Consider the following 44,209-nt stretch of genomic DNA (forward strand, 5'->3'; position numbering starts at 1 on the left):
CAGGGCAGCTTGCTCAGCATCATCCAACATGACAGCAACCGCACGACCCTTCGACATCCTAGCCTCCCCAAGTTTAAGGTTTAGCCAGAATGTAGACTACTTTCCGATCAGAACACTAGCACGGCCTTGTCCTCGAACTCCATAGGGCTGACATAACCGAGTTTCGAATGCCTGCGCCGCGGGTTATAGAAACGCTCGATATAATCGAATACATCCGCCCTGGCTTGGTCACGGGTGCGGTAGGTTTTGGCAGCCGTGCGCTCGGTTTTGAGTGAAGAGAAGAAGCTCTCCATTGCCGAGTTGTCCCAGACATTGCCGGCCCGGCTCATTGAGCAGGTAATGCCATTATCAGCCAGCAAACGTTGGAATTGCTCGCTGGTGTATTGGGCGGATTCAACCGGTCCTCGCAACATCGTCATCATAGTATCTAGCAAGGAACTGGTCGAGGACTTCGGCCGGCGTTTTCCAACTGAGCGTTTTGCGTGGCCTGGTATTTATTGCATGCGCAACGGCATCCAACTCCTCGCCTGTATGACGACTGAGATCTGTGCCTTTTGGAAAATACTGGCGTAGCAAACCGTTGGTATTTTCATTTGAACCCCGCTGCCATGGGCTTTGCGGATCGCAAAAATAAATGCTGAGTCCTGTGCTGATACGCAGGTCGGCATGCTTCGCCATTTCTGTTCCTTGGTCCCAGGTCAGCGATTGGCGCAGACGCTCGGGAAGCTTGCTCATGGAGTGCGCGATAGCTTTACAGACCGCTTCAGCTCCATGCCCCGCCAGGGCCGGTCCGTTCTTTATACGTAGACCGTGTTGATGGCCTTCCATCCGCGGTAGATGGAGCAACATAGTGAAGCGTGAGCTGCGCTCTACGAGCGTGCCAATCGCGGAGCTCTCAAGGCCAAGGATGAGGTCGCCTTCCCAATGACCGGGAACCGCCGGGTCGGCAATTTCGGCCGGGCGCTCGCTTATCATAACGGCGTCTCCAATGAAGGACTTATTGCGACAACGCGAGCGTTCACGCGGCACACGCAACGCTCTGCCCGAGCGCAAGCATGCGGTCAGTTCACGGCCCAATGCACCACGTCCTTGAATATAAAGGGACTGATAGATCGCTTCGTGGCTGATCCGCATCGTTTGGTCCTCTGGGCAATCAACCTCAAGCCGGCGGGCGATCTGCTCGGGGCTCCAGGCTGTCGCCCAACGTCGGCTCTGCCGGTGAACAGCCCTTCGTTTCTTCCATAACACCGTTGGATCTTCAAATACGACGCCATGCGTGTCGGTGACCCGACCGGCTAACCTTTCCTCCACGTACTCACGTAGAGCCAGATTGACCGCTAGCTTGCCAAGCCGCGGTCGACGCGCTGCCCTATCGGCATGCCATTGAGCGGCACTGGCTCGGTAATCCAGACTACCGCTGCGCGTCGCGGCGTTGCGACGCACTTCCCGGGAGATCGTGCTCGGCGAGCGGCCCAGCTTATAAGCGATCGCCCGAATGCCACTGCCCTTGGCCAGTTCGAGCGCAATGTCCTCGCGCTCCTGAAAGGAAAGATAACGCCCTGTAGGCGGTTTCGCCCCGGGCGCCAGATGGGTAGGCGGCATTCCTCCTGCACTCCGAAACCAGCGTGGGCCAAGTGGTGCCGATATTCCGGCATCCACTGCAGCCTCTTCGCTCGAACGCCCCACGGCAATAGCTCGCCAAAACAGAACGCGCTCCTCACGCTGCCATGCAGGCGGACATCCCGGTGAGCGCAGTTTCCCTCGTGTGCATCGATCCGACGCACGTTTGTGAGCCGTCATCGCAACCACCAAGTAGTTGATGTTGCGAGGACCGGTTGAATCCGCCTTGCGAGCCCTGATCTGAATGATGAAGTAGCGCGTCGGCCTTGCCGCGGCACCAGACGGCCATCATCAACGCATCCATGACCAGCGCCGCATCGCGTTCCGCCTTCATCGACCAGCCGACGATGCGCCGGGAGAAGAGGTCAAGAACCACGGCCACATACAGCCAGCCTTCGGCGGTCCAGATATAGGTGAAGTCAGCCAGCCATTTCTGGTTTGGCCGGGTGGCGGCGAACTTCCGATCAAGGATATTATCGGCGATCACCGCACGCTCGCCCTCGTCCTTCGGCTTGGCCCGGCGCTTCGGGCGCGCCCGGAAGCCGTTCTCGCGCATCAGCCGCTCAACCCGATGCAGGCCGCGGGCCAGGCCCGCCTCGAGTACATCACGCCACACGCAGCGCGCGCCATAGGTCCGGTCACTGGCCTTGAAGCTCGTGCCAATTGCCGACGCCAGTTTCTCATCGTGCACAGCCCGTTCACAGGCTGGTCGGTTGAGCCAAGCATGGAAGCCAGAACGCGATACCTCAAGAGCCGCGCACAGCCAACTCACCGGCCAGATATGCCGGTGCTTCGCGATGAAAGCGAACTTCAAGTCGACTCTCTCGCGAAGAATGCCGCGGCCTTTTTTAGGATGTCACGCTCCGCCTTGAGCTTGGCGACCTCCTTCTTGAGGGCTGCAATTTCAGCCAGATCGGCCCGTTGCTGGCCATGGCCAGGGAACGCCGTCGCAAGCGCCGCCGCCAGTTCACGCATCCAGCGCCGCAACACGCTCTCCGCCAGATCCAGGTCACGCCCTGGGCTGCGGAGCACGATCGGACATGCACCCACCTGAAGGAGAATCGCGGGATCGATTCTTGCTAGACGGCCTTCTTCGTCCTCCGGTTCATGGGACACGATCTTATCCTCGTGTCCACCAAACCGGCAGCAGCCCACGTTATAGTCCGCGCAGCAAGTGTATACCTCGGGGTATGCCAAGTAAATCGAAACGATTATTTGCAGAGCTAAATCAACGAGTTAATCGTAGAAAATGGCGGGCCGCGACCGATAGTGATGATCACTACGTTTACGCTATAGCCCTACCATAGATAACGATATTGCCGCATCAGCCTGCCGGAAGGAGCAAGGCCGCTTCGGCGTCATCTTCGATTGTTTCGGTGTCCTCGCCTTCTTCCGGGACGTTGCCGCTATAGGCAGCCTTGCCCATCGCCTGTTCGATCAGGCCAAGCAGGCGCTTTTGCCGATCTTCCATGAACGCCTCGAACTTGTCGGCACGGAGAAGGGCGGGGTCGATCAGGTGCGATTGCAGATAGCTGTCCAGCTTTTCGCTGGCGATGGGCGGCGTGGAGCTGTTTCCGCTTTCCAGCTTCGCCAGATACTCGCTTGGCGCAACGCCGCCGATGATCCTGTTCGTGCGATACGACAGCGGCGTCTTGTTTATGATGGAATCGAACACCGCAGGCTTGATACCCTGCGTCCGGCACCAGTCCTGTGGGAAGATGTGGTGAATATCCACGTTCTCCCCGAAAAACACCGTATGGTCGAACTTCTGGCCCGATCGGAAATCCTGCGCGCCTTCCTTCATCAACAGGGCGTTCATGCCCTTATAGGCCGCTGAAAGCCGCATCCGCATGGTTTTCAGGCGGTCGGAGCGGAAGATGGTTTCGCTGACCGTCGAAGGCTCCGGCCCGCCGCTCAGCCAGCGCGTGACCTCCATGAAATCCTTGGCGATGCGCGTTTCGACAGCGGAGCCGTAAAGCTCGCCGAATACGCCGTTCCAATACCACTGGACCAGCTTCGCCCGGTTGGCTTCATGCTCCCACGCATCGCCAATGTCGGCGAGGATCGCCGCCAGCGGCACAATCTGCGACTGATAGGGCAGATCGAAAATGCGATAGATATGGAGCATGTGCAGGAACTTGGCGGCTTGAATGAAGCCGCGTTCCACCTGCGCCTCATATTTCTTGTAGGCTTCCAGCGGCAGGTCGAGCAGGGCTTGCCGATTGCCAGACACGGCAGGCAATTCCTTGCCTTCCTTGCCCGCCTGTTCGGCGGCACGCCGCCGGTCGCGGGTGAAAAAGAGCGAAATGGCCTGCAAGAAATCGGTATTGCCGACACCGGCTAGAATACCGGCATCGGAATCCGCAGGGCGCAGGGTATCGGCAAGTCGCTGGTGGCGGCCCTTGACGCCTTCATCGCCATACCAGTCCTTGCGCAACTCGTGGCCCGAGGCCGCATACATCGCAGTGACCAGCTCGAAGGCATCGAGCGGCTTGCCGCCCGTATTCACCTTCTCGAACACCACGCAGACGGCTTCCTTGGAGGTCGAGCGGTCGAGCGCGATCACCGGCACGCGATACATCTTAAAGTTTTCCAGCACCTCTTTCTTGAAGGTGCGGAACTGCTCGCGCACCGCCTTGTGCTCGTCACCCGACCAGTGGTCGTTGAATCCGTCCTGCCATGCGTCCCAGTCGAATACCTGGCTGACGGGGAACATCAGCGCCGCATATTCTTTTTCCGGCGTGGAGAGGTCGAGAGCGATTTCGCGTCCGAAATCCGTGCGCTCCACGCGATCTTCCGGCACGCCTATCACAGCTTCCTCGCGGTCCACCGTCTCATCAATCGCCTTGGCAATGTCGAGATAGAACCAGCGTTTCACGCGCTTCTTCTTTGGTGTGACGGTTTCCACGACCTTGGCGCGCAACGTGACCTGATAGAGCGAAGTCATGCGCTGCTGACCATCAAGCAACAGGGATTGCGGTGCCGTTTGGCGGACATCCGCAGGAGCGCCCTCGACGGGGCGGGGCTTGAAATTGACCGGCCCGCCGGTGTCCAGCGACATGAGCGCGCCCACGGGGAATGCACGCGAAATCGAGGCGATCAGGCTCTTGATCCGATCTTCGTCCCAAACCCAACTCCGCTGAAAATCCGGCAACTGGATGATGCCCCGATGGCACTCATCAAGCAGCCGGTGAAGGTCGATAGGATTGGTTTGAAAGGACGCCCCCGCCATGCTCTATACTTCCCTGCTTACTCTATCGTTCTACGAATTTGTACTGCGTTCGATAGCAGTCATCCTAGGATTATTAAGCTTCCGTCCCTTCTTGCTCCTTCGCCACGACCGTATCATAGAGGCCGTAGTGGGTTAGCCCCTTATGGCTTTCGATGCCTGTATAGCGGAGTGAGGCATCCTCATAGCGACGGAACGCAAAGACGGCTTCGTTCATGCGCTCGGTGTTGAACACCTTGAGCCGAACAAGCAGGTGGAAATCCGCGACGGTCAGGCCGGTGACGGCATGGAACAGATCCGGTTCCAGCTTGGTGATAACGTCCTGTAGCGTGTTTTCGCGGAAGTCCGTCAGATACATGAAGGCGGGAATCCGAGTGGCGAACTTTATCAGCTTCTCCTGAACGAGCTTGCGCTTGGATTTGTATTCCTTTTCCTCCTCCGTCAGTTCCTTCTTGTCCTTCGCGGACAATTCGCCGCCTTGCTCCTTGGCCTTCTCTTTGAGGTCTTTGACGGCCTCGCTCTTGTTGATGATGGTTTCGATCACGTTGTCGCCAAGGGAGCGCCAGCCCTCGATGCGCTCCACCGCCGCCATCGCCTCGGCGTTATCAAGGATGCGGCGCAAGGTGTCGTTATCGACATTGACCAGCAGGGCGGATTCCCACTTGCGGGCCAGCAGCGTGGCCGACGTTCCGGCCATCGCAATATCGAGGATGCCGCCCGCGTCGATCTGCGTCATGTTCGCGCCGTCGTAGGCGAGGACCGGCAGGAACGAGACAAGCTCGCGCACGGCGTTTTCGGGGTTCGCCTCGCCCGGCGACAAGCCGATGCCGTATTCGGACAACTGCCGCAACGCGCGCGTGGGCGCGAAGTCGAACACGAAACAAACGGGTTTGAGGATTTCTTCCTCGTTCGGATTGTCGCCATTAGGGTTCTTGATCGACCACGGAGACTGCACCCGGAACGCTGCTTGAAAATAGGTTTCAGGGGATTTCAGGTTGCGCAGCATCAGGATGGACGACCATTGCACCACGGTAACGCCGGTGGTCAGCTTGCCGCATGACAGGGTGATGGTCTTGGTGTCAAAGCCGCTGCCCACCGCCTGCCGGACGGGCGGCAAGGCGTCCAAGCCGATGCCCGCCGTGGCACCTGCCGACACGATCACGGTGTAGTCGCGCCAGAATACATTGTGCTTTTCCGCCAGCAAATTCGCCATAGCGTGACAGGCGGAGACGTTGGGCAGGAACCAGAACGAGTGTTGCAGATAAGGCAACAGCCGAATATCGGAATAGGGGAAAGGCGGGCGGGTGCCGGTTTTCAGGCTTTCGACCGTCTGCGGCGCATAACCGCCCCGGATGATGTCCAGCCATTTCTGAACATCGGTCTTGTGTTTGAACGTGGCCGCGTCTCCGGTCCCGGTCGCGGCGAAAAAGGCGTTTAGGTCGAACTCATCAAACTCCCCGGCGCTGGCGATGGCTAGCAGCTCGTCGGGCATCTGGTAGGTCAGCAGACGCATTTGCGGCAACGCGCCGTAGGGATTGCGTTTGCCCGGATTCTTTGCGGCGAACTCGGCCTTGGCCCGCTGTTCGTCGGTATAGGTCCAGTTGAAAATCTGCTCCTCAATGAACTCGCCGGTGGCAAGCGCCTTGAACGGGGTGCCGGACAGATAGAGGTAGGCCCGCGTGGTGATCGGCAGGAACTCGGTCTCGCTTTCCGACAGGACGCCCAAATCCTCGTTCACGTCCTCAAGGTCGGAGGCGTATTCGAGACTGGCTTCCTTCTTGGCGACGGCGGCATCCTCGCCCTCGAACAACTCCTTGGCCGTCTCGCGCCAAGCGCCGAAATGGTATTCGTCGAACACGACCAAATCCCAATTTGTCGTGTGGACCCATTCGTGGCGGGCTTTGATATTCCCCGCTTTGTCGCGGCCTAGCAGGTCTTGGAACGACCCGAAAAACACCACGGGCTTGTCACGGTCGATCTGACTGGGATCGCGCCCGGACTTGCGCGACAGATATTGCCAGCCGTCAAAATCGACGTGGGATTCAAGGTCGGTCTGCCAAGCGTCCTCGACGGCGGGCTTGAACGTCAGGACCAGCACACGCTTGGCGTCGAGCTTCTTGGCAAGCTGGTAGCTGGTGAAGGTCTTGCCGAAGCGCATTTTCGCGTTCCAAAGGAAACGCGGAACGGCGGTGGCATCCTCCCGCCAACGGGATTGGTAGTAGGCATAGGTCTGTTCGACTGCTCGCGCCTGTTCGTCGCGCGGCGGAAAATCCTCGTGATGGGTGCCGGTGAACTGCTGGCCGGTGCGCAGTTCAGCCAGGACGGTTTTTACATCGGCAACGGTGCATTGCATCCATTCGAGCCGCGGGTTGGCGAAGCCTTTGCGCCTCAACGCTTCGCGCACGGCATGATCGCTGATGATGCCGCCATCATCCCGTTCGGCCCACTCGTCCAGCTCGATGGTGTAGTTTGTGATCGCGGCGGTCTTGAGCTGTTCGGCCACCCGCTGCTTCACGTCGCGGGTTGTCTGCCCAATTTTGAGAAGGCCGTCATGCGTATCGGCGGCAATGGCATAGGCATAGATGCGCGGGCGTACATCCGGTTTGGGAGCGAGGATTTCCTCAATGGTGGGCCTACTCACCATTGGCCTCCATCGGGCGGATCATGCTCTCGATGTAGGCAGCTTCATCCGGGTCGATGCCGTATTTTTGATAAAGAATCTCGTCGGTCCACGTTTGGCTCCATGACTGCTGCGGCACCCATGAGTATGTTGAACGCAATGCGTGCTGGGTGATTTTTCGTAGAGAAACGAGGAAACGGAATAGGCGCGTCCGATAGTAACTATCAAAGCTGCGCGCTGCCAATTCAGATGCAAACGGGCCAGCCACAAGGTAAGTCTGCGTGCAAACGGAATCTGGCACGGCTACGATAGGTGGGCCAAGCACCATCGCGGGGATTGCCCCGCGTTCACCATACGCTTCGGGCAGCAGCACTTTCCATCCGGGTATCAGTTGACGATTTTTCTTTATGTCCTTTTCGTTCACCCAAGCTGTTGTGCGGCGACCTTTGACAGTAAGATAGATTGCCAAAGAACCGTCGGTTTCGGATGTTGAATAGTCAGAAAAATTTGTTGCAAGTCCGAATGGCGTATCGCCACTAACAATCGTTTCCAGAGTCGGCTCGCCCTTGGAAAGAACTTTGTCAAGGATTGCTAGCGCCCGTGTGTCACGAACAAAAATATCGTGATCGTCAAGCTTTCGATTTACTGTAGCAAGTTGTTCATCACCCTGAAAAAGCGTGTATCGACACGGCCCAGACGTTTCTCTATCCCATAGAAAATAGCCTACACCACCCTCGAAATCGACTCCGGGAAATGCGGTGCTCATTTTCGTATAGTCAACTAACTCTCGAACATGGCCATCGGTAAACATTCGCTGCCGAAACGCGCCCATATCTCTACCGCCCGCCAGCCAGCGAGAAGGAATCACCATCACGAGAAAACGAGGCTCAAGGTCCATCGCTTGCTCTACAAAGAGTTGATAAATCGACGAGTCATTCGTTCCACCGCCTCCGCCTTTGAGTTGATACGGCGGGTTTCCAATGATGACGTCGAACTGCATTTCGGCTCCGAACAGCTCACCAATGCGAGCCTTAATGTTGTCGGTGTGGATGAACGCGTAGGCGTGGTTTTCTAACTCTGGCCCACGATCAAACAGCGTGCGCGGCGCGCCGCAGAATTCGCATTTGCCATTTTGCCACGAGTGTTCCGTGCGCTCGAACCAGACATTACCGCCATCGTTTGCAAAGCCCTTCGACACGGAGTGTTCGCCGTTGGCGTGCTTGGAGCAATAGAGGCTGCGCCGCGCCAACAGGCTGGTCAGCGTCGTGATGGCGATGCCGAACACCTGCCGGGTGAGGATATGATCGACCCGCGTTTGCAGGTCGGGGATTTCCTCCGCCAGCCCAGCAACCAACCGTGTCGTGATCTCACGTAGAAACACGCCGGACTTGGTGAACGGATCAAGGAAGCGGACGGAGCTATCGGCCCAGATGTTCGCACCGCCGTTGCTTGCCGCCCAAGCATCGGCCAGCGTATCGAGCATCCGGTTGGCGAACTCCGGCGGCGTGAACACCTCGTCGTTGGACAGGTTGGCGATGCAGGTCAATACATCGGGGTTTCGTCCCCGCAGTGTAAATCCCGCCTGTCCGTTCATGCCGCGTCCCCCTGCTCACCGCTGGCCAATCTTGCCAGATCACGCGGCGTCATCGGCGGATATACTTTGGTGGGCGTAAAAATCTCGTGTCTGCCGAGTTGGGAGAACAACGAGTCTTCCGCGCTGAAACTCGCCGCGCCGGTCAGCACGTCGAGCCGGAAGTCCCGTCGCTGGAACTTGCCTTTGCCGAGGTATCCCCACTCCACCACGCTGATCGGCGCGCCGTTCATGTCGCGCATGGTCATAGCGTCGCCGTGAACGAGATTGAGGGACAGCACAAAGAATGCGGCGCGATACGCCTCATCCGCATCGTCCGTCAGATTGAGATATTCAGCGAACACTTCCAGCATGTTCGCACGGCACTCGGTGATATTGTCCGGCAGCAATTCGATGCCGTAGCAGCACATCAGCGCCAGCAGCGCGTAGTGCCGTTTCTCGAAGGCGGATTTGCCGAATTTCGTCTCAACGGCCGCCAGCTTGCGTTGCAGGACCGGGACCAGAAAATTTCCGCTGCCGCAGGCAGGTTCCAGAAAGCGCGCGTCGATCCGCTCGGTCTCACCCTTGACGAGATCGAGCATCTTCTCGACCAACCAAGGCGGTGTGAACACCTCCCCGTGGTCAGCAACGCGCTTCTTTGACTTGATCAGATTCATGAACGGCGACCTGTCATCTTAGGCCAGCAGCTTGTGGCGTCGCAGCGGTCACGCGGCACAGTCCCCGTGCGTTCTTCGCAGGCCGATCAACGTTGCCCTGTGTGAGCGACTCTCTAGGCACGTTTTGATACCTCAACGATCTTCCCTTTGGTGTTTGCCGCACCATCCGCCAGCAGGGACAGCCGCTCATATTCTTCCACCGACATGACGATGACGACGCCACGTCCATGCTTTTCGATCAGCACAGGCGCTGCGCGTGCGGTGTCGATCATCAGGCCGAAACCGTTTTTGGCCTCGCGTGCAGACATGGTTTTCATGGTCGAATCCCGTGACATACAATTGCGCCATTTAGGGCGAAATAGCTCTTTTTGCCAAGGGTAACTTAGGCAGGAGAAGTCGTATTTGCGCGGCGTTGCCGCGCGATGGCGGGCGGCGCTGCGATATATGAGGTCTCCGCGCCGCCCGCCATCGGTCACGCCCGACCCTGCTGCGGTTGAGTTCTGTCATGCGGGCCTGCTGGACGTTCCGCCTCAAACGCCGCTTTCCCCTTTTCGGCCCACAGTTCCCGCGCCCGTTCACCGTCCTCGCTATTGAGCTTGTCGGCGATCCAGATCATCGCCCCGTAGATCATGGCGCGGTCATCGCCGGTCAGGTCCATGATACCCGCCTTGACGACGAGCCCGCCGAGTTCGATCAGATGCCGGGTGCGCTTGCGGCGTTCGACCTGCCAGCTTCGCATATCATGCCGCGCCCGTTGAGCTTGATGGCGGTTGCGCGCCGCCCGGTTGCGTTTGAGCGCCGCCGTTGCCGCGCTCAGTCGTTGATGCAGGTCGCCGCGACCTGCCTTGAAAGAACGCGGCCCCGCGTTTCGCCCATGCCTCCCTCTTTCCGGCGTCCTTGGTTTCGGCCAGCGCGACGAGCGCACCGGCCAGTTCGTCGGCGGTGAGTGCATCCGCCCCGGTCGCGATGACCAGTTCGCCGAGTTGCTGCACCTTGCGAGTTTTCAGTTCCCGCGCCTTGTTCTCAAGCGTCTTCAGTTCTGCGTCGTAGTCTCTCGGTTTCCGCATCGTCGTGTCCTTTCCCGGTTGCAAGTCATTGATGCGGTAAGGATAGTTGCGCAGGCTACGGAACGCAGTATTGTTGTCGGGACGGTGTGGCACGGCCCGGTCCATCCCGAGATTTTTTCGAGGGAGGGCGCGCTTATACGTCGTTCCGACGTGCGCTTTGCCGTGGCAATGCTTGATCGCGATGGCGATCTATCATCTTCACGTCAAGGTCATCGGTCGCAAGGCCGGGTCGAGTGCGGTGGCGTCCGCTGCCTACCGCTCGGCCTCGCGGCTGCGCGATGAGCGCATCGACCGTGTGCAGGACTTTTCCAATAAGCGCGGCGTCGTCCATTCCGAGGTGCTGTTGTCCGAGAACGCACCGGAGGCATGGAGCGACCGCGAACGGCTCTGGAACGATGTCGAAGCCTTCGAGGTTCGCAAGGACGCGCAGCTTGCCCGCGAGGTGGAGTTCGCCATTCCGCGCGAGATGACGGAGGCACAGGGCATCGAGCTTGCCCGCGACTTCGTGCAGTCGGAGTTTGTGGATCAGGGCATGATCGCCGACCTCAATGTGCATTGGGACATCGGCGAGGACGGGATGCCCAAACCCCATGCCCATGTCATGCTGACCATGCGCGAGGTGGATGAGGACGGTTTCGGCCAGAAGGTGCGGGACTGGAACCGCACGGAGATGGTGGAGCGCTGGCGCGAACGCTGGGCTGAGCATGTGAACGAACGGCTGGCCGAACTCGACATCGACGCACGCATCGACCATCGCAGCCTTGAGGCGCAGGGCATCGACTTGGAACCGCAAACGCAGACCGGCGCACCGGCGCAGCGGATCGAGGGCGAAGGGATCGAGGCCGCCGACCGTGCCGACATGCACCGCGAGATCGCGCGCAACAACGGCGCGCGGGTCATCGCCGATCCCTCAATCGCACTTGACGCGATCACGCACCAGCAATCGACCTTCACGCGCCGCGACATGGCGAAGTTCGCACATAGGCACAGCGACGGCATCGACCAGTTCAACGAAGTGATCGGAGCGATGCGCGGTGCGCCCGATCTGGTCGAGCTTGGGCAGGACGCACGCGGCGAGGATCGGTTCACCACCCGCGAGATGATCGAAGCCGAACAGCGGTTGCACCGCGCTGCCGAACTGATGGCCGAGAAGGAGTTGCACGAGGTCAGCGACAGAGACCGCGAGGCCGCTTTGGCGCGCGCGGAAGAACGCGGCCTTGTCTTATCCAACGAGCAGGCTGATGCGCTGGCGCATGTCACGGACGGGCGCGGCTTGGGCGTCGTCGTCGGCTATGCCGGGACGGGAAAGAGCGCCATGCTTGGGGTGGCGCGCGAGGCTTGGGAGTCTGCCGGTTACGAGGTGCGCGGTGTGGCGCTCTCCGGCATCGCGGCGGAGAATCTGGAGAGCGGATCGGGCATATCTTCACGCACCATCGCCAGCATGGAGCACGGTTGGCACCAGGGCCGCGACATGCTCACCAGCCGTGATGTGCTGGTCATCGACGAGGCGGGCATGGTCGGCACGCGGCAGATGGAGCGCGTGCTCTCCCATGCCGCAGAGGTTGGCGCAAAGGTGGTGCTGGTCGGCGATCCGCAACAGTTGCAATCCATCGAGGCGGGCGCGGCTTTCCGCTCGATCCATGAGCGCCACGGCGGCGTCGAGATCGAGACCGTGCGTCGCCAGCGCGAAGATTGGCAGAGGGAAGCCACGCGCGATCTGGCGACCGGCAGAATCGGCGCGGCGATTCATGCCTATGACGCTCATGACATGGTGCATGAGGCGCAAAGCCGGGAACAGGCCCGCGATGATCTGATCGAGCGCTGGGATCGCGACCGGCAATCCTCACCGGATAGCAGCCGCATCATTCTCACCCATACCAATGCCGAGGTGCGGGAACTCAACGAGGCAGCGCGCGGTAAAATGCGGGAGGCTGGCAATCTGGGCGAGGACGTGCGCGTTACGGTCGAGCGTGGCGAGCGCCATTTCGCCGCCGGAGATCGCGTTATGTTCCTGCAAAACGAACGCGGCCTTGGTGTGAAGAACGGCACGTTGGGGACCATCGAGCAGGTCAGCACGCCGAGTATGACCGTGCGCACCGATGACGGGCGCGGCATCTCGTTTGACCTGAAAGACTATGACCGCATTGACCATGGCTATGCCGCGACCATCCACAAGGCGCAGGGCATGACGGTGGACCGGACGCATGTGCTGGCGACGCCGGGCCTTGACGCCCATGGAGGCTATGTCGCCCTGTCGCGGCACCGTGACGGCATGGATATGCATTATGGCCGCGACGACTTCACCAGCCGGGAAAGGCTCATCACCAGCCTGTCGCGCGACCGGTCCAAGGACATGGCGACCGACTATGACCAGCAGCAGGTCGATGCGACGCAGGACTATGCCGAGCGGCGCGGCATCACCTTCCGCGCCCGCGTCGTCCAGATCATGCGCAAGCTTGTGCCGGAGAATGTCCGCGACATCATCGACGGTCTGCGCTCCCCCGGCGACGGCGCGCCGAACTCCAGGACCGGAGCCGGGCCGGAAAGAGAGGCTGCCGGGAAGGAAGCGGATCGCAATGCCGACACAGCGGAGCGGGACGCGGAGAAGGCGTTGCGCCGTGCCCGTGGGCGGGCCTTTGTCCGCCATGCCCGTGCCGTGGATGCGATCTTCAAGGCGCAGGCGCGAGATATCGCCGCAACACCCGAGCAGGTGCAGGAGCTGCACGACGCCCGCGCCGGGTTCGATGACCTTCGCCCGCATGGCTCTCACGATGCCGAAGCGGTCTACAAGAGAAACCCCGGTTTTGCCGCCGATGTCGCCTCGGGCAATGCCGAGCGCGCGCTACCGGCAAGGTATGCCCTGCAACGGGAAACCGAGATGCGCCTGAACCCCGAGCTGCGCGCCGACCGTTTCGTGGAGCGGTTCCGGGAACTCAAGCAGGCCAGCGAGCGCCAGTATGCGGCGGGGAACTATTCCGGCCACAGGGCGGCACGGGCCGAACTGGGCAACATGGTCGATGGGCTGCAACGCGATCCGCAGCTCGAATCCCTGCTAGCCACCCGCAAGAAGCAGCTCGGCATCGGCATGGACTTCGACTCAGGAATGAGCCTTGGTCGGCAACTTGCCCTCAGTCACGGCCTTGGCAGAGGCCGGGGCATCGGACTGTAGCTCGTAGACCCATCCTATTTGCCGCCGTTTCCACGCTATAGCCCTACGATGGCTAAATATCTGTTGCGAAACACAAACTCCTTCTCCTGTCTGGTCTCTGCAATCGTCAGAAACAGCCAGAAGGAGGCTATGCAGCCATGCGCCAGCCAGACCGTATCATCCGCTTTGACACCGTTCGTGCCCGCACCGGCCTGTCGCGGTCCACCATCTATCGCAAGATCGCCGAGGGGACCTTTCCAGCCCAGCTCAAGATCAGCACCAACGGCGCGGGATGGCGGGAATCCGACATCAACCGCTGGATTGCCGATCCAGCCGGATGGCGGCCAGAAAGCAATACCGATGAAGCCCGCTAAGGGCGGCGGGCCTGCCGATCCGGCGCGCGACCGCGCCGATGATGACACCCCGGACGGCGCATCCCGCCCCCAACGCTCCAAGCGACCACCCACGGCGTCGGAACAGCTTGAAGATCTGTTGGGCTATCCATGGCCCTTCCCCGGCAGACCACCCAGGCACGACCTCAGCACCTGGACCGTGACCGACGACTGGCCCGATCCCGTTCCGGTGACGGAGGCCGAGATCGAGGTCTTCGAACGATGGTTCGGCGACCTGTTTGATGAAATGTTCGGCCCCGGCGGCTGATGCCCTTGACGTCGAAATCGGCATTGAAATCCGCCCTTCAATGAATTACATGTAGTCACATATGGCTACATATGGAGGCGCGACATGCTGACCATCAACCTCAGAGATGCCAAGGCCGGATTTTCCAGCCTCGTTGATGAAGCCGTCAAAGGAGAGATCGTGATCATCACCCGTCATGGCAAGCCCGTCGCCGCCCTGGTTTCGGTTGAGGCGGCGGAGGTCGCCCGCAAGGCACTCGAACGCAAACGGGCGGGCCTTGTCAGCTATCTCAGGACGTTCCCGGGAGGGGAGTTCCCGCGTAACCGCAAACCATCGCGGGATGTCGAGCTTTGAGCGGCTTCCTTCTCGACACCAACGTCGTCTCCATGCTGGCGCCGTCGAAGTCGGAAGCATCCGCTGACTTCCTCGCCTGGCTGGACCGCATGGACGGCGACGGCAGCTTGTTCCTGTCGGTCGTCTCCGTTCATGAAATAGAGAAGGGGATTGCGCTTCTCGATCACAAGGGGGCAACGGCAAAGGCCGCGAGCCTGAAAGCATGGCTCAGTGGCCTTGTCTCCACATATGATGACAAGATCATCGGTTTCGACGCTGAGGCTGCCGCAATCGGCGGGAGGCTGGAAGCGAAGGCGCTTGCCGCCGGTCACGACCCCGGCATGGCCGATGCTGTGATCGCCGGGACCGCCGCAGCGCATGAACTCAGCATCGTCACCCGCAACACGAAGCATTTCCTGCCATTCGGTGTCGCCGTGTTGTCGCCTGATGAGGCTGCCGCACAAGGAGACCGGGCATGACCGCTCCCGCTTCCACCGTGCCCCTGCGCGCCGCCCTTTACCTGCGCGTTTCGACGGCGCGGCAGGCGGAGCATGATGTCTCCATTCCCGACCAGAAGCGCCAGGGCGAAGCCTATTGCGAGGCGCGCGGCCTGCAACTGGTCGAAACATTCATCGAACCCGGCGCGACCGCCACCAATGACCGTCGCCCCGAGTTCCAGCGCATGATCGAGGCGGGAACCAGCAAACCGGCGCCCTTCGATGTCGTCGTGGTCCATTCCTTCAGTCGCTTTTTCCGCGACGCCTTCGATATGGAGTTTTACGTCCGCAAGCTGGCGAAGAACGGCGTCAGGCTCGTTTCCGTGACGCAGGACCTGGGCGACGATCCCATGCACGTCATGATGCGGCAGATCATGGCGCTGTTCGACGAATACCAGTCCAAGGAGAACGCCAAGCACGTCATGCGGGCGTTGAAGGAGAACGCGCGTCAAGGCTTCTGGAACGGCTCGCTTCCTCCTATCGGCTATCGCACCGTGGCCGCCGAGCAGCGCGGCGCAAAGACCAAGAAGAAGCTGGAGATCGACCCGCTGCACGCCGACACGGTACGGCTGATCTATCGGCTCGCCCTGGAAGGCGACGGAACCACCGGCCAGATGGGTGTCAAGAACATCGTCAGCTACTTGAACCGCAACCGCATCTTCACCCGCGACGGCGGACGCTGGGGCATCGGGCAGGTTCACCGCATCCTGACCCGCCGCACCTATATGGGCGAGCATGAGTGGGGAAAGAAGGCCAAGCACAAGACAGGCAAGGCGGAGGACGACATCGTGATCGTCCCCGTGTCGCCGATCATCGACAAGGAGACGTTCGAGGCGGTTCAGAAACTGCTCAAGGCCCGCAATCCCAAGGTCACGCCCGCCCGCGTCATCAGCGGCCCAACCATGCTGACCGGGTTGATCCATTGCGCCAAGTGCGGCGGGGCCATGACCATCCGCACCGGCAAGGGCGGCCGCTATCGCTACTACACCTGCTCGATCAAGGCGCGGCAGGGACCGACCGCCTGCATCGGCATGACCGTGCCGATGGCGAAGCTGGACGATCTGGTCGCCAGCCATCTCGAAGACCGGCTGCTCCAGCCCGAGCGGCTGGAAACCATCCTCGCCAGCGTTCTCGACCGGAGGCAGGAGCGATCCGAACGCCGCCGCGAGCATATCGCCGAGTTGAACAAGCGCACGACGGAATCGGAACTGCGCCTCAAGCGGCTCTATGACGCCATCGAGGCGGGCATCGCCGATCTGGACGATCCGGCGCTGAAAGACCGCATCGACGGTCTCAAGGCGGTCCGCGATCAGGCCAGGGCCGATGCCGAGCGGGCGCAGGCCATGCTCCGGCATTCGGGCCAGCAGGCTCTCACGCCGCAGATGCTCAAGAAGTTCGCCGCGACCGCGCGCAAACGCATCCGGCTCGAAAGCGGTGGCTACCGCCGTGACCACCTGCGCGCGCTCGCCCAGCGCGTCGAGGTCGATACCGGCGAGGTTCGGATCATGGGATCGAAGTCCCGGCTGCTTCAGACGCTTGTGGCGAATAATGGCGTAAACTCAGTGCCCACTCAGGGACTGAAGTGGCGGAGAGACAGGGATTCGAACCCTGGGTACGCTATTAACGTACACACGCTTTCCAAGCGTGCGCCTTAAGCCGCTCGGCCATCTCTCCATCCGGCGTAGGGCCACTCTCTAGCGAAAGAGTCTGGGCCTGCCAAGAGCACGGGGTGAAAATCACGCATCCATCTTCAAGGCCGCCAGGAAGGCGCTTTGCGGAATTTCCACCTTACCGAACTGGCGCATGCGCTTTTTGCCTTCCTTCTGTTTTTCCAGCAACTTACGCTTGCGGCTGATGTCACCGCCATAGCATTTCGCGGTCACGTCCTTCGACAGGGCAGAGATCGTCTCGCGCGCGATGATCCGGCTGCCGATCGCCGCTTGGATGGCGATCTTGAAGAGCTGTTTGGGGATCAGATCCTTCAGCTTGGCGCAGATTGAGCGCCCGCGCGATTCCGCCTGGGACCGGTGCGCGATGAAGGAGAGCGCATCCACGGGCTCCGCATTCACCAGGATGGAGATTTTCACCAGGTCCGATTCCGAATAGCTGTCCATCTGATAATCGAAGCTGGCATAGCCCCGGCTTACCGATTTCAGCCGGTCGTAGAAATCGAACACCACTTCGTTCAGCGGCAGTTTGTAGACCGCCATGGCCCGGTTGCCGACATAGGTGAGGTCGAGCTGCTGTCCGCGCCGTTCGGAACATAATGTGAGAATAGCGCCCAGATAATCGTCCGGCACCATGATGGTGGCCTTGATCCAGGGCTCCTCGATGCGGTCGATGACGGAGCCGTCCGGCATATCCGCCGGGTTGTGCAATTCCTCCATCTCCCCGTTCGTTTTGTATACATGGTAAACCACGGAAGGTGCCGTGGCGATCAGGTCCAGGTCGAACTCGCGGGAGAGCCGCTCCTGGATGATTTCCAGATGCAGCAGCCCGAGAAAACCGCAGCGGAATCCAAAGCCCAGGGCCGCCGATGTCTCAGCTTCGTAATGGAAGCTGGCATCGTTGAGACGTAGCTTGGCGAGGCTGTCGCGCAGTTTCTCGAAATCGTCCGCCACGACCGGGTAAAGCCCGCACCACACCACCGGTACGGAGGGTTTGAAGCCCGGCAGGGGTTCGGGGGCGGGGCGGCGGTCGTCGGTGATGGTGTCGCCCACATTGCAATCCGCCACGGTCTTGATCGCGGCGGTGATATAGCCCATTTCGCCAGGCCCCAGCTCTTCCACCGGGCGCATCTTGGGGGTGAACACGCCGATCTGCTCCACGGGGTGCACGGCTCCCGTGGACATCATGCGGATTTTCTGGCCCTTTTTCAGCACGCCGTTCTTCACGCGCACCAGGATCACCACGCCGAGATACTGGTCGTACCAGCTATCCACCAGCAGCGCCTGCAATTCGGCGGCCGCATTGCCTTTCGGTGGCGGCAGCTTGGTGACCAGGGCCTCCAGCACACCCTCGATATTCAATCCGGTCTTGGCGGAAATCTCCACCGCGTCCGAGGCGTCGATGCCGATCACATCCTCGATCTGCTGCTTCACCTTGGGCACGTCCGCCGCTGGCAGGTCGATCTTGTTCAGCACCGGCACGATCTCATGATTGGCGTCGATTGCCTGATACACATTGGCCAGGGTTTGGGCTTCCACGCCTTGCGAGGCATCCACCACCAAGAGCGAGCCCTCGCAGGCGGCGAGCGAGCGGCTCACCTCATAGGCGAAATCCACATGGCCGGGTGTATCCATCAGGTTCAGCACATAACGTTTACCATCCTTGGCTGGATATTCGAGCCGCACGGTCTGTGCCTTGATGGTGATGCCGCGTTCCTTCTCGATCTCCATATTGTCGAGCACCTGTTCGGTCATCTCGCGCGCGGTCAGCCCCCCGCAATGCTGGATCAGCCGGTCGGCCAGGGTGGATTTGCCATGGTCGATATGGGCGATGATGGAGAAGTTGCGGATCAGTTCGAGAGGTGTGCCGGTCATGGCGGGTCTTTACGGCAATTCGGGGGGGCGCGTCGATAAGGGGTTTTGCGCATGCCGCAACATCTTGCATGGAAAGAGTTTTTGGTCGAACATTTTCCGGATTTGCAATGAAGGGGGCGTGGATGAGGTTCAGCGCGGCGGTGGAGGCCGGATACCGAAATTATCTCAATTTCTCCGGTCGGGCGGGCCGGGCGGAATATTGGTGGTTTTCCTTTGGTATATTCTGATTTGGTTTGTCGCGGGGCTGTTTCTGGTAGCCGCCATGGTCATGAAAGCGGGCCATTCCGGGGTGCTGCCGCTGACCGTTCTGGCCGGCTTGTTCGGGTTGGCGGGGCTGGGCACGATTTTACCCGCCTTGGCCGTGCAGGTGAGGCGCCTGCACGATGTCGGCCATTCCGGTTGGTGGGTCGGTGTTGAGCTGCTCCTGTCCTTAGGGCGTGGTGTGCTGTATGGGCTGGCGCATCATTTTCCGGCATTGGGGGTGGAATTGGCTTTTCTGGCGCTGGGGGTGATGTGGTTTGGCGTCAGCATCACCATTTTTGTGTTTCTGGTGCAGCCCAGCCGGCATGAAGGCCGCTTCCAGGCACGCGATTAACCCGTTGCCACCCGGATCGCGCTGAGCCCCGCCGCCAGAGCGGTTCGCATATCCGGCGGGGCCAAGGCCACGCAACCTTCGGTAGGGCCGTAGTCCGGCGTGGCGATGTGAAAGAAGATCGCCGAGCCGCGCCCGGGCACGACCGGGTCCAGATTCCAGCCCAGCACGCCGATGATGTCGTAGACGCGATCCTCGCGCCACAGGGCTTCATGGCGGGCCGGGCAGGGCAGGCGCACGGGTTTGTTATAGGCGGCATCCGCCGGGTCGTCGCACCAGCCATCCTGGGGAGAGAGCGGCTCCACCGGCACCGCGCAGCGCGGCGGAGCCAGCCTGTCGGCGCGGTAGAGCACGCGCACCAGCGGCAACAGCCCCGCCGGCGTGCCGCCGTCTCCTTCGCGTTTTTGCAGGGTGATGCCGCCACGCCCATGGGCGGCGCGCAGGGTCAGCCCCGCGCCGCGTAACGTGCCGCCATGCAGCAGGAACTCAACCAAGCAGATGGCCGAAGCGCCTGGCCTTCGTCTCCAGATAGGAATTATTCACCCCGTTCGGTTCGAACTTGTGGGGCACGCGCTCCACGATGTCGATGCCGCAGGCGGCCAGGCTCTCCACTTTTCCAGGATTGTTGGTCAGCAGCCGGATTTTGCCGATGCCCAGTGCCTCCAGCATCGCCGCGGCGATGTGGAAGTTACGCTCGTCCGCCTGCCAGCCCAGTGCCTTGTTGGCATCGACCGTATCCAGCCCTTCATCCTGCAAGGTATAGGCGCGCAGCTTGTTGATCAGCCCGATTCCGCGTCCTTCCTGTGCCAGATACAGCACCGCGCCATGGCCCTCCCGCCCCATGCGGGCGATGGCCCCCTGCAATTGCGGCCCGCAATCGCAGCGCAAGCTGCCCAGCAGGTCGCCGGTAAAACATTCCGAATGCAGTCGCACCAGCGGGGTTTCCTGCTTTTCCGGTTCCCCCACCAGAATCGCCATATGTTCAATGCCCTGGTCCAGCGCCCGGAAGGCCACCAGCCTGGCGTCCCGCGCGGCATCCAGCGGCACGGAGACCTCCGCCACCTTCATCAATGTTGAGGCCAGTTCCAGCGGATAGGCCAGCAGGTCGGCGGCAGGCACGGTGAGCAGATCTGCCCCCTCCCGTCGTGTCGCCCAGCCGGGGCGCACCGGGGCGGCCACCATGGCGGGCAGCAGCCGGGCCAGCTTGCCCAGGGCCAGGGCGGCTTGCGCTTCTTCCGGCGCCTCGGTCATTTCAAAATGCGGCAGGATCTGTTCCATGGTCGGGTCGGCGGCGCGTTTGAGCGTTGCCGTGTCGATCAGGGGCCTGGCCAGCTTCAGGGCGATGGCGGGGGCATGGTCGGGCATTTCGCGCTTCAGCACGGCCGCGGCCCGGGAAGGGGCCAGCAGCAAGGAGGCCTCGCCGGTGGACAGCACATCGAGCAGCCGCAGCCCTTCCGCGCCCACGGTTTCGGCCGGCGCCAGAATCAGTGGTTTACGCGCGGCCAGCACGACGGGCACGCCGCGCCGCGCATCCGCGATGGCGCGGTGTACCGCCCTGGTGCGGGGCGTGCTGAGCGGATTCTGAAAAGGGGGCCTGGAGGAGATCATCCCGCTAAAATAGTGCCGGAGGTGACATCTGGCCAGAGAGGCTGACAGGATCATGAAAGCGCGATAAAGTTTAAGTGATCGGTAAGGAGTTTGTGATGCCGGGTGCACGCCCCATTCTCGTTGTGGATGATGACGACGCGCTGCGCGGCGCGCTGGTGGAGCAATTGGGCGTGAACGGGGAGTTTGCCCCGGCAGAGGCGTCCTCCCTGGCGGAAGCCGAGATCCGGTTGAAGGGCGGGGTCCGTTACGAGGCGATGTTGCTCGATGTCGGCCTGCCGGACGGCGACGGGCGGGATTTCTGCCGCGCCTTGCGTGAGCGCGGCCTTAAGGCGCCGGTTATCATGCTGACCGCCTCCAACGAGGAGGAGGATGTGGTGCGCGGCCTTGAGGCCGGGGCGAATGATTATCTCGCCAAGCCGTTCCGCCTGAATGAGCTTCTGGCCCGCCTGCGCGCCCAGTTGCGCAGCTTTGAGAGTTCAGTGGATGCCGAGATGAAGATCGGCCCCTATCAGTTCCGTCCCTCGGCGCGCCAGTTGCTCGACGAGAAGGGAAGCAAGATCCGGCTGACCGACAAGGAAGCGGCGATCCTCAAATATCTGTACCGGGAAGGCAAGGCGGTGCCGCGTCAGACATTGCTGGAAGTCGTATGGGGGTATAATCAGGCCGTTTCCACCCATACGCTGGAAACCCATGTCTACCGGCTGCGCCAGAAGATCGAGGCGGATCCGCAAAATGCCCGCATTCTCTTGACGGATGGCGGAGGCTACCGGCTGGCCCCTTGAAACCATCCGGCCACCGCCACCAGACAGAGCCGGAAAATTTCCAGCGAATCAAAGGCGTGGCAGCGTCCGTCCGGTGGCAGGACCAGGGGCAGGGTCAGGCTGCCTTCGATCATCAGGTTGTCCGCCAGCCCGAAATCTTCGATGGCGAGTCCCGCCATGGGCTCGCCCCGTTGGGCCTGCCTTCGGGAGCGCTCGGCGAAGGGCAGGGCGCTGTTGGAATAGCCAAAGACGGGTTTGCCTTGACCCAGGAACCAGCCCAACTCCACCAGCGTCCCCGCATCCGCCGAGGCGCCGCGAAAAGGTGTCAGATTGGCGAGGATGGCGTCGCTGGCGCGCATCATCGCCAGATCGTCCTCGTAAATCGCCCGCCAGAGCTGATCCGCCGGGCGGTTCATGTCGAAATCCGGGTTGAACGGCGCGATGCCGCGCAGACCATGCTCGGCGCAGAGCGCCTGTTTGTCCCGCGCCATCGCGGCGGCTTCGGGCAGGAACACGTCGGGGCCGGCGAGATAGAGTTTGGGGCGGGCGGGCATTCCCGTCAGGATCGGCTGGATCGGGTGTGCCGGTCAATATGCCGGGCACGTACTCAAGGGGCGGGAAAGAGCGGAAGGGAGCGACCTTCCGCCAAGCTGACCGTGGCCGCGCGCAGCGCCAGGGGCAGGGTGCCGTAAATCTCCGCTTCCCAATCCGGCTCGATGAAGCGCGCGCCATTCCACACCAGGCTCACCCGGGCGAATTCCTCGCGCTGTCCGGCGCCGGGCAGCAAATGCCGGTACAGCACCAGCCGCGCGGCGATCTTGTTGGCGCCGCGCAGAATGTCCCGGTTCGCCGCCATGCGGAACCCGTCCTCCCTGAACAGCGCTTGCGCGTCCGGCAGCCGTAATGTGATCGTTTCCTGGGCCAGCAGGCTGGCGACATGCAGATAGCGCAAGTTCGATTCCGGCCCGATTCCGCCCCAGCGATGGGCGATGCAGATATGGATGTTTCCATCGGTTTCGCAGGCGGAAATCAGCGCCTCCGGCCCGCCAGAGCCAAAACGCCGCCAGCTCGTCACCGCTTTGGCGGTATCGGCGAAGGCCTCCAGCCCAGGTGGTTGGGCATCGCGCAGCAGCACGGGGTCCGCGCTGGCGTCCTGGCGCTGGCGGCGCAGCCGTTCGAAGGCTTCATCCACCGCCGCCAGACTGGAAAATTCATGCGGGTCCGCCAGCACGGCGAAGCCATCCCTGGCGGGCGGCAGGGCGGCGAAGCGCCAGGCGGCATAATCGGCGATGGTGGAAAAGCGCGTGCGTTCGGCCCGGTGCAGATGCTGGCGCGTCGCTTCCAGGTCCGCCAGAGCCGCACGGTGGGCAAGGCCGCCAAGCTCGGTCCGTGCCGCATCCTCCGCCGCGTGCCGGGCTGCCTCATGGCGTGCCCGGGCTTGTTTCAATATGTCCCGCCAGCCCGGGTCGAAAAACGGGTTGGCTTGGTCATGCATCGGGGAAAACGCCTGTTTTAGACCGTTTCGACCATGGGAACCCGCTCATGCAGCACCCCCATCAGCCCCGTGAAGGCCTCATCCAGGGTCTTGCCGCTGGTGTTGAAGGTCAGATCCGCCTTGGCGTAAAAGCCCGCCCGACTTTCCAGCGTCAGGCGGATATCGTCCACCCCGTTGCGGTTGCCGGGAAGCTGGCGCATGTCGCCTTGCGCCAGCACACGGGTGAAATGATCCTCAGGTGTTGCTTGCAGCCATATGGTCAGGCAGTTGGCCAGCAGCAGGTCGAAGGTCGAAGTGTCCCCCACCAGCCCACCCGCCGTGGCGATCACGCAGCTCTGATGGCTTTGTAACGTGTCCTCCAGCGCCTGCCGCTCATAACGGCGATAGGCGTTGGAACCGTAGAGCGCCTGGATCTCCACCGGCGCGCACCCCGCCAGCCGGGTGATCTCGGCGCGCAATTCCACGAACGGGGCGCTGAGTTTCGCCGCCACCATCTGCCCAAGCGTGGATTTGCCCGCGCCGCGCAGCCCGATGAAGGCGATACGGCGGTTGCGAAACCCCGGCGCCTGCCCGTGCGCGCCACCGAATAATTCCCCCACGGCCCGCAGCGCGCGTTCGATCTCGGTCGGCTCGCGCCCGTGCAACAGGCGGCGGATGGAAAGCCATTCGGGGGTGGAGGTCGTCTCGTCGCCCAACAGCTCGGCCAGTGGGCAATCCAGCGCCTGCGCCACTTGCGCCAGCACCAGGATGGACACATTGCCGGTGCCTGATTCGAGATTGGCCAGATGCCGCTCGGACACCCCCGCCTCACCCGCCAGCACACGGCGCGTCATGCCTCGGCGCGCGCGCAGCAATTTCACGCGTTTGCCAAGGCCGGATAGAATTTCGGACTCGTCGATGGGATTCATGAAGTCTGGTTCAATTCGGAAGCCATCCCCGTTAATTAGCACTTTTTTGCCGGATGACAAAGGGGGGACATCGCATAAATTGTAATATATTGCATAAATGCAAGTGGTAAATGCAGTCATGGCTGGGCTCATCATGCGGCATGAGCCGTGGCGTGGCCTCTTGCCGGGGACGGGGGGCAATGCCATGTCTGGCGGCATGACAGAGCATTACGACCCGGTGGGCTGGCATGGCACCACCATTTTGTCCGTTCGCCGCAATGGCCAGGTTGTCGTGGCCGGGGACGGGCAGGTATCGCTCGGCAACACCGTTGTAAAGGGAAACGCGCGCAAGGTGCGGCGTATCGGCAATGGCAGCGTGATCACCGGTTTCGCCGGGGCCACGGCTGATGCCTTCACCCTTTTGGAGCGGCTCGAAGCGAAGCTGGAGCGTTTTCCCAACCAGTTGGAGCGCGCCTGCGTGGAACTGGCGAAGGATTGGCGGACAGACCGCTATCTGCGCCGGCTGGAGGCGATGCTGATCGTCGCGGACAAGGAGCACGGCTATACGCTCACCGGCAATGGCGATGTGCTGGAGCCCACCGATGGCATCATCGCCATCGGCTCCGGCGGCAATTACGCTCTCGCCGCCGCGCGCGCGCTGATGACGGTGCCCGATCTCACGGCGGAGGACATTGCCCGTCGCTCGATGAAGATCGCCGCCGATATCTGCATCTACACCAACGAAAACCTGGTTGTTGAAACAATCTGATGGATATTCCCGTTTACTCTCCCCGTGAGACCGTCTCCGAGCTCGACCGCTTCATCATCGGCCAGAACGACGCCAAGCGCGCCGTGGCCATCGCCTTGCGCAACCGTTGGCGCCGTCAGCAATTGCCAGAAGATCTGCGCGATGAGGTGGTGCCGAAAAACATTCTGATGATCGGCCCGACCGGCTGCGGCAAGACCGAGATCGCCAGGCGCCTCGCCAAGCTGGCCCAGGCGCCTTTTCTGAAGGTGGAAGCCACCAAGTTCACCGAGGTCGGCTATGTCGGCCGCGATGTGGAGAGCATCGTGCGTGATTTGGTGGAAGCCTCCATCACCATGCTGCGCGAGCAGAACCGCAAGACCGTCGAGGCCAAGGCGGAGCTGAACGCCGAAGAGCGGCTGCTCACCGCTCTGGTCGGTGAGAATGCCTCGGCCGATACGCGCGTGAAATTCCGCCGCATGCTGCGCGCGGGCGAACTGGAGGACAAAGAGATCGAAGTGGCGATCTCCGAGCCCGCCGGCACCCCCATCGGCATGATCGACCTGCCCAATATGCCGCCCGGCGGGGCCATCAATTTCGGCGACATGATGAAGAACATGTTCGGCCGGCAGCCGCAGAAAAAGAAGATGCTGGTGCCCGAGGCCCGCTTGGCCTTGGCGCGCGAAGAGGCGGACAAGCTGCTGGACACAGAGGCGCTCACCAAGGACGCGCTGACCCATGCCGAGCAGAATGGCATTGTTTTCATCGACGAGATCGACAAGATCTGCGCGCGCACGGAAAGCGGCTTTCGCGGTGGCGATGTCTCCCGCGAGGGGGTGCAGCGCGATCTGCTGCCGCTGATCGAGGGCACCACGATCTCCACCAAATACGGGCCGGTGAAAACCGACTATATTCTCTTCATCGCCTCAGGCGCCTTCCATGTCGCCAAGCCTTCGGATCTGCTGCCGGAATTGCAGGGGCGCCTGCCCATCCGCGTGGAGCTCAGCTCGCTCTCGCGCGATGATTTCAAGCGGATCCTCACCGACACGGAGCATTCCCTGCTCAAGCAATATGTCGCGTTGCTGGGCACCGAGAAAGTGGAGTTGGAATTCGCGGATGATTCCGTGGATGCCATCGCCTCGCTGGCATTCGACATCAATGAGCGGGTCGAGAATATCGGCGCCCGGCGTCTGGCTACCGTCATTGAGCGGCTGCTGGAGGAGATTTCCTTCTCCGCCACCGACCGGTCGGGCGAGAAGATCACCATCGATGCGTCTTATGTGAATGAGCGTGTCGCGCCGCTTGCCGCCAAGGGCGATCTGTCGCGGTTCATTCTCTGAGGCTTTGTCTCACCCCCGCCATTCCAGGCGGGGGGACGCGAGGAGCATCCCATGACCAAGCCTTACACCGCCGAGGCTCTGAGCTGGGGGCACGGCCCCGCCTTGTTCGAAATGTTCCTGGAGCCGACTTGTCCGTTTTCGGGGAAGGCCTTCAACAAGCTGGACGGGTTGCTGGCACAGGCGGGGCCTGACCGCATCACGGTGAAAATCCGCCTGCAATCCCAGCCCTGGCACATGTTCTCCGGTGTTGTCATACGCGCCATCCTCGCCGCGTCCACCCTGCCGGAGGGCAAGGCGGCGGCGAAGGCGGTCATGAAGGCGGTGGCTGACCACCGCGAGGAATTCGAGTTTGAGCACCATGCGGGCGGGCCGAACATGGACGCCACCCCCGCCCAGATCGTCACGCGTCTGGAGGCTTATTCCGGTATCGCCCTGGCCGATGCCTTTGCCTTGCCCGAGCTTCAGGCGGAAGTGAAATGGCATGCCAAATATGCCCGTCAGAACGGGATTCACGTTTCCCCGACCTTCATGGTCAACGGGCTGATCGACCCGAAATTGAGCAGTGGCGACAGCGTCGAGACCTGGGTCTCCCACCTGCTCACCTGAACTTGGCGGCGTGGATAAAAGGGAGCACAACACCGCCATGAATGTCCGTTTCGCGGGTTTTGTCACGGCCCTGGTGGCCGCCGCAGCCTTGGGAGTTGCCTATTTCGCGCAGTACGGGCTGCATCTCGTGCCTTGCGCGTTGTGTCTATGGGAACGCTGGCCCTATCGCATCGTCGTCCTGCTGGGGGTGCTGGCGCTGCTCTTTGGCGGCCGTGCGGGCCGGGTTTTCATCGGCCTGGCCGGATTGGCGATGCTGGGCGATGTGATCGTCGCGGGGTTGCATGTGGGGGTGGAATTTGGCTGGTGGAAGTCTCCCTTGCCGGAATGCAATGGCATTCTCACCCCCGGCGCGGCTTTGCCGATGACCCCCTCCGTGCCGTGCGACCGCCCGGTGCATTTGATCGCCGGGTTTCCCATGTCGATGGCGCAGATGGATTTTTGCGGCACGGCCATGTTCACCTTGCTGCTATTCTTCATGGCCGCGCGGCGGCCAGACAGGAGATTTTGAGATGAGCGAGCAGATCAAGCGCTTCGTCCGTGTGGACCATGCCGGTGAATATGGCGCCGAGCGCATTTACGCCGGGCAGATCGCGGTTTTAGGCCGTGGCGCGAAGGGGGACTTGCTGCGCCATATGCTGGACCAGGAAACCGTTCACAAGGAAACGTTTGAGACGTTGATCGCCGAACGCCGTTCCCGTCCCACCGCCATGCTGCCCATCTGGCATGTGGCTGGGTTCGCGCTGGGCGCGATCACCGCCGCGATGGGAGAGAAGGCCGCCATGGCCTGCACCGTGGCGGTGGAGGAGACGATTGATGCCCATTATGCCGATCAGCGCGACAGGCTGGGGCCGGAGGAGACCGATCTGAGCGACACCATCGAGGCCTTCCGGCTGGAGGAGGTGCAGCACCGCGACATCGGGCTTGAGAACGGCGCCGAGCAGGCGCCAGCCTATAAATTGCTGACCGGGCTGATCAAACTCGGTTGCAAGGCGGCGATCAGGATCAGTGAGGCGGTTTAACCGGCGTGGGGGAGGGGCCGGCACGGGCCCCGCGGCATGAACCATGCCACGCTGTCAGCCGGGGGGCGGGAACCACGCGCCAAGCTTGCCGTGAATTGACGATCGGATGGTGCCTTGGTCCCGTGCCGCTTTGAAGCCGACCAGCCTGCTGGCGCTGAATTATGCCCGTGGGCGGGGCGATTAGGGCGTGCTTTCAGCCGGCTGCCATCAGGCCGGGCGCATTGAAATTCGGCACGCGGAACGTCCCCGGGATTGAGCCCCGATGTACCCGGCCGCATGGCAGCGTCCCGCAGAAAAAACCTGTTTTTCCGGTGATTTGGCCAGTAAGCGGGGGAATATGTCCGCGACCCTGGCCCAGCCCGCCATGCCATCCGTGCCCGATGGTCTGCCCAAGCCCGCCCGCATCCGGGCCATGGCGGCGGTGGCCATGGCGGTGCTGCTCTCGGTGCTGGATTATACGGTGGTCAACATCGCCATGCCCGATATCGCGCGCGATGTGCACACCACCGATTCCGCCGCGATCTGGATCGTCAACGCCTATCAGCTTGCCAATCTGATCGCGTTGCTGCCGGTGGCGACATTGGGGGAGAAATTCGGCCATGCGCGCATGTGCCGTCTCGGGCTGATGATGTTCGTTGGCGCCTCCTTGCTGTGCGCCATGTCGCAAACCCTGCCGGAACTCGCCGTTGCCCGCGCCATCCAGGGCGTGGGCGGCGCCTGTATTCTCGGTGTCAATGCCGCGCTTATCCGTTATATCTACCCTTCCAGCATTCTCGGGCGCGGCATCGCGTTGAACGGGCTGATCATCGCGCTCGGCGTGGCGCTGGGGCCCTCGGTCGCGGCGGCGGTATTGTCCTTCGCCAGCTGGAAATGGCTGTTCCTGATCAACCTGCCCTTCGGGGCGGTCGCGTTCTATTTCGCCGTCACCTCATTGCCCGTCACTCCGCGTACACCGGTGAAGCTGGATCGTCTGAGCGCGGTGCTGCTGGCGGTGGCGCTGGCGGGCATTGTCACCGGCGGGGATAATTTCGCGCAAGGGGAAGGCTGGGTGCTGGGGGTCGGGCTGCTGACGCTGGGGCTTGCGGCGATGGTGCTGCTGGTGAGGCTGCAACTAGGCCGCTCCAATCCCTTGCTGCCGGTCGATTTGCTGATGCGGCCGGGCTTTTCCATCGCCTTCGTCACGGGGTTCCTGTCCTTCGTCGCTTCGAATTTCTTTATCATCTCGATGCCCTTCAACCTGACCAACGTGCTGCATCGCGACCCGGTGGAAACAGGGCTGGTCATCACCGCATGGCCGATGGCGATCGTGCTCACCGCGCCCTTCGTCGGCCGGCTGGCGGATCGTTACCCGGCGGCTTTCCTGTCCACGCTGGGCATGGCGATCTGCGGCACCGGCTTTCTGCTGCTGCGCCTGCTGCCCGCGGCCCCCACGGACGCGGATATCATGTGGCGCATCGCCCTGGCCGGGGCGGGCTTCTCAATGCTGCAACCACCCAACAACAAGGCCATGCTCACCACCGCGCCCAAGAATCGTATCAGCGGTGCCTCGGGCATGATCTCGGTGTCTCGCCTGTTCGGCCAGACCATGGGGGGCATGCTGGTGGCGCTGACATTGGGCTTGGCGCATCCCGCCCCCACGAAAACCTGCCTGGCCCTGGCAGCCTTCACGGCCTATGTCGCCGCCGCCTGTAGTTTTTCGCGCGTACTGGCCGGGCGCAAGGAATAGCGGATTTCAGCCCGCCAGCGCTTCCGCGCAGGCATCCAGGATCGCATCGCAATCCATCTCATATTCCCGGTACAATTCCGCCACGGTGCCGGACTGGCCGAAATGGTCCGGCCCCAGCGCCATCACCTTCTGGCCGCGTACCGACCCCAGCCAGCTATGTGCGGCCGGGTGCCCGTCCAGCACCGTGACCAGGGCCGCGTTCCGCGCCAGGGGGGCCAAAATCTCCTCGATATGCGCCTTGGTCTTCATGCCCTCGCGCCGCTGGCGCTGCGCCTGACGCCAGCCCGCATACAGCCGGTTGGGGCTGGTAATGGCGAGCAACCCGGCGCCCGGCACATCCTCGCGCGCAATCTCGAAGGCTTTTTCAGCCTCCGCCGCCATCGGCCCCTGATAGGCGATGGCCAGCTCCGCGCCGGGGGCCGGCGGCACGATCCAATGTGCCCCGGCGATCACATGGCTCGCGTTCAACTCCCGCGCCGGCTGCGGCAAGGCCAGATTGGAAAGCCGCAGCCACACGGCCGAGCCGTCCGGGCGTTGCATATACTCAAAGGCATGGCGCATCAGAATTCGCAACTCATCGCAATAAGCGGGTTCGAAGGTCGCCAGCTTGTCCTGCACGATGCCCAGCAGCGGTGTGTTGGTGGCCTGGTGCTGCCCGCCTTCCGCCGCCAGCGTGATGCCCGACGGGGTGGAGATCAGCAGAAACCGCGCATCTTGGTAACAGGCATAATATAACGCGTCATGGCCGCGATTCACGAACGGATCATAGACCGTGCCCACCGGCAGCAGCCGCGCGCCATACAGGTCATGCGCCAGCCCGGCGGCCCCCAATAGCAGGAACAGGCTCTGCTCCGCGATTCCCAGCTCGATATGCTGCCCGCCCGGATGCATGTCCTTCCTCACCATGGAGGCGACCTTGCTCTTGCGGAACACATCCTCCTGCGCCTGGCGCGCGAACATCGAGCGCCGGTTGATCCAGGAGGTAAGGTTGGTGGAGGTCGCCACATCCGGGCTCGCGGTCACGATCGCCTGGGAAAGCGCCTTGCTCTCCCCCTGCGCGCGGCCGATCTCGGACAGGATTTCCCCGAACCCGGCCTGCGTGCTCATCCGGCGTCCGGCCGTGCGCGGGCCGGGCAGGCTGTCCGGTACCGCCACCTTGGGGGCTTCCAGCCGCCGGCCGGCGGGGGAAAGCGGCTGGGCATAGGGGGTTTCGTTGATGAAGCGTTCCACCCGGTGCGGTTGCTCAAGCCCTTCCAGCCTGTCCCATTCATGGCCGGGGCGGATCTTCATCGCCGAGCGAAATTCATCCATCTGCTCGGGCGTCATCAGCCCGGCATGGTTGTCCTTATGCCCGGCCAGGGGCAGACCGTTGCCCTTGATGGTGTAGGCGAGAAACAGGGTCGGCTGGTCGGAGAGTGCCGCCTGCGCGAAGCCATCGGTCAAGGTGGCCATGTCGTGCCCGCCCAGATTGGTCATCAGCCCCGCCAGTTCCATATCGCTCAGCGGGTCGATGATGGCGCGCACGCCGCGGCTTTTGCTCATATCCCGCAGCAACGCCTCGCGCCAAGCGGCTCCACCTTGAAAGGTGAGGGCGGAGTATACGGAGTTTGGGCATTCATCCAGCCAGCCGCGCAGGGAGGCGCCACCGGGCTTGGCGAAGACCTCCCGCAGCCGCCTGCCATAGCGCAGCGTGATCACACGCCAGCCCATATCCCGGAACAGCCCCTCGAACCGGCCGAACAGCCGGTCAGGCATCACGGAATCCAGGCTCTGGCGGTTACAATCCACCACCCACCAGACATCGCGCACATCGTGTTTCCAGCCTTCCAGCAGGGCCTCGTAGATATTGCCCTCGTCCAGCTCCGCATCGCCCGCCACGGCCACGTTGCGCGCGCGCGGCAAGCCGGGCTTGGCCATCTCATGTGCCTGTACATAATCCTGGATCAGGGCGGAAAAACTGGTGATCGCCACCCCCAGCCCGACGGAGCCGGTGGAGAAATCGATTTCCGTCCCGTCCATCGCCCGGGAGGGATAGGCTTGCGCGCCGCCCATCTGGCGGAAATGCTCCAGCTTTTCGCGTGTCTGCCGGCCCAGCAGATAATTGATCGCATGCAGCACCGGCGAGGCGTGCGGCTTCACCGCCACCCTGTCCTGCGGGCGCAGCGCATCGAAATACAGGGCCGTCATGATGGAGGCGACGGAGGCACAGGAGGCCTGATGCCCCCCGACCTTCTCGGCGGCTGGGTTCGGGCGGATGTTGTTGGCGTAATGAATGATCCAGGAGGCAAGCCAAAGCAGCTTGCGCTCAAGGGAGGCCAACGTTTCCAGTGTCCCTGTGCTGTGCCTCAGAGGCCGCATTTCGTTCATGGCGGCATTATAAGGCCATTATGGTTGCCGTAAAATGCGTTCCCCCGCCAGACAGGGCGGGGGAACATGAGTGGGCGTCCATGGCGCCAAGCGCCGATGCCCTTAATAGCCGTAGGCGGACCCGGCGATGATGCTGGCGATGATGCCGCTGGTGATGGCGATCATCACGAACTGATCGCCCGAGCGCACCCATTCATAGCCGGACGGCGGCGGGCGCAGATGATAGCGGTTCCAGTCGCCATGCGGGACCACATGCCGATGCCCGTTATAATAATCCCCGCGGGCCCATTGGCCATGCGGGCCTGTCGGGCCGTGCGGATGGCCTTGCGGCCCGCCCATGTTGCCGGGCTTGCCTTGCTGGCCCTGAGGCTCGCCATGGGGGGGCTGCCCGCCCTGGCCGCCATGCTGCTGCTGTTGGCCAGGGCCCTGGCCAGGGGCCGGCTGTGCCAGCGCCGGGCCCGCCAGAAGAGCCAGGGCGGTTACGCCGGAGAGAAGGGTTTTGGTAAAGCGCATGACTGCGTCTCCTTTCGATGAAAGGATAATGAGGGCCGATCAAGGCATTTCCAGGTCTAAAACCCCTGGATTTGTGATAAAATTTTTCTCATTTAAGGCAAAAATAGGGCTGGATGGCTGTCCTAAAATAGGAAATCTCCCGGTTTCAGGGCAAAGTTGGGCTTGGAGCCAGGGGGGAGTTTTGCGCCAACCTACCCAGCAAGGCGGGTAGATCTTCCGCCAGCATGCCCGGCCCGGCTGCCTGTGCCGCCGCGCCATGCAGCCAGACCCCGGCGCAGGCGGCCGGGAAGGGGCCCATGCCGCGCGCCAGCAGGGCGGCGGTCAACCCGGCCAGAACATCGCCCGTGCCGCCGGTGGCCAGCCATGGCGGCGCGTTGGCATTGATCGCGGCGGTGCCGTCCGGCGCGGCGATCACGCTATCCGCTCCCTTCAGCACCACGACCGCGCCGGTCAACGCGGCGGCGCGTCGCGCGGCCGCGACCTTGTCTGGGCCGATGGCTCCGAACAGCCGGACGAATTCCCCCGCATGAGGGGTTATCACGGCAACACCACGCAAACGTTCCGGCGCGCTGGCACAGGCGGTCAGCGCGTCCGCGTCCGCCAGGATGGTGAGCCCTCCCACCGCGCGTAGCTTGTCCAGCGCGGCGCTCGCGGCCGCCACGCCAAGGCCAGGTCCCACCACCCAGGTTCCGCGCCGCGTATCCCGCAGCAACTCATCCAGCGTTTCGTGGCGCAGAATGATCCCGGCCTCGGGCAAGGGGGCCGCATCCGCCGCGGCGATGCTCACCATGCCCGCGCCGCCGCGCCGCGCCGCCATGGCCGCCAGCCTTGAAGCACCCGGCAGCGTGCCGGAGAGCAGGGTGACATCGCCGTTGCTATATTTATGCCCGGTGGCGGCGCGCCCCGGCAGGGTGAACAAGGCTGGGCCGTTTTCCCAAATATCCGGCCCGACTTGGCCGATGACCGAATCCGGCATGCCGATGTCGCGCAGCAGCACCTCCCCGCACAGGGCACGGCCGGGAAAGAGCAGATGCCCGGGTTTCTTGCGCGCGAAGGTCACGGTGAATTCGGCTTGCGGGGCAAAACCGCGTATCTGCCCGGTGGCACCGTCCAGCCCCGAGGGCACGTCCACCGCCACGAGCCGCTTCGCGGCCCGCAGCAGCGCGACGGTATGGTCGTCAAGATCTCTGGACAGCCCGGCGCCGAAGATCGCATCGATGACGAGTCCCGCCCGGGAGACGTCCTCCGGCACGGCCTCGCGGAAATCGCGCAGTTTCACCGGCCAGCCTTCCCATGCCAGATAGCGCGCCGCCACCTTGCCGTCCCCGCCATTATTCCCGGGCCCCGTCAGCACCAGAATCGGCGTTTTGCCGCAGCGGCGCATGATGTCGCGGGCCACCGCGCGCCCGGCGGCCTCCATCAGTGCCGCGCCATTGCCAGCCAGCCCGTCCGCCCAGCTCATCTGCGCCGGGGTGAGCAGCGCTTCCTTAAAATTCTCTGGCCGTTCAAAAGAATATGCCATTTACTGAACCCTAGCAGGAGGCTGTTGATGGGAAAGATTATCGCGGTTGCACAGCAAAAAGGCGGTGCGGGCAAGACCATGATCGCCGCCCAGTTCGGTGCGGCACTGGCGGAGGAGGGCAGCGTGGCGCTGCTGGACATCGATCCGCAAGGCAGTCTCAGCGCCTGGGGGCGGCTGCGCGCGGGAGCGTCCAAGGCTGGGCCGGGCGTGGAGGTGTCGGCCATTTCGGGCTGGCGCCTGGCCAATGAGCTGGAAAAGCTGAGCGCTTCCCATGATTATGTGATTGTGGACACGCCGCCAGTGATCGACAGCGACGCCAGGAGGGCGATTCGTGGCGCGGATCTGGTGCTGGTGCCACTCAACCCCGCGCCGCCGGACCTCTGGGCGGCGGAGGGCACGTTGAAACTGGCGGCGGAGGAGCGCCGCCCGGCGGCCTTGCTGTTCAACCGCGCCCCCGCGGCCTCACGCTTGCGGAAGCGGCTGGAGGCGGAAATCGCCGCGCGCCGGTTGACCCTGCTGCCCACCGCCCTGGCGAACCGTGTGGCCTATGCCAACGCCTTCGCGGACGGGCTGGGCGTGACTGAGGCTGGACCAGCCACCCAGGCGGCGGAGGAATTGCGCGCCGCCACGCGGGCATTGCTGCGGCTCCTGGGGTGAAACGGGACATGTTTTCCTCAAGATGAAAAAAACTTCTGGTCGCGGGTGGAAGGCTGCAAAAAAGATCATTCGAGGACTTGCGTGCCGGACATTTTTCCGCCACAGTTCGCGCGTGGCATATATAACCGCCGCCGAAATGCTCCATAATGGGACAGGCCGGTGAACGGGGCAGCAAATGTCAGCCGCCAAGTTTAGGGAGCCAAGAAACGTAGGCATCGAAAGAGATGCTAAAGGCCGGTCCTCAAGGACCGGCCTTTTTTAATGGCGATATTATACTTGCCAAACCCACCCACAACATGTAGGGTTATGGCATGAGCATCCTCAACGCCCCCTACTTCCAAGATGAAGAAGCCGCTTACGCCAAGCTGGAAAGCATCGTTTGGCCGCACGGTCCTGTGTGCCCGCATTGCGGCACCATGGAGAAGATGAAGCGCCTTGCGGGTAAAGCCACGCGCCCCGGCCTCTATAAGTGCTACGCCTGCCGTAAGCAGTCCCGCGTGACTGTCGGCACCGTGTTCGAGGCCAGCCATGTCAAGCTGCATGTTTGGCTCCAGGCCGTGTTCCTGATGTGCTCCAGCAAGAAGGGTATCAGCAGCAACCAGCTCGCCCGCGTTCTGGATGTGACCGTTAAGACGGCTTGGTTCATGAGCCAGCGTATCCGTGAGGCCATGCGCACTGGAGGGCTAGAGCCCTTAGGTGGCCTGGGCGCTGTGGTTGAGGCGGATGAGACTTTTATCGGTCGCAAAGAGGGTGCCATGAAGCGCCGTGGTTATAGCCATAAGCGCGCCGTCCTGTCCTTGGTTGAGCGCGGTGGTACGGTGCGCTCCTTCCATGTTGATGGCACTAGCACAGATGACATTATGCCGATCCTTAAGGCCAATATCGCCAAGGAAACGGCGATCATGACCGATGAAGCTGGGCAATACCATAAGGTTAATCAACACTTTGCTAGCCATGAGTTCACTCGCCATGGGCGGGGCGAATACGTGCGCGGTGACGTACATAGCAACACGATTGAAGGCTATTTCAGCATCTTCAAACGCGGCATGAAAGGCGTGTACCAGCACTGTGCGGAGAAGCATCTTCATCGCTACCTTGCAGAATTCGATTTCAGGTATAACCGGCGCGCAAAGCTGGGATTCTGTGATAGCGCTCGCGCAGAGGGAGCGTTGAAGGGTATCGTGGGTAAAAGGCTGACATATCGACGGCTTGACTTCTTCGCGCCCTAAAGGGGGTATAGATATGCGTATTGCTGAAATTATACGCGCCCCTAAGCGAAACACCGAACTACATCCGTGGAACACCGGAAAGGTGCCGCGCTCATCATTCCCATTGAAGTCCGTATCAAGATTGCAGGCGGGCAACGAATGGGCTTGGCGTTTGGTAGAGTTTGATGCCTTAGACCGTCATTTTCGTGTCCTAATCCGCCTAAATGTAGGAAAGGAATATTACCAAGCCATTTTGGGTATGGATGACCCAAGAGGCATGTTGGTGATTTGCCATCACGAACTTCATACGTCGCACAGAGATTGGCACTGCCACGTCTCTCCTTGTGAGGTGAGTAATATTTTCCCGGGCGTTCTTCGTGACAATGCTAGCATGAGGGTTTGGCCTAGATCAGAAAATTCAGAATGTTCTACTAGGTTCGAAATTCGTCAAGCTGATGCCGTGACGTTAGCCGCAGAGCGCTTCGGCTTCACAGCTCAAGGAGGATTTATATGAACCTCCATGATCGCCTATGCGAAGCGTTCTGCAAGAATTTTACTATAAGAGAAGTTCCTATAGGGTTCTCAATCAAAACTCCATTTCGTTGGCATAGCGGAGATTTTCTTGCTTTCTATGCCAGAACCTCAAGAGAAGGTTTGCGTTTTGAGGATGATGGTCTGACAGTATCCGAGCTTGAGGGAGCGGGCGTCGATATAACTACGGGCGCTCGCTTTGAAATGCTCCAAGACATGCTCGCCAGCACCGGTGTAAAGTTCGATCAGGACGAATTCTTGTTCTATACAGATTACGTCCATGAAGATCGTTCCGGGCTGTTGGCCATCTCATTTTTGGAATTCATGTTGAGGGTTCAAGAGTTCTTGTTAACTGCAAGAACAAGGACGGCGAGTACATTTAGAGATGACTTAATCGCCGCTTTGGTGGAACGCTTTGGCGTAGATAGTGTTCAAGTTAATGAAGCTCCAATCAGCGCGTTAAGCTATTATGTCGTTGACATCGTCGTTCGTCATAGGAGCGGGAAAATGGCTGCTATTTTCCCCGGAACGACCGAAGCGAAGGCCCTAGAAGCTGTCTTGTTTTCTAAGGAAATAGAACTGAAATCTGTAAGCAATGTAGTCCCGTTTTTGATTGTTGAGGATTCTGAGTTTACAAAAATATCTCGTCAGACAAGATCAAAAGCCATAAACAGCGACCTTCAGATGGGCGCATGGGGTGGCGGCCAATTAGATGTGATCGACAAAGTTGAGAAACATGTCAAACAAATCGCCAGCTAAAGACTTAGAATCCGCTCAGTTAGACCGCTTCAAAGAAGCCGCCCGCCAGCTTGAGGTGGACGAGAGCGAGGCTGCGTTTGATGAGAAGCTGAAAAAGCTTGCCCAACCACCGGGGAAAAATGCTACGTTAAAGAATCCACCGGAAAGCGAGTGAGGCGACATGAAAAGCTCAGTTATCATCGTTAAAAACGATGAAATTCCCGTGACTTGGACCGTAGAGGCCAATGATATAGACGGGGACGGGTCAGTTGACGTGACGATCTTCTCCGGCCCTGACGCTCAAACGCGGGCGCATGAATATGCCGTTTGGAAATACCAGGGCGCCATGGTCGAGCGAGAGTATGCCTAGCCGCGTGTCTCTACATCAACAATCGTAATACATGAGTTTGGTCTGGTGTGACTTGAGCCTGTATGCCAAGGGCCATCCTGAACACCCAAGCCGTCAATCTTGACGATCTCAAAGCACCGCCATTGTCCGCCGGGCGGCAGGCCGTTCGAGCTACCACCGCCAAACTGAAATGCCATAACCCGGCGCTTCCCGTCTCTCATGCCAACGGCATGGGGGCAGCAAACCCGCAAATGGCCGTCGTAATAAAACTGCGCTTGCTGCCGGTTCAAAACCGCCGCCCTCAATAACTGATACGTGTCCATGCATCCCCACGACTCGGTGAGGTTGTATCATACCAGATTTTGTTGTGGGTTTGGCAAGTATAATATCGCCTTTTTAATGGCTTGTTCCAGGATACGGGCGACGGAGCCTGCGCTACCTGCCGCCGGAGCTGGCCCGCCCCGGTGTCCTGCGGCGATAGAATCGAGAGACATTGACCTCGCCCCAGACGCCTTCGCGGGTGAACGGATCCTCCGCCACGAACTGGTCGACGGCTTCGCGGTCCTGCGCTTCCAGCAGCAGCAGGGAGCCGGTCATCATTTCACCGTCATCGGTTTGCAAGGGGCCGGACATGACGACACTGACCAGCCCGGCCTCGTCCTGTCCTTCCAGAAAGGCGCGGTGGGCGGCGTAATGATCCATCCGCAGCTGCAAGGCCCCGGGCCGGTCCTTGGCGTGCAATACATAGAGCGGCATATGGCTAGAGACCCTCTCCTGACACTTTCCGTCATCGGTAGTATGAAACGTGCATTTTGACACGCCGCATGTTCGCCACCCAGCTTTGTGCTGAACGCCGAAGGCGGCAGACCCAGGAGAGAAAGAATGAAGCTGCTGCGCTATGGGGATGAAGGTCAGGAAAAATGGGGCATGCTGGATTCGGCCGGCGGTATTCGCACGCTGGAGGATGCGCTGGCGCAGATCGGCGGTGAGCCGGTCAGTCTGGAATGGCTTGCGCAATTGCAAAAACTGGATTCGGCCAAGCTGCCCCTGCTCAAGGCCGCGCACCGTGTTGGCCCGTGCGTGCCGCGTCCGTTGAATTTTGTCTGTGTCGGGCTGAATTATGCCGACCATGCGGCCGAGACCGGCGGCCGGATTCCAAAGGAACCCATTCTGTTCCTGAAATCGCTTTCGGCTTTTTGCGGTCCGTATGACGACATCGTCATCCCGCCGGGGTCGCGCAAGACCGATTGGGAGGTGGAGCTGGGCGTGGTGATCGGCGCCAAGGCCTCGCATGTGTCCGAGGCGGCGGCGCTGGATTATGTCGCCGGCTACACGGTGGTGAACGATGTCAGCGAGCGCGCCTACCAGACAGAGCGTGCCGGACAGTGGGACAAGGGCAAGGGCTGTGACCGTTTCGGTCCGGTTGGCCCGTATCTCGTCACCAAGGACGAGGTGCCCGACCCGCAGGCGCTCAAGCTGTTTTGCGAGGTGGATGGCCAGATGATGCAGGACGGCACCACCGCCAACATGATTTTCGGCGTGAGGAGGCTCGTCTCTTATGTTTCACAATTTTTTACCTTATATCCTGGGGATATCATCGCGACGGGCACGCCGGCCGGGGTCGGCATGGGCAAGAAGCCCGAGCCTGTTTTTCTGCGTCCTGGCCAGAGCCTGAGGCTGGGCGTGCAGGGGCTGGGCGAGCAGCGTGCGAAAACGATAGGAGGGTGAACATGGTCACGGAATTCGCGCAGATCGAAATCAAACCCGGAATGGAAGAGGCTTTCATCGCAGGGGTAGCCAAAAGCCGGCCCTTGTTCCTGGCGGCGGAGGGGTGTTTTGGCATGGGGTTGCAGCGCTCGGTGGAGGAGCCCACGAAATTCCTGCTGATGGTGCAGTGGGAAAGTGTCGAGGCGCACATGGTCACATTCCGTGAATCGCCCGCTTTTCAGGAATGGCGCAATAATGTCGGCTCTTGCTTTGTGGCGCCGCCAGCCATCTGGCATGGCGCGACGGTGGTTTAGGCCGTTGCGAAAGCCTCTCTGAAAAGCCTGGAACCTGTTCTGGAATCTGGCTCTCCTTGACAAAAAGAGCCAGATTATGGGGAAGCGCTTTATATAAGACGCCAAAATTCGCGAATATTTTCAATGGGTTGAGCGAGGTGGCTTGGAAATGGGCAATGCCGAAAGCGTCGTGATCCAACGCGGGCTGAAAACTCAGCCCAGCGCCAGGGCGAATGAAATCGCCGCCGTGACGCAAAGCCAGCCCGCGGCGGGCAGCATCTGGCGGTTGCGCGAAAAAAGCATCGCATAAACCGCCTTCAGCAGATTGTTGCTGGCGCTGGCGATCAACACGGCCCCGGTCACCGCTCCGGCGCTCACGGAGAATCTTCCATCCAGCAATGAGAGTATGAACGGGTCGATATCCGAGAACCCGACGGCGAAACTCAATATATGCAGCCCCGCCGCGCCGAAGTGAGCGGTCACGAATTGCGTGACCGCGGCGAAGAGCAGGAACAGGGCCGCGAACAGAAAAGCCACCGGCAGGTCCAGCGGGTTGGAACTGACCGGCGCATGCATCCGCGTTTGCGCGCCCCGCGCCCGCCAGGCCAGTGCCCCCGCCACCGCCAGGGACGCCACGAACAGTCCGCCGAACGGCAGCGTCAGAGCCAGTGCCGCATCCATGTGCCCCAGCAGAACGATCAGCGCCAGCAACCGCGCATACATCATCGCGGTGGCGATGATCACCGCCGCAGGCGCGAAGGCCACGGCTTGCGGTTCGGCCCGGACGGAGCGGGCCAGCACCACCGTGGCGGCGGTGGAGGAATAAAGCCCGCCCAGCACGCCGGTGAGCAAGGTTCCCGCGCGTGGGAACAGATAGCGATGCGCCAGATAGCCCAGATAGGAGATGCCGGAGATCACCAGCACCGCCGCCCAGATTTTGGCCCAGGTAATACCCGCCAGATGCGGGACCGAGGTGCTGGGCAGTAATGGATAGACCAGCCCGGCCAGCACCAGGAACTTCGCCAACGTGACGCCCTCCTCGGTCGGGAAGGCGTCGGAGAAGCGGCGGATTTGCACCTGCTCGCCCAGCACCAGCAGCACCAGCACCGCCAGGGCGGCGATCACCGCCAGCGGCGCGGTGAGGATCAGCGGCCCGAGCGCATAGGCGATCAGCCCGATCACCGTGGGCACCAGCGATGCGTCGCCCGCCCTGACCCGCTTGCGGTAATCCAGCATCAGCGCCAGCCCCAGCACGCCGAGTCCGACGCAGAAAGGGGTCACCGGCGCGATGACCCAAAGCACGAAGCCAAGGGAGGCGATCAACGTGATGGTGCGGGTGGTGCCGAACCCTTGTGCCCGCGGTTCCAGCGCGGCCTCGCCCCGGCGGCGATAGGCGTGCAGTTCCAGCCCGATGATGAAGGCCAGCCCCACAGTGCCGAGAAAACCGGCGAGAAGGGGAGGCAGCGCGATCATGCGCCCCGCAGCGCGGCCAGCCCCTGCTCCAGATCGGCGATCAGCTCGTCGATATTTTCCAGCCCGATCTGGAAGCGCACGGCCTCGCCCTCGAATTGGCCGGTGCCGGCGGAACGGCGGATGGCGCCGGTGGTGGGCAGCACCAGGCTCTCGAATCCACCCCAGCTCGCGCCGATGCCGAACATTTGCAGCGCGTCGATCATGCGTACCACGGCATCGGCGGAATGGTCCGGTTTGAACACCACGCCGAACAATCCGCAGGCGCCGGTGAAGTCGCGCTTGAAAATCTCGTGGCCGGGGCAAGACGGCAAGGCCGGGTGCAGCACCCGCGCCACTTCCGGCCGGGAGGCGAACCAGGTGGCGATTTTCAGGCCCGCCGCTTCGGCTGCCTTGAGGCGCACATGCATGGTGCGCAAGCCGCGCAGCGCCAGCCAGCAATCGTCCGGGCTGGCGTAATTGCCCATCTGTAGGGAGCCCATGCGCAGCCAGCGCCAATCCTCATCGGAATTGACCACCACGGCGCCCAGGATAATGTCCGAATGGCCGCCGGGATATTTGGTGAGGGCGTGGATGGACACGTCCACCCCATGCCGGAACGGGGCGAAGTGCAGAATGCCCCAGCTATTGTCCAGAAACACCTTGGCGCCACGGGCATGCGCCACCTGGGCCAGGGCGGGAATGTCCTGTACCTCGAACGTATGGCTGCCGGGGCTTTCGGTGAACAGCACCTTGGTGTTGGGGCGGAATAATGTTTCCAGCGCCTTGGGGGCGATCATCGGGTCGTAATAAGTCGTCTCAACGCCAAAGCGCGTGAGCATGGTATCGCAGAACGTGCGGGTGGGCCCATAAACCGAATCCGGCACCAGCAGATGCTCGCCCGTGTTCAGATAAGCCAGTAGCGGCACGGTAATGGCGGAGAGCCCGCTGCCGGTGACCTGCGCGCGCGTGCCGCCTTCGATCTCGGCGATCGCGGCTTCCAGGGCGAAATGGGTTTCGCTGCCCATCACGCCGTAATTTTCCACGGGCTCCAGCGCGGCGCGTTGGCCAACGGCTTTCTTGGCCGCCACGTTGGCATGCAACACCGTGGAGCCGCGTTTCAGCGGCGGATTCACGAAGCCATATTGCCGGACCGGCGCCCGTCCAGCCTGAACCAGGGCCGTCTCGATTTTACGAACCATTCACACCTCTATGGGCGTGTCGTCCCGCGCGCCCCATTCGGCCCAAGAGCCATCATAAATCGCCGCTTCCGGCAAGTCGGCCTGTACCAGCCCCAGCGCCAGCACGCAGGCGGTCACACCTGAGCCGCAGGAGGCAATGAGTGGTTTACCGCCATCGATTCCGGCGGCGGCGAAAATATCGCGCAGCCGCTCGGGTGGCAAATAACGGCCATTTTCCAGGAGCGCGCCAAAAGGCAGGGAGATGGCGCCGGGAATATGGCCGCTTCTCATCCCCGGCCGTGGCTCCGCGACGTGCGCATGGAACCGCGCGGTGGCGCGGGCATCAAGCATATGGGCCGCCCGGCTTTGCAGATTGGTATGCATATCCTCGATCGAGCGTACCATGTCCGGCTTGAAGCCCGGCTGGAAGCTGGCGGGTGCCGTGGCGGCCGGCGCGCCGGCTTGCGTGGCGCCGCCCGCCTGGATCCAGGCGGGCAGGCCGCCATCTAGCACCTGCACCTTGTCATGCCCGAAGACACGGAACATCCACCACACGCGCGGAGCGGAGAAAATACCCCGCTGGTCGTAGACCACCACATGCGTTTCATTGCCGATACCCATGGCGGCGATGGCGCTGGCGAAGTCTTCGGGGCTGGGCAGCATGTGCGGCAGGCTGGAAGCCTGGTCCGCGATCTTGTCGACATCGAAGAATTGCGCGCCGGGAATATGGGCGGCGGTGAAAGTCTCGGCGGCGTTCTGGTCCTCATTGGGCAGGAAATACGTGGCGTCCAGCACGGCCAGCCCTGGCTGGCCCAGGCAAGCCAGCAAGGCTGCTGGCTGGATCAGCGGGGCCATCAGCCGCGCGCGGCCGCGATTAGGGCGCGGACACGCTCAGCCGCGGCTGTTCCCTTCACCGCCTCGCGCCAAGTTAGTTCGGAGACGCGCTGATGGGCCGCCACGGCATCTTCGGCGCCAGTGATCATGGCCACCCCGGACTGGATGTTGGGAGGGGAATCGGCGGGGAAGGGGTTGATGGCCAAGGTGGCGCGCTCACGAGAACGCAGCAGCGTGAAGGGGCCGTTGGGTTCGCCATGCGCCATCAGGCCAAGCTGCAAGCCGATCGGCTCGCTTTCCATCAAGTTGGCGATGAGCTCCACTTCACGCCGAGCCGCTTCGCGCGCCAGGGCGCGCAGCTTGTCGGGCACGTTGGCGGTGGGGGCGATGCCCTCGTTCAGGAATTTTTGGATCGACGCGACCGTGAGAATGCCGATGATCGAGGGTTTACGCGCCTGATACATCTGCTTGCGGGCGATCATCACCCCCATGAGCTGTTCGGCGGCGGCATGGGCGGCCAGCTTGTCGGCTCCCATCGATTCGGCGTACCCCTCCAGCATTTGGGCGAGGGCCGCGTCATATTGGTCGGAAGTGATGAGATAACAGATGGGGCCAAAAACCTGGAGAATCTGGTCCGCTGTTTCCTCGATCTGCCGCAGCCGCTCGGCATAGCCCACGGGCTTGGCATAATATTCGACCCCGATGCCCAGCAATGTCAGCGGAGAAATCTTCAGAAGTTCCGCCAGCCGGTTGACCGTGTCGAGCTTGATGACCTCGCCTTTTTCATACCGGTAAAGCGCCGCGCGGGAAACGCCGAGGCGCGCCGAGATCTCCTCGGCCTTGAGGCCGGATTCCATTCGGTAGGCCCGCAATTGCTGGCCGATTTCATTGAAGCGCATTGATTCCTTACCCCTGTCGAGACGTCACAGGATTTTGTACATAATTCCTGGATTAAATCTCAGAAATCAAGCCTCAGTTCCAGGGAAATATCTGCATAGCCGGATTGTGTAGCTTTATCCCACATTCCCCAAGTAAATCGCTGATTTTGCTGTCAGGATCTCAATATTTCCGATATAAATCATGGTGTTGATGGCCGTGAGGGGCGCGTTTGATGGATCACCCAGAGGGTGCGGGTTCGA

43 protein-coding genes, 1 tRNA gene and 3 pseudogenes are annotated in these 44,209 nt (G+C 61.7%); 22 read left to right on the plus strand and 25 right to left on the minus strand.

Going from position 1 to position 44,209, the window contains the following annotated elements; genetic code table 11:
* Positions 1–107 precede the first annotated feature (107 nt).
* The 10 genes and pseudogenes from AB7D48_RS14955 to AB7D48_RS15000 form a co-directional block, all read right to left on the minus strand.
* A pseudogene (locus tag AB7D48_RS14955) lies at positions 108–389 on the minus strand (IS3 family transposase); the annotation flags it as partial.
* Positions 390–393: 4 nt separating this feature from the next.
* Positions 394–1,800 carry an IS30 family transposase gene (locus AB7D48_RS14960; protein WP_427980722.1) on the minus strand — a complete coding sequence of 469 codons (1,407 nt, stop codon included), beginning with the start codon at positions 1,798–1,800 and terminating at the stop codon, positions 394–396.
* 46 nt (positions 1,801–1,846) lie between these two features.
* Positions 1,847–2,637: pseudogene (locus AB7D48_RS14965) on the minus strand (IS3 family transposase); the annotation flags it as partial.
* A gap of 307 nt (positions 2,638–2,944) precedes the next feature.
* Positions 2,945–4,852, minus strand: a complete 1,908-nt coding sequence (locus AB7D48_RS14970; protein WP_427980723.1) for a GmrSD restriction endonuclease domain-containing protein — start codon at positions 4,850–4,852, stop codon at positions 2,945–2,947.
* A 73-nt stretch (positions 4,853–4,925) separates the two neighbouring features.
* Complete coding sequence (locus tag AB7D48_RS14975; protein ID WP_427980726.1) at positions 4,926–7,490, minus strand: GIY-YIG nuclease family protein; 2,565 nt, start codon at positions 7,488–7,490, stop codon at positions 4,926–4,928.
* Positions 7,483–9,063 (minus strand): Eco57I restriction-modification methylase domain-containing protein, encoded by a 1,581-nt coding sequence (locus AB7D48_RS14980; RefSeq protein WP_427980728.1) that lies wholly within the window; start codon positions 9,061–9,063, stop codon positions 7,483–7,485. Before AB7D48_RS14980 ends, AB7D48_RS14975 begins: the two co-directional genes overlap by 8 nt.
* Positions 9,060–9,716: an N-6 DNA methylase gene (locus tag AB7D48_RS14985; protein WP_427980731.1), complete on the minus strand. Its 657-nt coding sequence runs from the start codon at positions 9,714–9,716 to the stop codon at positions 9,060–9,062. The genes AB7D48_RS14980 and AB7D48_RS14985 overlap by 4 nt, the downstream gene beginning before the upstream one ends.
* A 113-nt stretch (positions 9,717–9,829) precedes the next feature.
* A complete protein-coding gene (locus AB7D48_RS14990) occupies positions 9,830–10,033 on the minus strand; it encodes a type II toxin-antitoxin system Phd/YefM family antitoxin (protein WP_427980734.1) in 204 nt (67 codons plus the stop codon).
* A 155-nt stretch (positions 10,034–10,188) separates the two neighbouring features.
* Positions 10,189–10,455, minus strand: coding sequence for a conjugal transfer protein TraD (locus AB7D48_RS14995; protein ID WP_427980737.1), 267 nt, complete (start codon positions 10,453–10,455; stop codon positions 10,189–10,191).
* Between the two features lies 1 nt (position 10,456).
* A complete protein-coding gene (locus tag AB7D48_RS15000; protein WP_427980740.1) occupies positions 10,457–10,888 on the minus strand; it encodes a conjugal transfer protein TraD in 432 nt (143 codons plus the stop codon).
* A gap of 76 nt (positions 10,889–10,964) precedes the next feature.
* Here AB7D48_RS15000 and traA point away from each other — a divergent pair, with 76 nt between their 5' ends.
* From traA to AB7D48_RS15030, 6 genes and pseudogenes are all read left to right on the plus strand, one after another.
* The gene (gene traA, locus AB7D48_RS15005) at positions 10,965–13,952 is read left to right on the plus strand and encodes a Ti-type conjugative transfer relaxase TraA (RefSeq protein ID WP_427980825.1); all 2,988 of its coding nucleotides are present in this window, start codon (positions 10,965–10,967) and stop codon (positions 13,950–13,952) included.
* 137 nt (positions 13,953–14,089) lie between these two features.
* Positions 14,090–14,305 (plus strand): helix-turn-helix transcriptional regulator, encoded by a 216-nt coding sequence (locus AB7D48_RS15010; RefSeq protein WP_427980742.1) that lies wholly within the window; start codon positions 14,090–14,092, stop codon positions 14,303–14,305.
* Positions 14,292–14,591: a hypothetical protein gene (locus AB7D48_RS15015; RefSeq protein ID WP_427980745.1), complete on the plus strand. Its 300-nt coding sequence runs from the start codon at positions 14,292–14,294 to the stop codon at positions 14,589–14,591. Before AB7D48_RS15010 ends, AB7D48_RS15015 begins: the two co-directional genes overlap by 14 nt.
* A gap of 84 nt (positions 14,592–14,675) precedes the next feature.
* Complete coding sequence (locus AB7D48_RS15020; RefSeq protein WP_427980748.1) at positions 14,676–14,924, plus strand: type II toxin-antitoxin system Phd/YefM family antitoxin; 249 nt, start codon at positions 14,676–14,678, stop codon at positions 14,922–14,924.
* Positions 14,921–15,382, plus strand: a complete 462-nt coding sequence (locus tag AB7D48_RS15025; RefSeq protein WP_427980751.1) for a type II toxin-antitoxin system VapC family toxin — start codon at positions 14,921–14,923, stop codon at positions 15,380–15,382. Before AB7D48_RS15020 ends, AB7D48_RS15025 begins: the two co-directional genes overlap by 4 nt.
* Positions 15,379–16,419, plus strand: a pseudogene (locus AB7D48_RS15030) (recombinase family protein); the annotation flags it as partial. The gene AB7D48_RS15025 and the pseudogene AB7D48_RS15030, both read left to right, overlap by 4 nt.
* Positions 16,420–16,983: 564 nt before the next feature.
* On the opposite strand, the gene AB7D48_RS15035 reads toward AB7D48_RS15030, so the two are convergent.
* Both AB7D48_RS15035 and lepA read right to left on the minus strand, forming a co-directional pair.
* A tRNA-Ser gene (locus AB7D48_RS15035) sits at positions 16,984–17,074 on the minus strand.
* A 62-nt stretch (positions 17,075–17,136) separates the two neighbouring features.
* Positions 17,137–18,942: a translation elongation factor 4 gene (gene lepA / locus AB7D48_RS15040; protein ID WP_427980754.1), complete on the minus strand. Its 1,806-nt coding sequence runs from the start codon at positions 18,940–18,942 to the stop codon at positions 17,137–17,139.
* Here lepA and AB7D48_RS15045 point away from each other — a divergent pair.
* Positions 18,941–19,537: a DUF805 domain-containing protein gene (locus tag AB7D48_RS15045; RefSeq protein WP_427980757.1), complete on the plus strand. Its 597-nt coding sequence runs from the start codon at positions 18,941–18,943 to the stop codon at positions 19,535–19,537. The genes lepA and AB7D48_RS15045 overlap by 2 nt on opposite strands.
* Here the strand turns inward: AB7D48_RS15045 and AB7D48_RS15050 are convergent.
* Positions 19,534–20,028, minus strand: coding sequence for a L,D-transpeptidase family protein (locus AB7D48_RS15050; protein ID WP_427980760.1), 495 nt, complete (start codon positions 20,026–20,028; stop codon positions 19,534–19,536). The genes AB7D48_RS15045 and AB7D48_RS15050 overlap by 4 nt on opposite strands.
* Positions 20,021–21,142 (minus strand): GTP cyclohydrolase II, encoded by a 1,122-nt coding sequence (ribA, locus tag AB7D48_RS15055; RefSeq protein ID WP_427980762.1) that lies wholly within the window; start codon positions 21,140–21,142, stop codon positions 20,021–20,023. Before ribA ends, AB7D48_RS15050 begins: the two co-directional genes overlap by 8 nt.
* A gap of 95 nt (positions 21,143–21,237) precedes the next feature.
* Between ribA and AB7D48_RS15060 the strand changes: the two genes are divergently transcribed.
* Positions 21,238–21,924, plus strand: a complete 687-nt coding sequence (locus AB7D48_RS15060) for a response regulator transcription factor (RefSeq protein ID WP_427980765.1) — start codon at positions 21,238–21,240, stop codon at positions 21,922–21,924.
* Here the strand turns inward: AB7D48_RS15060 and AB7D48_RS15065 are convergent.
* Genes AB7D48_RS15065 through AB7D48_RS15075 form a run of 3 tightly spaced genes read right to left on the minus strand, consistent with a single transcriptional unit; the run spans position 21,906 to position 24,306 of the window.
* Entirely contained in the window at positions 21,906–22,457 is a 552-nt protein-coding gene (locus AB7D48_RS15065; protein WP_427980768.1) for a nucleoside 2-deoxyribosyltransferase, read from the minus strand. The genes AB7D48_RS15060 and AB7D48_RS15065 overlap by 19 nt on opposite strands.
* Positions 22,458–22,510: 53 nt before the next feature.
* Positions 22,511–23,398, minus strand: coding sequence for a hypothetical protein (locus tag AB7D48_RS15070; protein WP_427980770.1), 888 nt, complete (start codon positions 23,396–23,398; stop codon positions 22,511–22,513).
* A 17-nt stretch (positions 23,399–23,415) separates the two neighbouring features.
* Positions 23,416–24,306, minus strand: a complete 891-nt coding sequence (locus tag AB7D48_RS15075; protein WP_427980772.1) for a helix-turn-helix transcriptional regulator — start codon at positions 24,304–24,306, stop codon at positions 23,416–23,418.
* Between the two features lie 196 nt (positions 24,307–24,502).
* Between AB7D48_RS15075 and hslV the strand changes: the two genes are divergently transcribed.
* From hslV to AB7D48_RS15105, 6 genes are all read left to right on the plus strand, one after another.
* Entirely contained in the window at positions 24,503–25,054 is a 552-nt protein-coding gene (hslV, locus tag AB7D48_RS15080; protein ID WP_427980827.1) for an ATP-dependent protease subunit HslV, read from the plus strand.
* Positions 25,054–26,370, plus strand: coding sequence for an ATP-dependent protease ATPase subunit HslU (hslU, locus tag AB7D48_RS15085; protein ID WP_427980775.1), 1,317 nt, complete (start codon positions 25,054–25,056; stop codon positions 26,368–26,370). Before hslV ends, hslU begins: the two co-directional genes overlap by 1 nt.
* A gap of 51 nt (positions 26,371–26,421) precedes the next feature.
* The gene (locus AB7D48_RS15090; RefSeq protein WP_427980777.1) at positions 26,422–26,976 is read left to right on the plus strand and encodes a DsbA family protein; all 555 of its coding nucleotides are present in this window, start codon (positions 26,422–26,424) and stop codon (positions 26,974–26,976) included.
* Between the two features lie 37 nt (positions 26,977–27,013).
* Complete coding sequence (locus AB7D48_RS15095) at positions 27,014–27,484, plus strand: disulfide bond formation protein B (RefSeq protein ID WP_427980780.1); 471 nt, start codon at positions 27,014–27,016, stop codon at positions 27,482–27,484.
* A 1-nt stretch (position 27,485) separates the two neighbouring features.
* The gene (locus AB7D48_RS15100; protein WP_427980782.1) at positions 27,486–27,995 is read left to right on the plus strand and encodes a demethoxyubiquinone hydroxylase family protein; all 510 of its coding nucleotides are present in this window, start codon (positions 27,486–27,488) and stop codon (positions 27,993–27,995) included.
* Positions 27,996–28,332: 337 nt separating this feature from the next.
* Positions 28,333–29,721, plus strand: a complete 1,389-nt coding sequence (locus AB7D48_RS15105) for an MFS transporter (RefSeq protein ID WP_427980784.1) — start codon at positions 28,333–28,335, stop codon at positions 29,719–29,721.
* A 6-nt stretch (positions 29,722–29,727) separates the two neighbouring features.
* Here AB7D48_RS15105 and AB7D48_RS15110 read toward each other — a convergent pair whose 3' ends face one another.
* The 3 genes from AB7D48_RS15110 to AB7D48_RS15120 form a co-directional block, all read right to left on the minus strand.
* On the minus strand, positions 29,728–32,088 hold the full coding sequence (locus tag AB7D48_RS15110; protein WP_427980786.1) for a 1-deoxy-D-xylulose-5-phosphate synthase N-terminal domain-containing protein: 2,361 nt from the start codon (positions 32,086–32,088) through the stop codon (positions 29,728–29,730).
* A 102-nt stretch (positions 32,089–32,190) separates the two neighbouring features.
* Positions 32,191–32,601, minus strand: coding sequence for an RcnB family protein (locus tag AB7D48_RS15115; RefSeq protein WP_427980788.1), 411 nt, complete (start codon positions 32,599–32,601; stop codon positions 32,191–32,193).
* 145 nt (positions 32,602–32,746) lie between these two features.
* Complete coding sequence (locus AB7D48_RS15120) at positions 32,747–34,123, minus strand: NAD(P)H-hydrate dehydratase (protein WP_427980790.1); 1,377 nt, start codon at positions 34,121–34,123, stop codon at positions 32,747–32,749.
* Between the two features lie 27 nt (positions 34,124–34,150).
* Between AB7D48_RS15120 and parA the strand changes: the two genes are divergently transcribed.
* The 6 genes from parA (at position 34,151) to AB7D48_RS15150 (ending at position 37,627) form a co-directional block, all read left to right on the plus strand.
* Positions 34,151–34,780, plus strand: a complete 630-nt coding sequence (parA, locus tag AB7D48_RS15125) for a ParA family partition ATPase (RefSeq protein ID WP_427980792.1) — start codon at positions 34,151–34,153, stop codon at positions 34,778–34,780.
* A gap of 311 nt (positions 34,781–35,091) precedes the next feature.
* Positions 35,092–36,009 carry an IS1595 family transposase gene (locus tag AB7D48_RS15130; protein WP_427980794.1) on the plus strand — a complete coding sequence of 306 codons (918 nt, stop codon included), beginning with the start codon at positions 35,092–35,094 and terminating at the stop codon, positions 36,007–36,009.
* 13 nt (positions 36,010–36,022) lie between these two features.
* A complete protein-coding gene (locus tag AB7D48_RS15135; protein WP_427980797.1) occupies positions 36,023–36,502 on the plus strand; it encodes a hypothetical protein in 480 nt (159 codons plus the stop codon).
* Positions 36,499–37,278 (plus strand): DUF1828 domain-containing protein, encoded by a 780-nt coding sequence (locus AB7D48_RS15140; protein ID WP_427980799.1) that lies wholly within the window; start codon positions 36,499–36,501, stop codon positions 37,276–37,278. The genes AB7D48_RS15135 and AB7D48_RS15140 overlap by 4 nt, the downstream gene beginning before the upstream one ends.
* Positions 37,256–37,432, plus strand: coding sequence for a hypothetical protein (locus tag AB7D48_RS15145; RefSeq protein ID WP_427980802.1), 177 nt, complete (start codon positions 37,256–37,258; stop codon positions 37,430–37,432). The genes AB7D48_RS15140 and AB7D48_RS15145 overlap by 23 nt, the downstream gene beginning before the upstream one ends.
* A 6-nt stretch (positions 37,433–37,438) precedes the next feature.
* On the plus strand, positions 37,439–37,627 hold the full coding sequence (locus AB7D48_RS15150) for a hypothetical protein (RefSeq protein ID WP_427980804.1): 189 nt from the start codon (positions 37,439–37,441) through the stop codon (positions 37,625–37,627).
* Positions 37,628–38,041: 414 nt separating this feature from the next.
* Here AB7D48_RS15150 and AB7D48_RS15155 read toward each other — a convergent pair whose 3' ends face one another.
* Entirely contained in the window at positions 38,042–38,362 is a 321-nt protein-coding gene (locus AB7D48_RS15155) for a YciI family protein (RefSeq protein ID WP_427980807.1), read from the minus strand.
* Between the two features lie 126 nt (positions 38,363–38,488).
* On the opposite strand from AB7D48_RS15155, the gene AB7D48_RS15160 reads away from it, so the two are divergent.
* Together AB7D48_RS15160 and AB7D48_RS15165 are read left to right on the plus strand one after the other, a co-directional pair.
* On the plus strand, positions 38,489–39,334 hold the full coding sequence (locus AB7D48_RS15160; RefSeq protein WP_427980810.1) for a fumarylacetoacetate hydrolase family protein: 846 nt from the start codon (positions 38,489–38,491) through the stop codon (positions 39,332–39,334).
* Positions 39,335–39,336: 2 nt separating this feature from the next.
* Entirely contained in the window at positions 39,337–39,627 is a 291-nt protein-coding gene (locus AB7D48_RS15165; RefSeq protein WP_427980812.1) for an antibiotic biosynthesis monooxygenase family protein, read from the plus strand.
* 192 nt (positions 39,628–39,819) lie between these two features.
* On the opposite strand, the gene AB7D48_RS15170 is transcribed toward AB7D48_RS15165, so the two are convergent.
* From AB7D48_RS15170 to AB7D48_RS15185, 4 genes are read right to left on the minus strand one after another with little or no spacing between them, the layout of a single operon-like run.
* Positions 39,820–41,079, minus strand: coding sequence for an MgtC/SapB family protein (locus AB7D48_RS15170; protein ID WP_427980815.1), 1,260 nt, complete (start codon positions 41,077–41,079; stop codon positions 39,820–39,822).
* Positions 41,076–42,257 (minus strand): cystathionine beta-lyase, encoded by a 1,182-nt coding sequence (gene metC, locus AB7D48_RS15175; RefSeq protein ID WP_427980817.1) that lies wholly within the window; start codon positions 42,255–42,257, stop codon positions 41,076–41,078. Before metC ends, AB7D48_RS15170 begins: the two co-directional genes overlap by 4 nt.
* Positions 42,258–43,091, minus strand: a complete 834-nt coding sequence (sseA, locus tag AB7D48_RS15180) for a 3-mercaptopyruvate sulfurtransferase (protein WP_427980820.1) — start codon at positions 43,089–43,091, stop codon at positions 42,258–42,260. It abuts the gene before it with no gap.
* Complete coding sequence (locus tag AB7D48_RS15185) at positions 43,091–43,969, minus strand: helix-turn-helix domain-containing protein (protein WP_427980822.1); 879 nt, start codon at positions 43,967–43,969, stop codon at positions 43,091–43,093. Before AB7D48_RS15185 ends, sseA begins: the two co-directional genes overlap by 1 nt.
* Between the last annotated feature and the right edge of the window lie 240 nt (positions 43,970–44,209).

This window comes from Acidocella sp., assembly GCF_050253495.1.
Lineage (GTDB): Bacteria > Pseudomonadota > Alphaproteobacteria > Acetobacterales > Acetobacteraceae > Acidocella.

What these genes read in the sequence shown, in the direction of transcription:
- AB7D48_RS15060 (WP_427980765.1), top strand. Translation starts at nt 21,238, where the DNA reads ATGCCGGGTGCACGCCCCATTCTCGTTGTGGATGATGACGACGCGCTG.
- AB7D48_RS14985 (WP_427980731.1), bottom strand. Translation starts at nt 9,716, where the DNA reads ATGAATCTGATCAAGTCAAAGAAGCGCGTTGCTGACCACGGGGAGGTG.
- AB7D48_RS15100 (WP_427980782.1), top strand. Translation starts at nt 27,486, where the DNA reads ATGAGCGAGCAGATCAAGCGCTTCGTCCGTGTGGACCATGCCGGTGAA.
- AB7D48_RS15145 (WP_427980802.1), top strand. Translation starts at nt 37,256, where the DNA reads ATGTCAAACAAATCGCCAGCTAAAGACTTAGAATCCGCTCAGTTAGAC.
- AB7D48_RS15130 (WP_427980794.1), top strand. Translation starts at nt 35,092, where the DNA reads ATGAGCATCCTCAACGCCCCCTACTTCCAAGATGAAGAAGCCGCTTAC.
- AB7D48_RS14960 (WP_427980722.1), bottom strand. Translation starts at nt 1,800, where the DNA reads ATGACGGCTCACAAACGTGCGTCGGATCGATGCACACGAGGGAAACTG.
- AB7D48_RS15135 (WP_427980797.1), top strand. Translation starts at nt 36,023, where the DNA reads ATGCGTATTGCTGAAATTATACGCGCCCCTAAGCGAAACACCGAACTA.
- sseA (WP_427980820.1), bottom strand. Translation starts at nt 43,091, where the DNA reads ATGGCCCCGCTGATCCAGCCAGCAGCCTTGCTGGCTTGCCTGGGCCAG.
- AB7D48_RS15045 (WP_427980757.1), top strand. Translation starts at nt 18,941, where the DNA reads ATGGCGGGTCTTTACGGCAATTCGGGGGGGCGCGTCGATAAGGGGTTT.
- AB7D48_RS15120 (WP_427980790.1), bottom strand. Translation starts at nt 34,123, where the DNA reads ATGGCATATTCTTTTGAACGGCCAGAGAATTTTAAGGAAGCGCTGCTC.
- parA (WP_427980792.1), top strand. Translation starts at nt 34,151, where the DNA reads ATGGGAAAGATTATCGCGGTTGCACAGCAAAAAGGCGGTGCGGGCAAG.
- AB7D48_RS15165 (WP_427980812.1), top strand. Translation starts at nt 39,337, where the DNA reads ATGGTCACGGAATTCGCGCAGATCGAAATCAAACCCGGAATGGAAGAG.
- AB7D48_RS14970 (WP_427980723.1), bottom strand. Translation starts at nt 4,852, where the DNA reads ATGGCGGGGGCGTCCTTTCAAACCAATCCTATCGACCTTCACCGGCTG.
- AB7D48_RS15000 (WP_427980740.1), bottom strand. Translation starts at nt 10,888, where the DNA reads ATGGACCGGGCCGTGCCACACCGTCCCGACAACAATACTGCGTTCCGT.
- traA (WP_427980825.1), top strand. Translation starts at nt 10,965, where the DNA reads ATGGCGATCTATCATCTTCACGTCAAGGTCATCGGTCGCAAGGCCGGG.
- AB7D48_RS15020 (WP_427980748.1), top strand. Translation starts at nt 14,676, where the DNA reads ATGCTGACCATCAACCTCAGAGATGCCAAGGCCGGATTTTCCAGCCTC.
- metC (WP_427980817.1), bottom strand. Translation starts at nt 42,257, where the DNA reads ATGGTTCGTAAAATCGAGACGGCCCTGGTTCAGGCTGGACGGGCGCCG.
- AB7D48_RS15185 (WP_427980822.1), bottom strand. Translation starts at nt 43,969, where the DNA reads ATGCGCTTCAATGAAATCGGCCAGCAATTGCGGGCCTACCGAATGGAA.
- AB7D48_RS15170 (WP_427980815.1), bottom strand. Translation starts at nt 41,079, where the DNA reads ATGATCGCGCTGCCTCCCCTTCTCGCCGGTTTTCTCGGCACTGTGGGG.
- AB7D48_RS15140 (WP_427980799.1), top strand. Translation starts at nt 36,499, where the DNA reads ATGAACCTCCATGATCGCCTATGCGAAGCGTTCTGCAAGAATTTTACT.
- AB7D48_RS15065 (WP_427980768.1), bottom strand. Translation starts at nt 22,457, where the DNA reads ATGCCCGCCCGCCCCAAACTCTATCTCGCCGGCCCCGACGTGTTCCTG.
- hslU (WP_427980775.1), top strand. Translation starts at nt 25,054, where the DNA reads ATGGATATTCCCGTTTACTCTCCCCGTGAGACCGTCTCCGAGCTCGAC.
- AB7D48_RS15070 (WP_427980770.1), bottom strand. Translation starts at nt 23,398, where the DNA reads ATGCATGACCAAGCCAACCCGTTTTTCGACCCGGGCTGGCGGGACATA.
- AB7D48_RS15155 (WP_427980807.1), bottom strand. Translation starts at nt 38,362, where the DNA reads ATGCCGCTCTATGTATTGCACGCCAAGGACCGGCCCGGGGCCTTGCAG.
- AB7D48_RS14995 (WP_427980737.1), bottom strand. Translation starts at nt 10,455, where the DNA reads ATGCGAAGCTGGCAGGTCGAACGCCGCAAGCGCACCCGGCATCTGATC.
- AB7D48_RS15150 (WP_427980804.1), top strand. Translation starts at nt 37,439, where the DNA reads ATGAAAAGCTCAGTTATCATCGTTAAAAACGATGAAATTCCCGTGACT.
- AB7D48_RS15015 (WP_427980745.1), top strand. Translation starts at nt 14,292, where the DNA reads ATGAAGCCCGCTAAGGGCGGCGGGCCTGCCGATCCGGCGCGCGACCGC.
- AB7D48_RS15105 (WP_427980784.1), top strand. Translation starts at nt 28,333, where the DNA reads ATGTCCGCGACCCTGGCCCAGCCCGCCATGCCATCCGTGCCCGATGGT.
- lepA (WP_427980754.1), bottom strand. Translation starts at nt 18,942, where the DNA reads ATGACCGGCACACCTCTCGAACTGATCCGCAACTTCTCCATCATCGCC.
- AB7D48_RS14990 (WP_427980734.1), bottom strand. Translation starts at nt 10,033, where the DNA reads ATGAAAACCATGTCTGCACGCGAGGCCAAAAACGGTTTCGGCCTGATG.
- AB7D48_RS15075 (WP_427980772.1), bottom strand. Translation starts at nt 24,306, where the DNA reads ATGAATCCCATCGACGAGTCCGAAATTCTATCCGGCCTTGGCAAACGC.
- ribA (WP_427980762.1), bottom strand. Translation starts at nt 21,142, where the DNA reads ATGATCTCCTCCAGGCCCCCTTTTCAGAATCCGCTCAGCACGCCCCGC.
- AB7D48_RS15095 (WP_427980780.1), top strand. Translation starts at nt 27,014, where the DNA reads ATGAATGTCCGTTTCGCGGGTTTTGTCACGGCCCTGGTGGCCGCCGCA.
- AB7D48_RS15110 (WP_427980786.1), bottom strand. Translation starts at nt 32,088, where the DNA reads ATGAACGAAATGCGGCCTCTGAGGCACAGCACAGGGACACTGGAAACG.
- AB7D48_RS15115 (WP_427980788.1), bottom strand. Translation starts at nt 32,601, where the DNA reads ATGCGCTTTACCAAAACCCTTCTCTCCGGCGTAACCGCCCTGGCTCTT.
- AB7D48_RS15010 (WP_427980742.1), top strand. Translation starts at nt 14,090, where the DNA reads ATGCGCCAGCCAGACCGTATCATCCGCTTTGACACCGTTCGTGCCCGC.
- AB7D48_RS14980 (WP_427980728.1), bottom strand. Translation starts at nt 9,063, where the DNA reads ATGAACGGACAGGCGGGATTTACACTGCGGGGACGAAACCCCGATGTA.
- AB7D48_RS15160 (WP_427980810.1), top strand. Translation starts at nt 38,489, where the DNA reads ATGAAGCTGCTGCGCTATGGGGATGAAGGTCAGGAAAAATGGGGCATG.
- hslV (WP_427980827.1), top strand. Translation starts at nt 24,503, where the DNA reads ATGACAGAGCATTACGACCCGGTGGGCTGGCATGGCACCACCATTTTG.
- AB7D48_RS15090 (WP_427980777.1), top strand. Translation starts at nt 26,422, where the DNA reads ATGACCAAGCCTTACACCGCCGAGGCTCTGAGCTGGGGGCACGGCCCC.